Origin of the sequence: Paraburkholderia solitsugae (assembly GCF_013177695.1) — a bacterium.
GTDB classification, from domain to species: domain Bacteria; phylum Pseudomonadota; class Gammaproteobacteria; order Burkholderiales; family Burkholderiaceae; genus Paraburkholderia; species Paraburkholderia solitsugae.
Genome location: NZ_WOEY01000101.1, coordinates 115,344 through 162,843, shown reverse-complemented (window position 1 = coordinate 162,843; position 47,500 = coordinate 115,344). Strand labels below are relative to the sequence as shown.

45 protein-coding genes and 1 pseudogene (1 of these 46 running past the window's edge) are annotated in these 47,500 nt (G+C 59.5%); 16 read left to right on the top strand and 30 right to left on the bottom strand.

Annotation, left to right across the window (positions count from 1 at the left end; genetic code table 11):
- Positions 1-208: 208 nt before the first annotated feature.
- The 6 genes from GNZ12_RS26205 to GNZ12_RS26180 all read right to left on the bottom strand — a co-directional run bounded on the left by GNZ12_RS26205 (position 209) and on the right by GNZ12_RS26180 (position 6,632).
- Positions 209-676 carry a hypothetical protein gene (locus tag GNZ12_RS26205; RefSeq protein WP_172315098.1) on the bottom strand — a complete coding sequence of 156 codons (468 nt, stop codon included), beginning with the start codon at positions 674-676 and terminating at the stop codon, positions 209-211.
- Between the two features lie 373 nt (positions 677-1,049).
- Positions 1,050-2,036 (bottom strand): cytochrome d ubiquinol oxidase subunit II, encoded by a 987-nt coding sequence (gene cydB / locus GNZ12_RS26200; RefSeq protein ID WP_172315097.1) that lies wholly within the window; start codon positions 2,034-2,036, stop codon positions 1,050-1,052.
- A gap of 16 nt (positions 2,037-2,052) precedes the next feature.
- Positions 2,053-3,444: a cytochrome ubiquinol oxidase subunit I gene (locus tag GNZ12_RS26195; RefSeq protein WP_172315096.1), complete on the bottom strand. Its 1,392-nt coding sequence runs from the start codon at positions 3,442-3,444 to the stop codon at positions 2,053-2,055.
- Between the two features lie 87 nt (positions 3,445-3,531).
- Complete coding sequence (gene alsS / locus GNZ12_RS26190) at positions 3,532-5,208, bottom strand: acetolactate synthase AlsS (RefSeq protein ID WP_172315095.1); 1,677 nt, start codon at positions 5,206-5,208, stop codon at positions 3,532-3,534.
- A gap of 12 nt (positions 5,209-5,220) precedes the next feature.
- Positions 5,221-6,051, bottom strand: coding sequence for an acetolactate decarboxylase (gene budA / locus GNZ12_RS26185; protein WP_172315094.1), 831 nt, complete (start codon positions 6,049-6,051; stop codon positions 5,221-5,223).
- A 308-nt stretch (positions 6,052-6,359) separates the two neighbouring features.
- On the bottom strand, positions 6,360-6,632 hold the full coding sequence (locus tag GNZ12_RS26180; protein ID WP_172315093.1) for a hypothetical protein: 273 nt from the start codon (positions 6,630-6,632) through the stop codon (positions 6,360-6,362).
- On the opposite strand from GNZ12_RS26180, the pseudogene GNZ12_RS26175 reads away from it, so the two are divergent.
- Positions 6,617-7,206, top strand: a pseudogene (locus GNZ12_RS26175) (FadR/GntR family transcriptional regulator); the annotation flags it as partial. The gene GNZ12_RS26180 and the pseudogene GNZ12_RS26175 overlap by 16 nt on opposite strands.
- Positions 7,207-7,335: 129 nt before the next feature.
- Here the strand turns inward: GNZ12_RS26175 and GNZ12_RS26170 are convergent.
- A complete protein-coding gene (locus GNZ12_RS26170; protein WP_172315092.1) occupies positions 7,336-7,782 on the bottom strand; it encodes a VOC family protein in 447 nt (148 codons plus the stop codon).
- 118 nt (positions 7,783-7,900) lie between these two features.
- Here GNZ12_RS26170 and GNZ12_RS26165 point away from each other — a divergent pair, with 118 nt between their 5' ends.
- The gene (locus GNZ12_RS26165; protein ID WP_172315091.1) at positions 7,901-8,461 is read left to right on the top strand and encodes a TetR/AcrR family transcriptional regulator; all 561 of its coding nucleotides are present in this window, start codon (positions 7,901-7,903) and stop codon (positions 8,459-8,461) included.
- A gap of 222 nt (positions 8,462-8,683) precedes the next feature.
- Here the strand turns inward: GNZ12_RS26165 and GNZ12_RS26160 are convergent, their stop codons facing one another.
- Together GNZ12_RS26160 and GNZ12_RS26155 are read right to left on the bottom strand one after the other, a co-directional pair.
- The gene (locus GNZ12_RS26160) at positions 8,684-9,028 is read right to left on the bottom strand and encodes a DoxX family protein (RefSeq protein WP_172315090.1); all 345 of its coding nucleotides are present in this window, start codon (positions 9,026-9,028) and stop codon (positions 8,684-8,686) included.
- A gap of 2 nt (positions 9,029-9,030) precedes the next feature.
- The gene (locus tag GNZ12_RS26155) at positions 9,031-9,954 is read right to left on the bottom strand and encodes an NAD-dependent epimerase/dehydratase family protein (protein WP_172315089.1); all 924 of its coding nucleotides are present in this window, start codon (positions 9,952-9,954) and stop codon (positions 9,031-9,033) included.
- A 128-nt stretch (positions 9,955-10,082) separates the two neighbouring features.
- Between GNZ12_RS26155 and GNZ12_RS26150 the strand changes: the two genes are divergently transcribed.
- The 4 genes from GNZ12_RS26150 (at position 10,083) to GNZ12_RS26135 (ending at position 13,679) form a co-directional block, all read left to right on the top strand.
- Positions 10,083-10,688 (top strand): TetR/AcrR family transcriptional regulator, encoded by a 606-nt coding sequence (locus GNZ12_RS26150; RefSeq protein WP_172315088.1) that lies wholly within the window; start codon positions 10,083-10,085, stop codon positions 10,686-10,688.
- A gap of 418 nt (positions 10,689-11,106) precedes the next feature.
- The gene (locus tag GNZ12_RS26145; RefSeq protein WP_172315087.1) at positions 11,107-11,310 is read left to right on the top strand and encodes a DUF2964 family protein; all 204 of its coding nucleotides are present in this window, start codon (positions 11,107-11,109) and stop codon (positions 11,308-11,310) included.
- Between the two features lie 171 nt (positions 11,311-11,481).
- Positions 11,482-11,790 carry a hypothetical protein gene (locus GNZ12_RS26140; protein WP_172315086.1) on the top strand — a complete coding sequence of 103 codons (309 nt, stop codon included), beginning with the start codon at positions 11,482-11,484 and terminating at the stop codon, positions 11,788-11,790.
- 224 nt (positions 11,791-12,014) lie between these two features.
- Complete coding sequence (locus GNZ12_RS26135) at positions 12,015-13,679, top strand: alkaline phosphatase family protein (protein ID WP_172315085.1); 1,665 nt, start codon at positions 12,015-12,017, stop codon at positions 13,677-13,679.
- A gap of 115 nt (positions 13,680-13,794) precedes the next feature.
- Here GNZ12_RS26135 and GNZ12_RS26130 read toward each other — a convergent pair whose 3' ends face one another.
- The 15 genes from GNZ12_RS26130 to GNZ12_RS26060 all read right to left on the bottom strand — a co-directional run bounded on the left by GNZ12_RS26130 (position 13,795) and on the right by GNZ12_RS26060 (position 28,286).
- Positions 13,795-14,850, bottom strand: a complete 1,056-nt coding sequence (locus GNZ12_RS26130; protein WP_172315084.1) for a pilus assembly protein TadG-related protein — start codon at positions 14,848-14,850, stop codon at positions 13,795-13,797.
- 49 nt (positions 14,851-14,899) lie between these two features.
- Complete coding sequence (locus GNZ12_RS26125) at positions 14,900-15,337, bottom strand: TadE/TadG family type IV pilus assembly protein (RefSeq protein ID WP_172315083.1); 438 nt, start codon at positions 15,335-15,337, stop codon at positions 14,900-14,902.
- Positions 15,334-16,206, bottom strand: coding sequence for a tetratricopeptide repeat protein (locus GNZ12_RS26120; RefSeq protein ID WP_407947731.1), 873 nt, complete (start codon positions 16,204-16,206; stop codon positions 15,334-15,336). The genes GNZ12_RS26125 and GNZ12_RS26120 overlap by 4 nt, the downstream gene beginning before the upstream one ends.
- A 22-nt stretch (positions 16,207-16,228) precedes the next feature.
- The gene (locus GNZ12_RS26115) at positions 16,229-17,173 is read right to left on the bottom strand and encodes a type II secretion system F family protein (RefSeq protein ID WP_172315082.1); all 945 of its coding nucleotides are present in this window, start codon (positions 17,171-17,173) and stop codon (positions 16,229-16,231) included.
- Positions 17,173-18,156, bottom strand: a complete 984-nt coding sequence (locus GNZ12_RS26110) for a type II secretion system F family protein (protein WP_172315081.1) — start codon at positions 18,154-18,156, stop codon at positions 17,173-17,175. Before GNZ12_RS26110 ends, GNZ12_RS26115 begins: the two co-directional genes overlap by 1 nt.
- Entirely contained in the window at positions 18,153-19,601 is a 1,449-nt protein-coding gene (locus GNZ12_RS26105; RefSeq protein ID WP_172315080.1) for a CpaF family protein, read from the bottom strand. Before GNZ12_RS26105 ends, GNZ12_RS26110 begins: the two co-directional genes overlap by 4 nt.
- Entirely contained in the window at positions 19,601-20,824 is a 1,224-nt protein-coding gene (locus tag GNZ12_RS26100) for an AAA family ATPase (RefSeq protein ID WP_172315079.1), read from the bottom strand. The genes GNZ12_RS26105 and GNZ12_RS26100 overlap by 1 nt, the downstream gene beginning before the upstream one ends.
- A 14-nt stretch (positions 20,825-20,838) precedes the next feature.
- Positions 20,839-21,255, bottom strand: coding sequence for a CpaD family pilus assembly lipoprotein (locus GNZ12_RS26095; RefSeq protein WP_172315078.1), 417 nt, complete (start codon positions 21,253-21,255; stop codon positions 20,839-20,841).
- 19 nt (positions 21,256-21,274) lie between these two features.
- Positions 21,275-22,681: a type II and III secretion system protein family protein gene (locus GNZ12_RS26090; RefSeq protein WP_172315077.1), complete on the bottom strand. Its 1,407-nt coding sequence runs from the start codon at positions 22,679-22,681 to the stop codon at positions 21,275-21,277.
- Between the two features lie 8 nt (positions 22,682-22,689).
- Positions 22,690-23,691 carry a Flp pilus assembly protein CpaB gene (gene cpaB, locus GNZ12_RS26085; protein ID WP_172315076.1) on the bottom strand — a complete coding sequence of 334 codons (1,002 nt, stop codon included), beginning with the start codon at positions 23,689-23,691 and terminating at the stop codon, positions 22,690-22,692.
- A gap of 15 nt (positions 23,692-23,706) precedes the next feature.
- On the bottom strand, positions 23,707-24,270 hold the full coding sequence (locus GNZ12_RS26080) for an A24 family peptidase (protein WP_172315075.1): 564 nt from the start codon (positions 24,268-24,270) through the stop codon (positions 23,707-23,709).
- A gap of 84 nt (positions 24,271-24,354) precedes the next feature.
- Positions 24,355-24,540: a Flp family type IVb pilin gene (locus GNZ12_RS26075; protein ID WP_172315074.1), complete on the bottom strand. Its 186-nt coding sequence runs from the start codon at positions 24,538-24,540 to the stop codon at positions 24,355-24,357.
- Positions 24,541-25,340: 800 nt separating this feature from the next.
- Positions 25,341-26,921, bottom strand: coding sequence for an isocitrate lyase (locus GNZ12_RS26070; protein WP_172315073.1), 1,581 nt, complete (start codon positions 26,919-26,921; stop codon positions 25,341-25,343).
- A 370-nt stretch (positions 26,922-27,291) separates the two neighbouring features.
- Entirely contained in the window at positions 27,292-27,495 is a 204-nt protein-coding gene (locus tag GNZ12_RS26065; protein WP_216673358.1) for a hypothetical protein, read from the bottom strand.
- A gap of 335 nt (positions 27,496-27,830) precedes the next feature.
- Entirely contained in the window at positions 27,831-28,286 is a 456-nt protein-coding gene (locus GNZ12_RS26060) for a VOC family protein (protein ID WP_216673357.1), read from the bottom strand.
- A gap of 358 nt (positions 28,287-28,644) precedes the next feature.
- Here GNZ12_RS26060 and GNZ12_RS26055 point away from each other — a divergent pair, with 358 nt between their 5' ends.
- The gene (locus GNZ12_RS26055) at positions 28,645-29,571 is read left to right on the top strand and encodes a hypothetical protein (RefSeq protein ID WP_172315072.1); all 927 of its coding nucleotides are present in this window, start codon (positions 28,645-28,647) and stop codon (positions 29,569-29,571) included.
- Between the two features lie 669 nt (positions 29,572-30,240).
- Here GNZ12_RS26055 and GNZ12_RS26045 read toward each other — a convergent pair.
- Entirely contained in the window at positions 30,241-31,134 is an 894-nt protein-coding gene (locus GNZ12_RS26045) for a LysR family transcriptional regulator (protein WP_172315070.1), read from the bottom strand.
- Between the two features lie 233 nt (positions 31,135-31,367).
- Between GNZ12_RS26045 and GNZ12_RS26040 the strand changes: the two genes are divergently transcribed.
- The 6 genes from GNZ12_RS26040 (at position 31,368) to GNZ12_RS26015 (ending at position 37,927) form a co-directional block, all read left to right on the top strand.
- Positions 31,368-32,120 carry an SDR family NAD(P)-dependent oxidoreductase gene (locus GNZ12_RS26040; protein WP_172315069.1) on the top strand — a complete coding sequence of 251 codons (753 nt, stop codon included), beginning with the start codon at positions 31,368-31,370 and terminating at the stop codon, positions 32,118-32,120.
- A 68-nt stretch (positions 32,121-32,188) separates the two neighbouring features.
- Entirely contained in the window at positions 32,189-32,824 is a 636-nt protein-coding gene (locus GNZ12_RS26035; RefSeq protein ID WP_172315068.1) for a glutathione S-transferase family protein, read from the top strand.
- 45 nt (positions 32,825-32,869) lie between these two features.
- Positions 32,870-34,075, top strand: a complete 1,206-nt coding sequence (locus GNZ12_RS26030; RefSeq protein ID WP_172315067.1) for a multidrug effflux MFS transporter — start codon at positions 32,870-32,872, stop codon at positions 34,073-34,075.
- Between the two features lie 753 nt (positions 34,076-34,828).
- Entirely contained in the window at positions 34,829-35,185 is a 357-nt protein-coding gene (locus tag GNZ12_RS26025) for a septal ring lytic transglycosylase RlpA family protein (RefSeq protein ID WP_172315066.1), read from the top strand.
- 1,054 nt (positions 35,186-36,239) lie between these two features.
- A complete protein-coding gene (locus tag GNZ12_RS26020; RefSeq protein WP_172315108.1) occupies positions 36,240-36,689 on the top strand; it encodes an ester cyclase in 450 nt (149 codons plus the stop codon).
- A gap of 194 nt (positions 36,690-36,883) precedes the next feature.
- Positions 36,884-37,927: a Vgb family protein gene (locus GNZ12_RS26015; RefSeq protein ID WP_172315065.1), complete on the top strand. Its 1,044-nt coding sequence runs from the start codon at positions 36,884-36,886 to the stop codon at positions 37,925-37,927.
- Between the two features lie 71 nt (positions 37,928-37,998).
- Here GNZ12_RS26015 and GNZ12_RS26010 read toward each other — a convergent pair whose 3' ends face one another.
- Both GNZ12_RS26010 and GNZ12_RS26005 read right to left on the bottom strand, forming a co-directional pair.
- The gene (locus GNZ12_RS26010) at positions 37,999-38,418 is read right to left on the bottom strand and encodes a DUF1810 domain-containing protein (RefSeq protein ID WP_172315064.1); all 420 of its coding nucleotides are present in this window, start codon (positions 38,416-38,418) and stop codon (positions 37,999-38,001) included.
- 105 nt (positions 38,419-38,523) lie between these two features.
- Positions 38,524-39,309 carry an IclR family transcriptional regulator gene (locus GNZ12_RS26005; RefSeq protein ID WP_172315063.1) on the bottom strand — a complete coding sequence of 262 codons (786 nt, stop codon included), beginning with the start codon at positions 39,307-39,309 and terminating at the stop codon, positions 38,524-38,526.
- A 128-nt stretch (positions 39,310-39,437) separates the two neighbouring features.
- Here GNZ12_RS26005 and GNZ12_RS26000 point away from each other — a divergent pair, with 128 nt between their 5' ends.
- The 3 genes from GNZ12_RS26000 to GNZ12_RS25990 all read left to right on the top strand — a co-directional run bounded on the left by GNZ12_RS26000 (position 39,438) and on the right by GNZ12_RS25990 (position 43,405).
- Positions 39,438-40,781 (top strand): MFS transporter, encoded by a 1,344-nt coding sequence (locus tag GNZ12_RS26000; protein ID WP_407947730.1) that lies wholly within the window; start codon positions 39,438-39,440, stop codon positions 40,779-40,781.
- A gap of 4 nt (positions 40,782-40,785) precedes the next feature.
- Complete coding sequence (locus GNZ12_RS25995) at positions 40,786-41,232, top strand: type II 3-dehydroquinate dehydratase (RefSeq protein WP_172315062.1); 447 nt, start codon at positions 40,786-40,788, stop codon at positions 41,230-41,232.
- Between the two features lie 487 nt (positions 41,233-41,719).
- Positions 41,720-43,405, top strand: coding sequence for a phospholipase C (locus GNZ12_RS25990; RefSeq protein ID WP_172315061.1), 1,686 nt, complete (start codon positions 41,720-41,722; stop codon positions 43,403-43,405).
- A gap of 1,802 nt (positions 43,406-45,207) precedes the next feature.
- Here GNZ12_RS25990 and GNZ12_RS25985 read toward each other — a convergent pair.
- From GNZ12_RS25985 to GNZ12_RS25975, 3 genes are all read right to left on the bottom strand, one after another.
- The gene (locus GNZ12_RS25985; protein ID WP_172315060.1) at positions 45,208-46,224 is read right to left on the bottom strand and encodes a hypothetical protein; all 1,017 of its coding nucleotides are present in this window, start codon (positions 46,222-46,224) and stop codon (positions 45,208-45,210) included.
- Between the two features lie 427 nt (positions 46,225-46,651).
- Positions 46,652-47,119, bottom strand: coding sequence for a hypothetical protein (locus GNZ12_RS25980; protein ID WP_172315059.1), 468 nt, complete (start codon positions 47,117-47,119; stop codon positions 46,652-46,654).
- A 356-nt stretch (positions 47,120-47,475) separates the two neighbouring features.
- Positions 47,476-47,500, bottom strand: partial view of an amidohydrolase family protein gene (locus GNZ12_RS25975; RefSeq protein ID WP_235993884.1) — the end only. Its footprint extends 410 nt past the window's final position; the window shows 25 of its 435 coding nt (coding positions 411-435); the start codon falls outside the window, past its right edge; the stop codon is at positions 47,476-47,478.

Genomic DNA, 47,500 nt, shown 5'->3' with positions numbered 1-47,500 from the left:
CTTGTGGAATGTATTGCTGCGAGCGCTTGAGGGCCTTTTACGATCTCTCGTTTGCGCCGAGAACGGCCAGCCGATTGTCGACGATCCAGGCATCTATGTCGACCGTCCGCTCCTGGCCGCACTGAGATGGACGAAAACCGTCTCAGTGCACGAGTCTCCGAAGGATCCGGACGCGCCGCCCTACCACTCGCCGGTTCTTCCCGATCGTCTAGTTTGGAGTGATAGCCGGTTGTTGCGCAGCGTCGGCTCTCAATGCCGCGGCGCTTTCCGATGACGGGTTTTTGCGCTGCGGTGCGCTAGCAGTCGCTATGGGTTCTCCCGCTCGCTGCAATACCTCTTCTGCAAGCAGGTTCGCTGCGTGGCGTGCCGTGATGCGGCTTTGCGGAACGCCCTTCGCATCGAGCGCAATCACCTTGTACAACTCGCGGTCGCATTCAAGTTCCTGCTGATATTGCTCCGCCGTATCCACCAGCAATTCCAGAAGCGTCTGACGACGCCGTCTTTCTTCAAGCGTGCTGGAAGGATTCCTACATATTGAAGATGCAAGTGTAATCAAAGTATCCAGTTGACCCAGGTGCCGGTCGCATAAATCGAATGCCGACAGGGCAAGCTTTTCATACTGGAGTGCGTCGACAGGCGGACGTGAAGCGGGTCGATTTTTGGTGGACTTGCTCATGGTGCGATCTCCCTGTTACTTCTCGGATCGCCCGACACTCGCTTGGGAAGGGGTGAGCGGGCACGAAGCGGGTTAGCAGACCGGGACACAAACAAACCGGCGAGCCTTGCGGCTCCCCACCACGGCCCGCCCATTGAAATATAGACGTGCAGAGGTAGACGCACGCCCGCCTGGGCGGGTGTGCGGTTTGCGTCACTGGCTGCTAAACCAGGTCACCGGGTGTTTCCCGACGACGTGGTAATTATAAAGCAGCCCACGTGGGTTGCCTTCAACTTTGTAGGCTAAATGTTTGGTTTGGCCGAAGGGATAAGGGGCAATAGGACAAGAACAGCTGGCGGTTAGGGGAACCTGGATCTGGTGAGCACGGCGTTCATCAGTAGTGCCCCGAAGTCAGGTCAACCTTCCCTTTGAACACGCTATAGCTGTAGACCGTATAGATCAGCATCAACGGGTAGACGAACAATCCCGCGCCCCAGAACATGAAGGTGAGGCTTGCATGCGGCCCCGCCGCCTGAGTGATCGAGAACGAGAACGGGACCATGTATGGCCAGAACGAAATCGCCAGCATTGCGTAAGCGCAGATGAACAGCAGCACGATCATGAGAAACGGCTGGTTGTCTCGACGCCGTCTGACGCCAGTCAGCGTGCCCGCGATTGCACATAGCGCGACCAACGGCACAAGAAAAAGAGTGGGACGATCGAGCCAGCGGTGCATGATCGCGAGGTCTTCATGAAGTGCATGAAGGAACAGCACGATCAGCAGAACGAGCACCACCCAAAGCAACGGCACAATCGCACGATAGGCGGCATCGCGCGCGTCCGCCTCGCACTTCTTGACGACCCAGCTCGCGGCAAGCAGGGCGTAGCCGGCGCATAACGCCACACCGCACAGTGCCGAGAAACCGCTGCACCACGTCATGACGTCGCCCGTAAAGCGGCCGTTGACGACCGGCAGCCCTTTGACCAGCGCGCCGACCATTGCGCCCTGCATGAACGCGGCGACGACCGAACCCACCACGAAGCCAACGTTCCAGATCGCCCGCGTACGGTGAGCCGTGCCGCGGAACTCGAAGGCGACGCCGCGAAAGATCAGACCGGCGAGCATCAGGACCACGGGCACGTAGAACGCGGAGACCAGCAACGAGTAGACCGGCGAGAAAGCACCCCACAACACGACGCCGGCCACGATCAGCCAGGTTTCGTTGCCGTCCCACAGCGGCGACACAGCGGCGAGCATATGACTGCGACGCGCTTCGTCACGGGTCAGGCCGAACAGCATGCCGACACCGAGGTCGAAACCGTCGAGCAGCACGTACAGCAACATGCTGACGGCGAGTATCAGCGACCAGTAGAGGATCATTTTCGCGTCTCCCAGATCATTTGACCGTCGTCGGCAGATCCGCCGCCACCGAAAGCGGACGATTCGGCAAAGCGGTAGGCGGCGTATGCGGCAGGTCCTCGGCGGGTCCGCCTTTGAGCAACTTATAGATGTAGTAGGTGCCGAAGGCGAAGATGAAGACGTAGGTCGCACAGAACACCAGCAGCGAACCCGCCGCCGCGCGTGGCGTCAGGAACGGCGTCACAGCGTCCGCAGTGCGCAGCAACCCGTAGACGGTCCAGGGTTGCCGCCCCACCTCGGCGGTGAACCAGCCGGTGAGGGTCGCAATGAACGGCAGCGGAAAACACAGGAATACCGTCCACAACAGCGCACGCCGCTTTAGCAAACGCTCCTTGAGCGACAGCAGCGTGCCACCCCAGGCGACCAGCAGCATGAGGAGGCCACACCCCACCATGATCCTGAAGGTGAAGAAAGGGATGGCGATCGGCGGACGCTCGCTGCGCGCGAAGTCAGTCAGCCCGACCTCCTTCGAATCGAGGCTCATCGATGCAATCACGCTGCCGAGCACAGGCACCGAGATCGCATAGTCGTTCTTTTCGTGTGCTGCATCGGGCCACGCAAGCAGAACTTCGGACGCGGGCTGTTCGTCATGCCAGCGTGCTTCGATGGTTGCGAACTTGATGGGCTGATAGCGGTGCACATAATCGCCGACCAGATGTCCGAACAGCAACTGGACCGGCAACAGGATCGCTGCGAGAAAAAGACCCATCCGCAACATCACGCGACCTTCCGCAAGACACGTTCCGCGCAGCCAGTACCACGCACCTGTCGCCGCGACACAGAACGCCCCAGTGACGTAAGCCGCCAGCAGCATATGAGGAAACCTCACCCAGACCACCGGACTGAAGATGATCTTCGCCCAGTCGTCCGGCACGTAGACGCCGTTCTGGATCGTGTACCCCACTGGATATTGCATCCAGCTGTTGTTCACCATGATCCAGAACGCCGAGAGCGTCGTGCCGAGCGCGACCATCGCCGCCGAGAAAAGATAGAGTCCCGGCTTCACCTTGTTCCTGCCGAACAGCAACACGCCGAAGAACGACGCCTCGAGCATGAAGGCGGTGAAGGTCTCATAGGACAGCAGCGGTCCCTGGATCGCCCCCGAAAGGCGTGACAGTTCGCTCCAGTTCGTGCCGAACTCGAAAGCCAGTACGATTCCGGAGACCACGCCCATACCGAAAGCGATCCCGAAGATCTTCAGCCAGAAGTCGAAGACGCGGCGGTAGACTGGTCGCCGGGTAATCAGATACAGCGCTTCCAGTACCGTCAGCCACGCCGCCAGACCGATGGTGAAAGACGGAAAGATGATGTGAAACGAAACCGTGAACGCGAACTGCAATCGCGACAGCATGAGCGCGGTGGTGTTCATACCGGTCCCCTAGCGACAGAGATTAGTTTGCGCAACCAAGACGAGTTGCTGAATGGGTTGTCGTGAATGGCATCTACACAGCGATCTTTAGTGGATGCTGTCTTCGTGCAGCATCTCAAACAGCTGGTGGTTGTCGCGGTAATCCACGTGAACACCGACGATCACAGGACCGGGCGTATCGAAAGCCTTCGTCATGACAGAGGCGATCTCGTCCGGCTTGTTGATCATGAGGCCCTTGGCTCCGAAGGCTTCCGCGTATTTGAGGTAATCCACAGGACCCAGGTCGGTTCCCGACGACCTTCCGTACTTCAGCTTCTCCTGCGTCGCCACCATGTCGTAGGATCCATCGATCCAAATCATGTGCACGATGTTCGTCTTGAGCCGAACAGCCGTCTCCAATTCCATCGCGGAGTAGAGGAACCCACCATCGCCTGAGATCGAGAGAACCTTCTCGTGGGGTCGGACGATCGAAGCGGCAATCGCCCATGGAAGTGCCACGCCTAATGTTTGTTGGCCGTTCGTTATCAGCACCTGTCGTGGCTTGAAGCTATACAGGTGGCGTGCGATCCACAGATGGAAAGAGCCCATATCCAGGCAAACCGTGATGTCGTCGCCAACGAACTGCTGCAACTCGTGAACGAGCCGAAGGGGATGAACAGGCGTGCCGTTACGGGCGGCAGCCTGCTTGGCGAGAAGCAGGCGTTCGCCCTGAATCAGCTCGAGAATGCTGGATGAGATCGCCGACTTCCTGGCGCGATCAATGAGCGACGTCAGCGCTTGCAAAGTCTGCGCAATGTCGCCGGTCAACTCGGCATAGGGGCGATAACAATTGTCAAGGTCGGCGGGAAGCACATCGATATGAACGATCTTTCGGTCTTTATCCTTATTCCATAGCTGCGGCCAGTACTCGACGGGATCGTAGCCAACCGTGATGACCAAGTCGGCGGATTCGAGCAATCGATCCGCTGGCTGATTGGCGAGTTGACCGACCCTGCCACCAAAGTTGCTGAACTGCATCGCTCCAACAGCACCGGCCGCCTGGAAGGTTCCGACCGCGGCAAGATTGCCTTTGCCGATGAACGCCTGCAAAGCTGCACTATTCGTGGGCTTGCTGGCCAACATGCCCAGCAATACCACGGGCGTTGACGCCGCGTTAATCAGCCGTGCAGCTTCTTTGATTGCCGCACTGTCGGCCAAACCCAGACCCGCAAATGCCGGGAACGGCAGGGGCGTATGTGCGCATGCATGGGTCATGACATCTTTGGGCAAGTTAACGTAAGCCGCACCAGGACGACTGGCTTCTGCAACCCTGAAGGCGTTGGCCATGACTTCGTTCACTTGCTCTGGCGCGCCGACCGTTGCGCTGAACTTCGTCACTGGCTTCAGTATGGAAACGGCGTCCATGGTCTGGTGAATCTGCTTGAGTGCCTCACCGGTGGCCACAGCGCCACCCAGGGCAACCACAGGATCTCCTTCGGAGTTGGCTGTCGCCAGGCCTGTAACAAGGTTGGAGGCGCCTGGACCGGAAGTGCCAATGGCAACGCCGGCTTTGCCTGTCATACGCCCAATACCACCGGCGATAAAAGCCGCGTTCTGCTCGTGTCGGCAAACGACCGTCTCGATCCTGGAGTCGACCAGTGCGTTAAAAACCGCATCGATCTTTGCACCCGGTACACCGAATACGTGGGTAACGCCTTGTGCTTCCAAGGCGCTAACCACCAGTTCAGCACCTATTTGCTGCGCATTTTTAATGGTCCCGTTCATCGTATCCACTCCTCAGTGGGCTTGTTCGGCGTAGGCGAGCTCCTCGGCAGTGTTCTTGCTGAGGTCGGCTTTAAGGAAGGCTTCCGATTCGGGAAGTGCCAAATGGAAATTCGTAAGAGCCTCGACTCGAAGGCGCAGCGGTCCTGCGCAGACATCCAGCAGATGTCCGCCGTGCTTACGATCCTTGGAGAGAAAATGAAAGTGATAACCGGCAACACTGAAAGCGCTTGAGAAACCGGGCGACCACAGGCCAACTAGCGTTCCCTCGATCGAATCGAAATGAAATTCGCTTTGGTCTTTCGCCGCATCGACCAGACGCGTGCCTGGTTGAGGCGGATTGACGGCGCGGGTGCGAACGTGTTGGAAGTGTCCGTCCAGGCGAATGGCATAGAAGATGTTGCCCGACTTGCGGTAGCCATCGCAGCAGGACTCCAGTTCCTTGAAGCTGGAGACCGGAACTGATTCTTCATCGATTTGCGGCGCAAGGCGGGTTACCACAGCGAAGGGTGCACCTGCATCCATGGCGGCCTCGGAAACGCGACCACTGCCCTGCACCTGGTATGCGTGCCCATCGAGTACAACCATTTCCCCATCCAGGTGAGCAAAAGTGCCGAGCCCAAAATCCCCGTGTTCGAGAATCGACTCAACGCTTACCTCTCCGTCGAATACTCCCGCCACCAGGGCTCCAGAGACTGAAACCTGGAACAGCGTGTGTACGGGTACGCCCAAGTACTGCGATAACGCGGCCGTGACGATCGACGAATAGGTTCTTTTTGTTCTCTGGCGTTCGTCATCCAGCGCGCGCTTGAGCGACGCTGGGACGGTAGCGGAAAAAGTTGCCATCTTCTTTCTCCAAGTTGTGACACTTGTGCGGAAGCCACCCACATCGTCAATGGCCTGCTCGAGCGTCAGGGTGGAACAATTTCGGCAGGCCGGCGATATTGAACTGCCTTCTGATGGGTTCCATCGTGGACCGTAAATCTGACATGCGGTATTGGATATTCATGTATCACGGCATGGCATTCTGTATTCACGTCATAGCATGCCGGCTTCACGTCATACGATTCCGCCTCTCCCTGAAAGCCACGCCATAAAAGGCTGCTGCGCATACAAAAACTATGCACGTATATTTAACCCGTCATGACGTGAAATTAACTTCGCACCCATTTGACCATCGGATCTTCCTTGACAAACTCAACGCTCTCCAGAATGCCGACGCGCTGCAGTTCATCGAGTGCTTCGCCCAAAGCTTCACGGAATTTGCGCATGGGTGATGCGTAGCCGCACCATTCTTTGAGCTTCGCGATGCTGATGTGGTGAACTCCCCGTTCGTGGCTCGCCGCATACGACTGCAACCACTTAGCCATATCGACACGGGCCGCGATCTGCTGACGCTTGCGCAGATCAACAGCATGAGCTGGCACGCAACACCGTCCGCGAGGCAATTCAGCGACTGGCCGCGCGTGGCCTCGTAACGAGCCGGCGCGGCGCGGGCGTGTTCGTCACGGACCAGTTGCGCGCTGGAATCGCTTCGCCATGGGGCAACTGGTCGCCGACCATCCGGCGTTGCGCAGCGATATCGTCGAATTTCGTCGCGTGCTGGAAGGCGCCACCGCATACTTCGCCGCTCTGCGCTCCAATGCGGACGATCGGAAGAGAATCCGTGCGCTCATGCGCGAACTTGAGCGCTGTCACCGCGTCGATGACAAGGTCGCTGAAGCAGAAGCGGATGCTCAGCTTCACGATGCCATCGCTCAGGCATCGCACAATGCAATGTTCCTCCATTTGCATGTCAGCGTGATTGCCATGCTGCGCGAACACATCACGATCAGCGGCACCGGCATGCGCGAGTACGGCGAAGACTCGTCCGAACTACTCCTGCTGCAGCATCGCACGGTGTGCGAGGCGATTTGCGCGCGCCGTCCTGAAGAAGCCCGCACCGCGATGCAGACGCATATCGACTTCGTTCGAAACTGGCTGGAGCGAACGGAAGGTTAGGCGAAAAGTGGTCCTACCAAAGCTGTAAAGCAAGCGTGCCATCGCGGTGACGCGCTTCGGCGAGAGCGAGCCAGGTGAAGAGAAATAAAGCGAAATGGGCGGATGCTGCGCGACTAACCAGCTGTAATATCAAACGGGCTTATCGCTGCAGTGGCTAGTATAGAAACTGATGCCATTGCCATCGGGATCCTGCATCGAGAAATAGTGGTGGCCGTATAGCTCGCCATCCGCGATAGCTGACGGTGAATATCCTTTACCGATCAGGCCGACCCTGTAGGATTCCAGATCCGCTTTTGTACGCCCCGCGATCATCAGGTCTATTTTTTCGCTGCTGAAATCAGGCCTCTGGCCATTCTGACTGTTCCGCAAAGCGCCAGCCTGATCATCACCCTTTTGGAACAGCAGCAAATGCGTGCCACCACGCATTTCGACGACCGCCATTCCCGGAAAGGCGCCGAATGCGCGCAGACCTAAACCAATATAAAAGCGATAGCTCGCCTCGACATCTTGCACTTTCATAACAAAGTGACCAAGGGTCACGGCAGGCAATAGATCTTCCTTTTCATGCTCGTTCATAACGTACCCCAAGGAGTCAGCTGAGAAACAATCTTGCGCCGCGAGCATCGCTGCGCTAATCTGACTGGCCAGTCGGAAATATTATCCGACTGGCCAGTCAGAAAAGCAAGGGGTAGTTGTGACGCGAAAAAAGGAAATCGACAAAGACAGGGTTTTAGATGCTGCCGAGGCCGTAATCCTCGAATCTGGTGGCCGAAATTTCACGCTCGATGCCGTCGCCGAGCGCGCGGGAATCAGCAAGGGCGGTCTCGTCTATAGCTTTGCAACTAAGGATGCATTGATACACGCGGCGCTAGAACGAGAAGTAGCCCGTTTTCAGGAGGCAGTACGTCGGCGACTGGGCAGTGGACCGACTGGGCCGGTCGAATTGGTCCTCGCGTATATCGAGGAAGCACTGGACGAGGACGACGCCACGACCCAAAAGGCGGCTTTTCTCGTAACCGCCTTGGTGCACGCCCCTGACATGCTGGAGCCGGTGCGACGCCATTACCGCGCTCTGCTCGATCCGCTTCGATCGGAATATGGCGAGGTTGCTGAAGTCCGTCACGCACTGCTCGCTGTTGAAGGTATCTTTCTGCTCCGAGGACTCGGGTTCGTAGAGGTTTCCCCCGACGAGCAGAAATCCGTCCTGCTCCACGCGCGCAATATCGTCCTTGCGGCGTTAGATAGACCTTCATAGCCGCCCATGAGGGCCCTTTCCCGTGGCACGTAAAGCGGTGATCTGCGGCAGGCGACCCGAAGCGCCCAGCCGTCGCTACAAAAGGCAGACACGTGACGCACGTGATCGAATTGGAGTTGCTCCAATGCCGCTATCCATGTGCGTATTTCAAGTACCTGCAGCACGGATTGCCTGCGCGGCCTGTTAGCGACCCGGGCTCACTCGCCTGGTGGCGAGCAAGCCTCAAGCGCGGAGCGCCACAGTAACCACAACGAGAGCCGAGAAGATCAGCGCCGGGGCGAGATGCCCTAACGGCTCCCGATTTCGTAGCAACGTGAAGAGCGCGGCGACCATGATCGCACCGGCCAGCGTTAGGCCAAAAACTCTGGTTTGTTGTCCGAAAAGAAGTGCCGCAGACAACAGCTCAAGAGCGCCACAGAGCAAACGAAACCATGCCGGGTAACCCCAGCGCGCGAAGTCGCGCTTCACCGCTCCGAGTCCTGTGAGATTGACCACCCCAGCAACCGCGAACAGAACCGCTACGACCATCGCGAGAATCGACTCGAAAGATGCACTGTTCCACGCCATAGTCATGCTCCGTTGATTTGCTGAAAGTGCTTTTGTACGGAGAGGTCCGCAATCAGGCCGGGGCCATGGGGCTTCCACGCAAGAACTCGCCGGGCATACTGGCCGCTTACTGTCTGGTCGAGCGCCAGTGCGTCAGCGAACGGTCCAAGCGATTTGCGAGCATCGTCGAGCGGCCAGGGTTCGACGCGATCGGCGCCGACCGAGGCCCGAATCGCTTCACCCATTTCGGCAACGGCAACGGCATCTTCCGCGACCACGTTGAAGATCTGACCCGCGACTCGACCGTCCCCACTTGCCGCCCGCTCCACCGCGCTCAGATAAGCCGTGGCGAGATCATCGACGTGAACGGCAGGCCAGTGGTTGCGACCATCGCCGACGATCCTCACACTGCCGGTCTGACGGACCATGCCGGCAAGCATGCCGAAGACGCCGCCGCCGTAGCCGTGCACCATCGCCGGCCTGAGGATCACTGCGGCAATCGAGCGGCGTGCTGCTAGCGCCAGCACCTGTTGCTCCACTGCGGGCCGCCAGGCGATGAGTGGTGTCGGGTTCAGCGCCGATGCTTCAGTCGCGGCCTCCCCCTCTGTATTGCCGTAGACCCAGGTGCCCGACGTATAGACAAACGCCACGCCCGGATGCAAATGCGACAGCATTGCTACAGCCGCGGCCTCATCTGCAGCACCGACGGAAGCATCGTTGGTCGACGCGGTGTGCACCACACCATCAGCGGCACCGGCAGTCGCAGCGAAAGACTGTGGCTCGCGCAGGTCGCCGGAATGCAGTGTCACACCGAGACGTGCCAGCGCGCTGGCGGCCGCCGAGCTGTCCTCGCGCACCAGCGCCGTCACCTGATGGCCGAGGCTGATTGCCTTGCGCGCGACCGCTTGCCCGATGAAGCCAGTACCGCCTGTAATGAACAGTTTCAAAGCGTTCTCCAATGATTGGCTGCGACGTTGAATAGCCATACAAACGAGACCAATCAGTCTCGTTTTGACAAATCTAAACGAGACTGCCCAGTCTTGTCAACTGCTCAACGATCTGTTATTTATCTCGCATGGACACTTCTTCTCTCCCCGGCCTGAGCCCGCTGCAATGCCGCAAGCGGTCTGCAATCCTCGACGGCGCGAAAACCGTTTTCTTACGCGGGAGTTTCGGTATGGCAACGATGGACGATGTCGCCTCGGCCGCCGGCGTCGGCAAACAGACGGTCTACCGCCACTTCAAGTCGAAGGAGGCGCTCTTCGTTGGTCTGGTGAGCGAGATGTGCGCTCAGGTGGGCGCGCTGCTTGCCAGAGCTCAGGGCGAGCAATCCGATGGCGCACCCGAAGTCGAATTGCACGAGTTGGGATGGGTGCTGGCACGAAGCCTTATTACGCCGGATAGTCTGGGGCTTTACCGGGCCATCGTTGCTGAGGCCGCGCGTTTTCCGGAACTCGGCCAGGTGTTTTACGAAAATGGTGCAAAGGTTGTGCGTGCCTTCGCCGCAAAAATTCTGCGAAGGCGATTTGACGAATCGACTGCTGCATTGCGGGCAGCGACATTCGTTCAGTTGGTGCTAGGCGACGCGCATCTGGAACTGACACTTGGCTACACGGTGCCCGATGTTGAAGCACGCTTTGCGCTGCAGATCGACGAGGCGGTAGCGGCTGCACTTCGCTAAGGAGCGCCGCATAAGATGTCGAGCCGCTGCATGCGGAACGCAACAGCGTGTAGCGCGGGAAGCGAGACACCGCGTGTCCGATTCCGAACGCAGTCGCGTACCGGTTTCCGTACGATCCAGGCGCGTTTCTAAACTGCTTCCCAGCCGCAGCCGAAGAACTACCTCCGGCCCGGACTACCCCGACGAAAAAATAGATTGGGTTCAGGCCGAGTATTCATTCCTCACGATTTTGAATGAGATCCCGCCAACCTGGCCGTCTAGTGGTTCAGAGGTAATCCTTCTAAGCTACCTTCGAAGGATTTGACCACTTCTTACATTGCCAACGCGCATACGCAATCACGGATTTCATGGGATGCGTTCGCGCCGCGTCCATTGGCGGCAGATGAGGCCGCGGCCAGCGCCGATTCGGGAAAACGTCATGGTGCGAACTGAGTTGAGAATCGTGCTCGCGACGCTTGCGACCTTCTCTGTGCTGGCGGGCGTGGCAGTCTGCATCCACGGATTGCTTTTCGACCAGATGCGTGCTTTCTGGTCGGGCATCGTGGTCATCGTGGCCGCGGTCGCTACGTTAGTCGTAATGTTGAACCTGTGCCCGAAGGACGTTTCGAAAGACGATCCGTAGCATTGCGAAGTGCAAGGCCTCGGGCCACCGCTACGAGCACGGACGCGTCGAAGGCCCGCCCAGGCATGGCAATGTTTGATAGCGGCTGGCAATGAAACGTATGCTCCCGCCTCATCTCCATGGCCAGTGAGGGAGGCCTGCAAGTATTGCATGCACATGGGAGAACTGGAGATGTCTGTTGACCTTGAACATCTGAGAGCACTGGCGGAAGCCCTGACCGGTGAGCCGGCCGATACGCTTCGGCAAGCTGCGAGGGAGATTGGACTGCTTCGCAGGCAGCTATTCGAGGCCCATGTCGGCAACGCGGACAGCGAACGCCTGAACTGGCTCAGTAGTCAGGTTCTTGACGATTACTGTCGTCCGACGCATCGCGCCTACTTCAAACTGCCACGCATCCTGGCGACGAAGAATGGTGCGATCGCCACGACGTTGAGGGAGGCCATCGATCTCGTTCGTCAACCCCGATGTCGTGACTTCTAGTCGAGTAGAGGTCAGTCCGTTTGGACGGGAGGTACTACTGTCTTTCGCCATGTCTTAAAAGCATTCCGCTGATACAAATTTTTACACTCTCTCAAACGCACGCCCCTTGAGCCTTCTGGCCCCCGTAGGAAGACAACCGAAAGCAACCCTTCACAGGACTTTCTCATTTCAATCCTTACCTCTCGTAGGGCACGATCGTTCCCAATCAACATACGAGGTGAAGAATGGACGAGATCAGGAAGTGGGTTGGAGTCGGTGCAATATTCAGCGCGAGCGTGCTGGCGTTCGCGAGCATGGCCGCGACAGCGCAAGATCATGATGGCGATCACCACCAGCAGTACAGGCACGTCTTGCTGATCAGTGTGGACGGGATGCATGAGGCCGACCTACTCAATTACATCAAGACACACCCGGGATCCACCTTCGCGAAGCTCGTCAAAGATGGCGTCGAGTACACCCATGCTTCGACCTCCAGGCCCTCGGACTCGTTTCCAGGGCTTCTGGCCTTTGCAACCGGCGGCAGCCCCCTTAGCCACGGCGTCTTCTATGACGATACCTATGACGCTACCCTATATCCCCCGGGCAGTAATTGCACCGGCACGCCCGGCACGGAAGTAAGCAACTTCGAAGCACTCGATTGGGATCTCACCAAGCTGGACGGCGGATCGCCGCCACCCGGCGCAACGTTCGATCCACGCAATCCTCACATCAATCCCGCGAACCTCGCGTTGCGCAAGACCGCCAACGGCTGCGAGCAGGTCTGGCCGCATCTATACATGAAGCACCATACGAACACGATCTTCGAGATCATCCATGAGGCCGGTCTGCGCACCGCATGGTCGGATAAGCACCCGGCCTACGAGATCGTCAACGGGCCGTCAGGGTTGGGACTGGACGAACTCTACGCCCCCGAGATCAACTCGACCTCCCTACAAGCGAATGGCTATCCGAACGCGCCTGCGACCGACGATTGGACCGCCGACCCGACCTATACCCGGACGTACGACGGCTTCAAGGTCAAGGTCGTCCTGAACTGGATCCACGGACTGGATCAGACCGGGACGAAGCAGGTCGGTGTGCCGGCGATCTTCGGCATGAACTTTCAGGCGGTCAGCGTCGGACAGAAGGTCACGGTGGCCATGGAAGGCACCACCACGACCCGTGGTGGCTATCGTGACGCAGCCGCGACCCCGACAGTGCCGTTGGAGCAATCGCTGGACTTTGTCGATGCCTCGCTGGGTCAGATGTACGATGCACTCAAAGCGGCCCATCTGCTTCAATCGACACTGTTCATCGTCGGCGCCAAGCATGGCCAGTCGCCGATCGACGTCACGAAGCTTCACATGCTTAGCGGTTCGAAAAACGCTTATGCGACCGCCGACGTGAGCGACCCCGCCACCCTGCTCACCAATGGCGGCGTAGCGGTCGCCCAGGAAACGGCCGACGACGTGTCGCTCTTATGGCTCAAAAACCACGGCGATACGGATCAGGCAGTATCGATCCTCAGCGCTGACCAGGGGAGCGTCAATTCCACCCGCATCCAGACGCTCTATGACGGCGCAACCTTGAAGTCGATCTGGGGCAATCCTGCGGAGGGCCGTGTTCCTGACATCATCATCCAGCCGATACATGGGACGATTTACAGCGGGAGCGCGGCAAAGCTCGCCGAGCACGGCGGCCTTACGGATGACGATACGAACACGCTGTTGGTGGTCTCCAATCCGAAGCTGGAAAAGAAGGAGGTCGATACGCCTGTGACCAACATGCAAGTGGCGCCGACCATCCTGAAGGCACTCGGCCTTGACCCACACAAGCTGGTGGCCGTTCAGCGTGAAGGTACCCAGGTCCTTCCCGGCCTCGAGACCAATGGGGACGACGGTTCGGAGTGACGGCAGCGAAAGCGCCGGCGGTCACTTCTAGCTTCAGACCGTCGGCGTGGCGTGTTCCTGAGGGGCTCGGCGACGAGAGGTGCACGGCACTCGCCCGTGCCTGCTTCGGCGTTGCTCAGAATGCGAGACGCGGCGCGTCATAGCCACCATAACTGCTCGTGCCAACTCCCGATCCTTGCGTCGGCATCGTATAGCCGCCGACAAAATGGCCCTGGATGTACTTGCTGCTGCCGCCATACGATCCGTCGATCTGAAAGGCAGCGAACGCGACGATCGGTACGTAGGTTTTGCTCGCGATCTGGGTGGCGACCGGCATGACGACGGTGACGCCCGTCGGTACACTCGAGTAAATCGTTGTCTTCATCCCAGGCTCGATGTAAATGCTGTCGCCGATCGACAGCGCCGTCGGATTCCCGTTCGCAATCAGATTGCGGATGGTAGGCACGTTGTTCGAGAGGGTCGTAAATGATGTCCAGTCACCTGCCTCGCAAGAGGAGCCATATAGCTGGCCATTTCCGATTTCGAATTCGTAGGCTTGGTTCGTGGACGGGTCGATTTTTGGCTGGTTGGTATTCGAGTTCCAGTATTGGTTGAATACGCACTGATCCATGACGACGGGAAAGAGGCCGCCGGCCGGAACGGAGGAAGGCGCTGTGATCACCGCGACAGCCGTCGCGCTCTCCGCCGTGGCCGGTGTTCCAAGCAGCGCGCCGAGCAGGAGCGCCACGAGGCCACCGTTGTCACTGGCGTCGCGCTTGATCGTGACCTGCACAGCGGGCTCCGGCAGCTGCCCGGCAGGCGCCGGCAGCGTGACCGCGCTCGGGGCCAGAATCGAGCCTGGCGATGCGGCCAGATTCCAGTACCCTGTCGTGACGGTGCCACTGGAAAGCTGTTTGCCATCCGAGGTATTTAGCGTAACGGCCGCCGTCGCCGCAGCGGCGGCGGCCGACCAGTTCGGTACGCTCGTGCCCGTCGACAGCGCCGAGGCTCCGGCCAAAGCCGCCGCGTCCGCGGCATTCTGCAATTCGTCGTGGGCACTAAAGACGCGCGGCATGTCGACTGCAAAAGCACCGAACATCAGCAGAAACGTCAGCGTGAAAAGAAACCACAATGTGATCGATCCGCGCTGGTGATCGGGCACGGGGTTCGCGGGCCGATGACGGCGAGTCATTCGATACGCGCGGGCGCTCACGAAGGATGCATCATGCTGGTCGACATTCTTATTCACAATACTTCACCGCGGCGGCTGTAATCGTGACCGGCCCTGCCAGCTCGCTCAGTGTCGAACCGAGAAGGAGTCCCCGATAGGTGTAGGTGACCGTAACCTGAAGCGTATTGCCGGTGCCGGTCGATGGGCAGCCTCCAGACGGCACGACGGTGACGGTCGGCGTCGTCGCCGTACCGCCAGTGATCAGGCTGTTCTGCGCATACGTAAGGGCAACGGTCTGGATCGAACTCGCACTGGCGCGGGGCACGCTCAGCACGACGCCCTGGCGCGTGGCTTCGCCGGCGGCATTCGTGATGACAGCCTTGTCGCAAAGCACCAGGCTGACATCGACGATGCCGAACATCACCATCAGCACGAACGGCAACATCAGCACGAACTCGAGCGCGGCGATGCCGCGCTCGTTAGCGGCGACGCGTGGGCGGCCTCTCATTTCGGCGCTCCGAGCGACGTCACGCCGACAGCGGGCACTGCTTGCGCCAGCCGCGCGCCGTCATCCGCTTGCGCCCTATACCGCTCGCGCAACTCACCGTAGAAACGCAGGTTATCCTCCACGGAGTCGCCCGGCATGGCGGCGCTCAGGATGCGTCTCGCTGCCTCGTTATTACCGAGCAGGCCGTAGGCCAGCGCGAGATTCTCGCGAGCCTGCAGTGGCGCATCGGGAAGACTCGCGATATCGAGTAGCACGTTCGCGCCGGCACGCGGGTTGCCGGACAGAATCAGCGACAGGCCGAGATCCGCCTTGAGTCCCTCTATCTCGGGATGGCGCCGCAAGGCCGTCCGATAGACCTCCTGCGCTTCAGCATGCTTGCCCTGCAGATCGAGCGCGGCGCCCAGACCTTCAGCGGCCATCGGATTGTCGGGGTTGGCTGCCACGAGTTCGCGGTAACGCGACACGGCATCATCGAGCCGGCGCTCGCGCAGTGCCACCCGTGCAAGCCCCAGATGAGCCCGCGGATCCGCGGGAGCGACAGCCAGGACACCTGCATAAAGGACACCGGCACGAGCGAGATCGCCGATCTGATACATCGCATCGCCAAGCCCGAGCTGAGCCGTGAGCGAGTGCGGATCGGCCTTCAGCATCTTTTCGAAGAGGGACACGGCGAGTTGCGCGTCACCGCCTTCGAGAGCGCTCTCGGCGATATGCTCGTCGGCCCGCGCGTCGGGTGCATGCGGCGTTGCGACGGGCTGCGCCGTTACATAGTGATTGCTGGCACAACCGGTCGCAAGCGCCAGAACGGCAACCGGTGTGCAGAGCGCTCGCAGCGCTCCAGGCAGTGACAAGGGACGGCGCATGGTCATTCCACCTCCAGGGGCGGGGGCATTAGTGATGACGAAACAGGACGACGAGTCGAATCACGGCAGGGCCCGCCGCAATGAGCGCGACGGTCGGCATGATAAACAGCATCATCGGGATCGTCATTTTCGGTGCGAGCTTCGCGGCCTTTTCTTCGAGCGCGATCATCTGCATGGTGCGCTCGGTGCGCGAAAGTGTGCGCAACGACTGAGTGATCGGTGTGCCGTACTTTTGAGACTGGACGAGCGTGGTGACGAGTGCCCGTATCGACGGTATGCCGGTGCGAGTGGCCAACGCGTGGAGCGCGTGCGCGCTGTCGCCGCCGATGCTGAGTTCGTCCGTCGTGACGGCAAGCTCGTCGGCGAGCTCAGGACAAATCGTCCGCAACTCGGTCGAGACGCGCTTGAGCGCAACGACGAGACTGTTGCCCGCATTCGTACAGATGACGAGCAGATCGAGCGCATCGGGCAGCGCGACTGCGATCGCCCTGCGGCGTCGCCGGATCATGAAGCCGAGCGCATACTCGGGCAGCATCATGCCGACGACGAAGGCGCCCGCCATCAGCAAGACACGAAACGCGAAGAACTGGCCGACTGCCGGCAGATGCCCGCCGAGTCCAATCGCGCCGAGTCCCAGACAGACACCGACAACGATTTTTGATCCTGACATGACGGCAACCGCGCGCCGGTCGCGAAAGCCCGCACTCACGAGGTGGGTTGCAAGCTTGGCGCGCTCTTCGGCCTGCACGACGGGTATGCGTTCACCGAGCGTCGCCACCCGTTTGGCGAGATCCCGCGGCATGCTCTTTGCGGCGACGGCAGCCGGCGTGTTTTCGGCCGCCGCGCGCGCCACGCTTTGCCGCGCGCGTTGGGCGATACGCGCGCGCTTGCTCGTGCTGCGCAAGACGAGCCAAAGCGTGACCATGATAAGCAGGACGAGCAGCGCGGCATTGCGCAAAAGATCGGCATTCATCATCGCGACGTATCGAGGTTCGAGATTTTATTGATCATCCAGAGCCCGATGGTCAACAGCACGGCCGCGAGCGTGAGTATCTTGTGCCCGGCGTGTGTGTGCGTGAGGGTATCCAGATAGGGCCGGTTCACAAGATAAAGAAATGCCATGAGCGTGAACGGGACCGCCGCAATCATCTTGCTGGCGAGCCTGCCTTCCGCCGTGAGTGCCTTGCTTTTTGCGCGAATGTCGCGCCGTGCACGCACGATTGCCGAAAGGTTCTCAAGTGTTTCGCCGAGATTGCCCCCCGTTTCACGCTGTAAGATCAGGCAGACCGAAAAAAAAGAAAAATCGGAAATCTGCAGACGCGCTGCCGCCTGTTGAAGCACGTCCTTCAGTTCGGCGCCGACGAGTAAGGCGTCGCCCATCGTGCGAAACGTTGCGCGGACCGGTTCCTCGCTTTCGACGCCCGCGGTGCTGATCGCCTGCACGACGGGAATCCCCGCCCGTACGGCGCGAATGACGAGGTCGAGCGTATCGGGAAAATCAGCGAGAAAACGCAGCCGAAAGCGTGCGACCATCCAGCGGTAGACCGCACGGCCGGCGATGCCCGCCACGCCGAGGGAAATCAGCAACCGCACGAGCGGAGTCATCGAAGCAAACGACGTTCCGATCAGTGAGGCGAAAAACGCTGCCGCGATAACGAGGCAGATTGCGCGCATGCCGCTGGAGCCGCCGACCGCGCGCACGCGCTCGTGCCATGCCGCGAACATGGCGAGCAGGACCGCCTGATCGCCGATGCGGCGCTTCGGATGCAGAAGCTGCTGCTCGCTGTTGTCGTGCTCGGGCTTACTCGGTCGACGCTCATCGCGCAGCGTGGCGACGCGTGCCCTGATGCGCGCGCTCGGGCGCTGTCTCGCGATCTCTCGAACCGCACGCACGGTGAGACCCGTGATGACGATTGCGAAAAAAGCACCGACGGCGACGACGTTCGCGGCATTCATGATTGGATCGCTTTGATCAGAGCCTCTTCGAGCCCATAGTAGGCGGCACGCTGCGCAAAGACAGGTCGCAGCGACGATCCTTCGAATACCCCGCGAACCTGTGCTTCGTAAGCGCTCGCACTGTAGCGGAATGTGAAGAGATTCTGCGTGATGACGACATCGCCTTCCATGCCCGCGATCTCAGTCACGTGCGTCACGCGCCGCACGCCATCGCGCATGCGCTCGATTTGCAGGATCAGGTGAACCGCACTTGTGATCTGCCGGCGGATCGACATCAGCGGCAGATTGCCATTCGCCATCATCACCATGCTCTCGATCCGGGTGATCGCATCCCTGGGGGTATTGGCGTGGACTGTCGTCATTGACCCGTCATGCCCCGTGTTCATCGCCTGCAGGACATCAAAGGCTTCCGTGCCGCGCGTTTCACCGAGGATGATGCGGTCAGGGCGCATCCGCAGCGCATTTCGCACGAGATCGCGCTGCGAGACGCCACCGAGCCCCTCGCTGTTCTCCGGCCGCGTCTCGAGGCTGACGACGTGCGGTTGCTGAAGCTGTAGCTCGGCCGCGTCCTCGATCGTCACGATGCGCTCGCCTTCGTCAATGAAGCGCGACAGTGCGTTGAGCAGCGTCGTCTTGCCGGACCCCGTGCCGCCTGAGATGACGATGTTGAGCCGGCATGCGGTAGCGATGCGCAACACATCGACCATGGCGGCGGAGAGGTTGCCCTGCTGCGACATGCGTCCGAGCGTGATGTTGCGCTTGGCGAACTTGCGAATCGAAATGGAGGCGCCGCGCAGGGCAATCGGCGGCAGCACGACGTTCACACGGCTGCCATCGGCAAGCCGTGCATCGACCATCGGACTGCTTTCATCGACCCGCCGCCCAACGGCCGTCGCGATACGCTGTGCGACGTTGATGACATGCGCGTTATCGCGGAACTTGAGCGCGGTGAGCTCGAGGCGTCCTCCGCGCTCGACGTAGACCTGGTCTGGCCCGTTCACCAGGATGTCGGTGACGCGTTCGTCGGCCAGCAGCGGCTCAATCGGGCCGATGCCGAACATATCGTTGAGGATCTCGTCGACGATGAACGTTTGCTCGGCCAGCGTCAGCGTCAGACGGTCGCGGACGATCGTTTCGGCCGCGATCTGCTCGATGCCCGCACGCACGTCACTGCGTGACATCATCAACGCGGCCGACATGTTCATCGACGAGAAGACAGCGGAGCGAATCGTCTTGAACGTATCCGAGCGGATCGGTGCGTCATGGCGGTCTGCGGCCGATAGGGCCGTCGTAGCGAGCAAGCTCGGCGACGGCGCATCCGTCCCCCTGCCGGGATCGGCGCTCGCCCCGGCAGTTTCCGAGCCGGTTGCCGTTTGCAAGGGTTGCAACTCGTCCGAACCGGCTGCGAACGCGTCGATTCCATGGGTAATCCGGCGGCCAAACATCAGCGAGCCCCCCGATTCGGCAGCAGCCGTCTATACCATGGTTGACGCGCCGCTACGGCCACCTCGCCGCCCGTGATTGCGTTGGCAAGCGTGACGATCTCCGCTGCAAACGGCGAACCTTGCGCATCTGCGAGCGGTTCTCCCAGGTTCTCAGCGAGCGCGAGCATCTGTGGCTCATAAGGGAGCGAACCGATCGACCCTCGCGCGAGCGCGGCGACGAAATCGGCCGAATTGACGCGGCCAGTTACGGACTGCCGCGATTCGTTGAGCAGCACCTGGACCGATGGGTCCGTATCGCGGCCTTCCGCGAAGCGGCATAAGCGCGCGGCTTCGCGCGTCGATTGCACTGAGTGGTCCGCCACCACATGGATCATTGCGCTCGCGTTAAATGCTTCGTCGACGAGGCCGCCTGCCCGCTCGGGCAAGTCGAGCAAGATGTAGTGGTAATTGCGCTTTAGCAGAGCGACGAGTTCCGTCAGCGCACCGGGGCGTAAAGCAAAGTCGTCGTTGAGCGGGAACTCGGACGCGAGTACGAAAAGACGGTCGCTCTGGGCGACGAGGGCTTGATTGATGAGTTGTTGATCGAGCCGATGCGGGTTTCGCAGCATTTCCATCAAGCCGTTGTTGCTTGCGACGCCGAGTATCGACGCAGCCGTGCCGCCGTAGGGATCGAGGTCGACATAGGCGATGCGTCGCCGTGTCTTGTCGGCCAGGTGGCGCGCGAGCGCTGTCGCAATCGTTGTGACACCGACGCCCCCGCGCGTGCCCACGAAGCTGAGTGCCTTACCCACGCGCGACGAGACATTGGGATCGGTTGAAGCGATCGCGCGTCGCAAGAGTTCGACGGTCAGCGGTTTGACGAGATAGTCCTGCACGCCGAGGTGCAACAGGCTACGAAAGAGCCCGACGTCGTTCCGCTCGCCGATGACGACGACGGAAACGGAAGGATCGACCGTCTCGGAAAGCCGCTGGAGGTCGGAGATCGGCATGGTCGAGTCCGAGACATCGACGATCAGGTAACTCGGCGATTCCTTCAACGCTGACATGATCGCGACCGCATCGTCGAGGGCGCCGCAAGCGACATGCGAGCTTGCGATGCCCTGGTCAACGACAAAGCTGTTGATGACCACCTCGCTTGCGGCATCGGAAATCACGGCAACGAGTTTCTCGGCGCCGGATGGGCGGCGGCCGCGTTTAAGAGCGTTCGATTCTAAGGCACCCATTTGTATCATCTCCGCTATTGGGAACCGGTCGACGATGGGGAAGACGACGAAGACGAGGCAGACTCCGATTTCAATTGTGCCGCGCGTCCTTCCTCGTAGCGCCGCACCGCACTCGCTGCGAGCGGTGCGTCGGCCCCCGCGTAGGGCACCGGTGCCACGAGATCGGCCGGCCGCGCGAGCATTGCAGCGAGATTCGAGTAAGTGGCGCAGCCGAACGCGACGCCGGGCCGGGCCGAGCCGGCGTCTACCATTTTGGAATGCTGATCGAGCGTCTCACACTGAGGCGGGATCGCGTGCCCGCCGTCGCCGGGCGCGAAGCCGATGACGGACGGATCCGGCATACCCAGCGGCGAATCCGACATGCACGACGTGAGACCGACGCATGCCGCGCTGGCGAGCACTGTTGCAATCGAGGCAAACCGTGCATTCATTGTGTTCCCCTTCCGAGATTCAATAGACGAAGCCCGCTGCGCCGACGAGACGCGGCGAATTGCCGGAAAGTGAGTCGACACCGAGCGAATGCTGGACGGCATACTCGATGTCGCTGCTTGGGCGCATGACGTCGTCGAGCGCGCCGTGCAATTGTCCGGGGCCGGTGGGCGCGACGATATACGGCGTGACGATCGCAACGAGCTCGGTTTTCTTGCTCTGGTAGTTCTTTGACGAAAAAAGCTTGCCGAGCACCGGTAGGCGGCTGAGTCCGGGCAACGCGGAGAGTACGTCGCTCGACGAGCTTTGCAGCAGCCCGCCGATAGCGAAGCTCTGCCCGCTAGAAAGTTCGACGGTGGTTTCCATGCGACGCACTGTCAGTGCCGGAACCACGATCGAGTTCAACGTAATGCTGTTGCTCGGGTCGATCTCGCTGACTTCAGGCCGCACAGTCAGGCTGATACGATTGTCGGCCAGCACGGTCGGGGTGAAGTTCAGTGACACGCCGTAAGGCTTGTATTCGATCGTGATGGTGCTCGTTGTACCGCTTTGAGGAACCGGGATGGGTAGTTCGCCGCCTGCGAGGAAGCTGGCCGATTGACCCGACATCGCCGTCAGGTTCGGCTCCGCGAGCAGGGTTATCAACCCCTCCTCGTCGAGTGCGTTGAGAACGGCTTCGATCGAGCTCGCGCCTGCGACGAACTGACCGATGATCGAAAAGGTGCTCGCCGTCGGCGTCGCCGTGCTGCCGTAGGCAAGCCCGCCCTTGAAGTTGCCGGAAGCGCCGAGCGCATTCCAGTTGATGCCGAGTTGTTGAGTGACGTCGCGGTCGACCTCGGTGATGCGTACGCGGAGCAGGACCTGGACCGAATGAGCGATCGTTAGCCTGTTCACCAACTGCTCCTTGCCGTGCAGGTAGGGCTGCATCGCTTGCACGACGGCATCCGCGTCGGCTGCGGTCGGCACCGCACCGCTCACCGTCAACGACCCGGGTGCGCTCGTGGCCCTGATGCCGAACCGAGGGAAGCTGCTGTCCAGGACGCGCTGGATCGAAGCGGTATCGGCCGAGACGCTGATCGTCTTGCGCAGAATTTCCTTGTTGTTGGCGCCGAGCGCAAAAAGCGTCGTCGTGCCCGCTTTCTTGCCAAGCACGTAGACAGAGCGCGGCGACGGCACCTGCACGTCGGCTACCTCGGGGTCCGCGACGAAGACGGCGACGGCCGGGGTCGGCAGCGTGATCATCGTGCCGCTGCCGGCTGGGACCGAGAGCACCTCAGCAGCCGGCCCCGCCCACGCGAGGCCGGCACCCGGGCCGGCAAGCACGGCGAGGCAAAGCAGTGTCGCGATAAGGGAATAAACGGCACAGCGGTGACTCGTGAAGCTGCCGGCGCAGCGTGAAAAGCGTAGGGCGCGTGTGAGGCTGGCCATGATGGGTCCTAGGATCCTGCGGCTGGTGTGCCAGTTGCGTCTGCAGCGGATGTCCGTGCTGCATGCGGCATGCCGGAGGGCAGCGGCGGTAGGCCCGGCGTATCTGTGGATGTCGAGCCTGCCGCCGGCGTGCCTGCCTGCTCGACGCTGGCGCCGCGGTAGATGGTCACGTGCGGAGCAGGCACGGACGTTCTGCGCGGGGCGTCGGAGGCCAACTCGCGCAGCCCGCGGGAAACGTCGCCGGCCCACACCGGCGGCGTCGGTGCATGCGTCACGTCTTCGAGGTCTGAGGCGTGTCTGTCGCGCGTGGCAAAACTGCGCAGCGCGAGCGACAGCGTGCCGAGATGCGCGGCGACCGTGATGGCCTGGGCGCTCATCGGTGTGACTTCGAATGTCGCAGTGCGCACACTCAGGCTCGGAGCAGCCGCATCTTCCTTAGGACGCCGGAACGCCGAGCCAACGGCGAGCACGCGCACACGCTCGGCCACCGTCTCGGACTCGACAGCGCGAGCCGGCGCGACGTTGACGCCGCCGTCAGCGCGAATCTGCTGCGTAAGCAGCACGTCGACATAGTCGCCCGGCTGAATCAGTCCTGCGTTGCCAGATACATCGTCGACGGCGACTGAGATTGCGCGCATGCCGGGTTTGAGCGCGGCGGCCAAAAATCCGGGGGAACTCGGCAGGATCACGTCGGCTGTGCCGAGCGGCGTGCCCGCGCGCACGGCATGGCGCAGGAGATCGCCCTTCAGATCCTGATCGGTGCCGGCTTCCCCCGCGACTTCCAGGAGCGTGCTCGCCGGAGCCTGGCTGCGCGGCATCGTTTTCCAGACGAGGTCCGAATCGCGCAAGAGAAGCCCGTCCGGGAGGTCGTCGGCCGCGGCACGCACACGCACCGTCGGCGGAGGTGCCGCCGCCGACGGGCCGGACGAGGCGACGAAGAGCGCACGGATGACGAATGCGCCAATCGTGGCGATGATGAAGAGCGCAGCAAGCTTGATGATGTTTTGCATGGCGGCGCGTTTTCTTCAGACAAGACGCGCAAGAGCAGGAAGCGCGAATTCAGCGTGATGGCTCACAGCAGGTCCGAGCAGGCCAAAGGCAGGGTGATTGCCGAAGGTCGGCTGCAGTAGGACCGCGATGATGCCCCCAAGGGCGAGTGCGACGCCATACGGCACGCCGCGCGACAGCGCAATCCAGTCGAGGCGTCTTACCCCTGCTGCCAACACAGGGATGCGCGTCATGGTAGCCGCCGTAAGTACCGTAAGCGCTACGAACAATCCGCAGAGGGACACAATGACGAAAACTGTCCAGGATTCAGGACCCGCCCAAAGAAAGACTGCTGCAGCAAGCTTGACGTCGCCGCCGCCGAGCCAGCCGAAACGGAAAATCAACCCAGCCAGTGTCAGTGACAAAGCACCCGCGACCGCATGCGCTGCCAGCGAGGCAATGGTGCATTGGGTCAGGGCCGCGTCGACGAAGTAAAGTGCGGCAAAAGCGGCGACAGTGGCATTTGGCAAACGCCGGGTGCGCAGATCAAAAAGGGCCAGCATCGTCAGCATCATGCATGCCGCTGCTTTGATTACGTCCATGTGTGTCACCGTTTGCCGAATGCGCCGAAAAGATGCAGCCGCGCGACTCGCGCGTACGCGTTTCGCGCGGCACGGCCGCGTGCATTAACCAACCTGGGCTTTGATCGTGGCCATCAGGGTAGTAAACAGGGCTGGAAGGCCACCGGTGGTGCTGCTTAGCACGGCGCCGGCTGCGACCACCGCAGCGACGACGATGCCCGCGAGAACCGCATATTCCAGCGCACTGACGCCGCGCTCGTCGCGCGACAGGGATCGAATGAAACGCAGCATGGAAGACTCCTGAAAGGGTGACCGTTATGACCGATTTGCCGTTTGGCTACAAAAGAGGAATAACTAATTCCTCAGGATTACTATCGGCAATTGGCCAGGAAACTTGACCCCGACAAGTGAGAGGGAGGCATGGGGTCGGTATCCGTGAAGAGCATCTTATTGCGGGCTGCAACGGTACGATCCCCCGAGAAGTGACCTAAATCAGCTTCAGTTTGCGGGTTCACTCGACCTGCAACCTTGCAACGGCATCAGACAGAGCCGGTTGCCCGATGCAGGGCGGTTCGCAGCGAAAACCGCTGCACCGACCGCGCGAGTGGCGAATTCAGAGTCGTTCGTTGCATAGCCATGCTTACGCTTTAGTTCGAACTCCTGCCTGAGACGATCTGGGGCAACAATTGTCTGATGAATGATAGGTTCACATGGATCCGAATCGGGGCGTGTGCTTCTAAAGTTTGTATCGCCGCTGTCGTTAAAGTTGCATGAACATTGAGTTACCACTTATTCCAGACGCGCTTCTCCTGGAGTTCAGCGCTGTCATTGCGACACTGGAAGTGATTCGCAAGGTGACAGGTCTCGGCCCAATCACGGGGAGGTCCAGTGAATGGAGCGAGGAAGTGGCGAAGGTTCTGGCGATGTTTGACGCCGGCTCGCTCTGACGCGCGTTGCGTGTAGCACAGGGCAAAGCGTCTGCGTGGAAGCGCACAAGAAAATGTTTGATGAGAACCCCGCGAGCTATCTCGCCGGACAAAAAAAAACGCCAACCTGTATGGGTTGGCGTTTTGCTTGGGATATTACTGGTATCAGAACTGATTCATGGTGTTGTCTTTACCCGCCGCTTTCAGGGCCGCTTCGCCGCTGAAATACTCCTTGTGGTCGTCGCCGATGTCCGAGCCGGACATGTTCTGGTGCTTGACGCAGGCGATGCCCTGACGGATTTCCTTACGCTGCACGCCAGCCACATAACCCAGCATGCCTTGGTCGCCGAAGTATTCGCGGGCCAGGTTGTCGGTCGACAGTGCGGCGGTGTGGTAGGTCGGCAGCGTAATCAGGTGGTGGAAGATACCTGCTTCGCGCGCCGCGTCGGCCTGGAAGGTGCGGATCTTTTCGTCGGCGACGATCGCCAGTTCGGTCTGATCGTATTCCACGCTCATCAGCTGGGCGCGGTCGTATGCTGACACATCCTTGCCTGCCGCCTTCATCGCGTCATACACCTGCTGGCGGAAGTTCAGGGTCCAGTTGAACGACGGGCTGTTGTTGTACACCAGCTTGGCGTTCGGGATGACTTTGCGAATCTCGCTGACCATGCCGCCGATCTGGGCGATATGCGGTTTTTCGGTTTCGATCCACAGCAGGTCAGCGCCGTTTTGCAGCGCGGTGACGCAATCCAGCACGCAGCGCGCTTCGCCCGTGCCGGCGCGGAACTGGAACAGGTTGCTAGGCAGGCGCTTCGGACGCAGCAGCTTGCCGTCGCGCTTGATGATGACGTCACCATTGCCCAGTGCGTCGGCCGAAATTTCCTCGCAATCGAGGAAGGAATTGTATTGGTCGCCCAAGTCGCCCGGCGTGTTGGTCACCGCGATCTGCTTGGTCAGGCCGGCGCCCAGCGAGTCGGTACGGGCCACGATGATGCCGTCGTCCACGCCCAGTTCCAGGAAGGCGTAGCGGATGGCGCGGATCTTGGCCAGGAAGTCCTCGTGCGGCACGGTGACTTTGCCATCCTGGTGGCCGCACTGCTTCTCGTCGGACACCTGGTTTTCGATCTGAATGCAGCACGCGCCCGCTTCGATAAACTGCTTGGCCAGCAGGTAGGTGGCTTCGGCGTTGCCGAAACCCGCGTCGATGTCGGCGATGATAGGCACGACGTGAGTAACGTGGTTGTCGATTTTTTCCTGGATGGCGGCCTTGGCAGGGCCTTCAGCAGCATCCAGCTGACGGAACAGGCCGCCGAGTTCTCGGGCGTCGGCCTGGCGCAGGAAGGTGTACAGCTCGCGGATCAGCGCGCTAACGGAGGTTTTTTCGTGCATCGACTGGTCCGGCAGCGGACCGAACTCGGAGCGCAGCGCGGCCACCATCCAGCCGGAGAGGTAAAGGTAGCGGCGGTCGGTGTTGTTGAAGTGCTTCTTGATTGAGATCATCTTCTGCTGGCCGATGAAGCCGTGCCAGCAGCCCAGCGACTGGGTGTACTTGGACGAGTCGGCATCGTAGGCGGCCATGTCGGCGCGCATGATCTTGGCGGTGTACCTGGCGATGTCCAAACCCGTTTTGAACTTGTTCTGAGCACGCATGCGTGCGGCAGACTCGGGATTGATGGCATTCCACGCGCTGCCTTGTTTCTCCTTCAACCCAGCAACTGCCTTGATGTCGTCTTGATATTGAGTCATGTGTATCTCCTAAGAGCAAAGCGCATTTGAAAAAGAGTTGGGTGTGCCGCTACGTATGTCGAAGCGAACTGCATGACTGAATTGTAGGACCGTTTTGACGCGTTGCACCAATGTCTTATATAAGACATATGACATAAATTTTTCTTATTTTTCAATGACATATGCAATAGTTATTGCGATGTGAAACATGTTTTCAAGACGCGGGAACATGATGCTGCGGAAATTCGAACTGAATTCCACAATGTGAAACGTGCTTTCGGTTGTTGGAGGCAGGACAAGCACGGATGGCTTGAGCAACGATAGCGGGCGGGATGATTTTGTAGACGTCTGTTTCGACGAACAGATGCGGAGGTGAACCGACAGCGAGGCGCTAACCGGTCGCTTCGCGACGAAGCGGCGGATCGGTATCGGCAGGCCCGTGCGCATGCAGCGCCTCGATCTGGCGCAACTTCTCCTGCAGGCGACACCAGCGGCGGTGTTGCGCAGCGGCAAGTCTCGCCGTGCCGATCTCGTTGATACGTGCGCGCCAGTATGACAGCGGGATACGGTCGACTGCGGAAATGCGCGTGATCACCCGTTCGAGGTGCGCGATTTCCTGCTCGATGGCGTGCGGAGCGGCTCGGCGGCAACCTGACGGTCCGCTCGACCGGAGGCGGGACGGTGTTGAGGCTCGCGGTCGAGATCCGGCCAGCGGCTGTGGCGGCAATGGGCACGCCGGCAAGCTGATCTTGGGGCGGCGGCGCAGCGCTGTATTGCTGCTACCCGACCAAGCGCCGAGAACAGCGGTGCCAAATGTCGCTGATCGCCCCGTTTCGGTCAATCGCACTTCCGCAAAGCCGCCATTCATTCGGTGCAGGATTGTCCAAAGCTTGTACGAATAGCGACGGCACACTTGTATCAAGAGGATTGCTATTCGTGTCGCTTGGGGTTCCACGCTTTGTGCACGAACTCAAGACGGTTGCCGTCGAAGTCGGAGACGTTGGCGGCGTAATAGCCGGGGGCGAAGTAGGTACGATCTGCTGGTTTCCCCTCGTCGATGCCGCCGGCTTTGATTGCTGCTGCGTAGGCGGCGTCGACCAGTTCGTTGGTGTCGCAGACGATGCCGAGGTACAGCCCGGTCTCGCCGGGCTTGCGTTGACGTAGCCAGATGCTTGATCCAACCGCCTTTCCCTTGCCGTACACGTCGTCACCGATGCCGTAAAGATCAGGGACGCCCTTGGGGCCCGAAGCGGAGTCGTAGTTACCGAATACGCTCCAGCCGAGTGGCTTCAAGGTTTCAGAGTAGAAGGCCAGTGACTTGTCGATGTCGGCGACTGAGATGTAAACGTGGTCGATCATTTGGCCGCCTTCGACGTGGATGGGCATGGTTTCTTCATAACTCTATTCCGCTTGCGGCAGATGACATTCGCCGACCAAATGCGCGCTAAGTAAATTACCACTCGGACCGCCGAGTCACCTGACTATGGCACCCAAAAAAAATCTATCGTCATGTTCGAAATTATTTAAACGCTACAACTCAGAAGCGTACCGTCTTGTCTGAATTTACTTGCCCACCACACCGCGCTGCCGCCTAAAATGAATTTTGGTATTTATCTAGAGAAACTATTCAGGCGATGCGGGGGCAGTATGAGCAAGCTGACGGACAGCATCAACACCTTCGAGACGGGCGACCTGGTATTCACGCGCTACCCCGCCCAAGAGCCCGCAGCCGATCCACGTCACCTTGTTCCTCGAGCCGCGCACCGGCCTCGGGCGGAGCTACGTTCACGCGGGCGCGCAGCAGCTAGAGATCGCGGACGTCGCGACCTACGCTGACGACAAGGACAGCGGTGGATACCTGCACGCCCATCCAACGGACTCTGTGCTGCGCTCCCGCACGGCCGAAGTTGCGCAGCAGTTCGCGCAAACCGTCAAGCGCACGCCCTACGGCAGCTACCCTTCGTCGAAGGACTTCCAGCGCCTGGGGCTCGTCGTCCGGAGCCCCCACGCGAGCCGCTTCACGGGCATGGTGCGCACGACAAGCTTCGCCGAAATCCCGTTTGAGTTCGCGGCGCTCGTGCGGCTACTCAAATGGACACTGCGCGCGATCGACAACGCGCCGCTCAGCGAGAACCGCGGCATCACCTGTGCAGCCTTCGTCTCGATCTGCCACCAGGTGGCGCGAATGTTCATCTTCTTCGACGCCGTTGGCCTCACGTGGCAGCCGGAGAAGATCCGTACCTGCCTGCAGACGCTCAACGGGCTCGTCGAGTCCAAGACCTCGCTGCGCGCCGCACTCGAGAAGATCGGCGAGGACCCCACGCGTAACAACAAGCCCATCTACCGCGATCAGGCCTATCGCGAGAACTCCAACCGCAAGCTTACGACAGCCAGCAAGAGAGAGCTCGACAGCAAAAGGGCGAATGTCGACTACACCAGCGTGCCCGACGAGGCACTCAAGCGATTGAAGAGGCGCGCCCCCTCGTCCGAGATCGAGGGGCATTGGCTCGTCATCCAAACCGAGTGGCTCGGCATCCATGCGGCTAGCACGAAATTGCTGCAGGACATTCTCGGCGACTTCTTCTTCGACGCCAAGTACGTGAGTTCGCCCATCCTGTCGCAACGCGTGCAGAACATCGGCTGGCGCACGGTGCCTTTCGACGCCTACTGATCTCCGGGGCTCAGGGCTCGAGGCGCGGCGCTGCCGGACGGCGTCCTCCGACAAGTCGGATCCGTCCGTCGAAACCAAAAACCTATCGTCGTGTCCGAAATTACTTAGGCACCACATCAGCAGAGGCACGCGTGTTAGCGGTCAGCGAATTCATTATGGTGAGCCGGTGCTACGCCGAACCCTGAGAATTCGTTATTGAACGTAAAGCGCCCCCGTGGACTCGCAGATATTGCGGTAATCGTCCGGACGATTGGCCGACTGATTTGTGGCCTACGGGTGCATGTGCGGCCACTGTCAGACTGGCAGCGAGTTGCCGGTCTGACAGTATCTATCTATCGATGAAAAGCGGGATAGAACGACTGTCACCGACTTTTTCAACAGTATCAAGGTACGACGGCCGTTCGTCGATTCGCATAGCTAGGCGGGTGTTCGGCCAGACCGGCTGTTCATACTGTCCCGCTTGCGGCCATTTCGTAACGACCTGTTCAAAACGCGGCGGACCGACGCCGTCGACATTCATGAGCAGTTCGGCTTTGCCGAAGGCGGACGTAAAAGTCAGGTCCGGTTGTAAGCGGCCTTGGCCATCATAGGTCAAAGCCCCTTGTCTAATGGCGGGACATCAGTACGCAACAGAGACCGACGATATGCTTCCAAGGCCTGTTCGACAGCTCATGTGACGAAGTGCCCCGCTATCCAGTCGATGAAAACTCTCAGTCGATTGCTTAAATATCGGTTGGGCGGATACACCACGTAGAACGGATACGGCGCGGGATTCCAGTCCTCGAGAATCGGCACGATGTCACCTTTTTCGATATGCGATTGCGCCATGTACAGTAAGGTCTGAATAACCCCGAGGCCCGCCAGACCCGCCGCAAAGTGCGCGTTGCTATCGTTCACCCCTATGACATGGGGTACGGCAAGTTCGATTTTCTCTTTGCCGCGAGTGAAGTGCATTGGCATCGGTCGACCGGTTCGTGTCGATATGTAATTGACTATCGAATGGCCAGTTTCCAAATCGCGAGGTTTGCGCGGCACGCCGTGCTTTTCAAGGTAGCCGGGGGTTGCGCAGGTCACCCATGGCGCGTTGCCAATCAATCTGGCAACCAGCGAGAGGTCATTAAGTTCGCCACCACGGATAACACAATCGACGTTGTCGCTAATCAGGTCGACCTGTCGGTCGCTGACTCCGAAGTCAATGCTGATGTCCGGATATTTCGCGAGAAAGTCGGGAAGAGCGGGGATAACTACCAGGCGGGCAAACGTGCCGCCGATGTCGACACGCAGGTGACCGCGCGGCTTGCCTTGCGCGGATTGGAAGCTTGAGTCGATGTCTTCCAGGCTTTGGAGGAGCGCAGCGGTTTTCTCATAGTAAGCCGCGCCGTCCGTGGTCACCGTGACCCGTCGCGTTGTACGAAGCAGTAGCTTCACGCCGAGATGCTTTTCGAGGGTGCGCACGAGCTTGCTCACCGTTGCCAATGGAATCTGCAGCGAGTCGGCCGCCTTCGTGAAAGTGCCGGCTTCTACCACACGGGCAAATGCCCGGATTGCGAGTAACTGGTCCAAAGATAGCGCCCCTTTGCGCACTTGCCGATTACGGGCCTCGACGATTAGCCACCTTCATTATCTACCACAGTAGATAAAGCTTTTGCATTTCGCTACTTTTTCTAATCATTCGCGGACCGTACATTGAACCCCATGGTCACCGGCAATCGAGTAGAGGTCTACCGCTAGCTCTGAGGTCACCAGCGGTCGGGTAGAACGCTACCACCGCCTCACTAAACGAACTGGAGTCAATGATGACGACGCGCAAACTTGAAGGCAAAGTAGCTTTGGTAACTGGCGGTACGAGCGGTATTGGTCTGGCATCCGCGCAAGAATTCGCGGCGCAAGGCGCGAAGGTGTTCATCACCGGCCGCCGGCAGGCAGAACTCGACGCAGCGGTCGCGGCAATTGGCGACGCCGCGGTGGGCATTCGCGGCGACGCTTCGAATCTGGACGACCTGGACCGCGTGTACCAGGAAATCGCGGCAAAGGCCGGTCACCTCGATGTCCTGTTTGCGAACGCCGGCGGCGGCGACATGCTACCGCTCGGCTCCATCACCGAAGAGCAGTTCGACCGGATTTTTTCGGTGAACGTCAAGGGTGTGCTGTTCACCGTTCAGAAGGCGCTTCCACTTCTGCGCGATGGTAGCTCGGTAATTCTGATGGCATCGACGACGTCGGTGAAGGGTACGGCCAATTTCAGCGTCTATAGCGCAAGCAAGGCCGCGGTACGTAACTTCGCCCGCTCGTGGTTGCTCGACCTGAAACCCCGGAACATCCGCGTAAACGCAGTCAGCCCGGGACCGGTTCGCACGCCTGGCCTCGGTGAACTCGTTCCCGCAGAGCATCGGGAAGGCCTGTTCGCACATCTGTCCTCGGTAGTGCCGATGGGGCGTTTGGGCGAGCCCTCCGAAGTCGCAAAGGCCGTCACATTCCTCGCATCTGACGACAGCAGCTTCGTGAACGGCATCGAACTGTTTGTCGATGGCGGTACGGCACAAATCTAAGCCTTCCGCGTGGGTTCCGGCACGCGTTCGTGCGTCCCGGAACCCACGGGACCATAACTGAGGTTCCCATGATTACGCTACACACCTGGACCACGCCCAACGGGCGGAAGGTCTCGATTATGCTGGAAGAACTCGGCATCGCTTACGACGTCAATGCGGTGAATCTCGGCAAGAACGCGCAGTTCGCCCCCGAGTTTCTCGCCATCTCGCCGAACAACAAAATCCCGGCAATCACCGACCTCCTTCCCGACGGCAGCTCACTGTCTGTGTTCGAGAGCGGCGCCATTCTTACCTATCTGGCAGAAAAGCACGGCCTGTTTCTGGATGCGTCGGGCCCCGGTCGCTACAAGCAGCTCGAGTGGCTGAACTGGCAAGTCGGCGGATTGGGACCGATGCTTGGTCAACTCGGTTTTTTCGAAAAGTTCTCTAAGGAAAAATCGGAGCTGGCCAGTCGACGTTTCGCCACCGAAGCGGACCGCCTGCTGATGGTTATGGACGCCGCCTTGTCCAGGAATCAATACCTGGGCGGAGACACGTACTCGATCGCTGATATTGCCGCTTATCCGTGGGTAGTCACCGCTAATACCTTCCTGGCTGACGTGCTCTCTGCGCAAATTGCCGCAAAGCCCGCCTTGCAGGACTGGCTTGCACGCGTTGGCGCGCGCCCTGCAGTTCAACGCGGAATGGCAATTCCGGCCGTCTAAGGAAAAATCGTGGCGACACACCCAGAGCCAGCCGGACTGAACCCAATGACAGAAGCAAAGATCAGCTCCCTTGCCTTCATGCTCGGCGGCCTCGCGCTTTTGGGGCCGCTCTCGGTCGATGCGTATCTGCCAGCGTTCTCCCAAATCGAACGTTCATTTAACGTGGGAGCGCATCAGGTCCAGTTCACGCTCACGGCCTATCTGTTCGCCTTCGCAATCATGAGCCTGTGGCACGGCGCGTTATCGGACGCATTGGGTCGCCGCAACGTCGTTCTGGGCTCGCTCGCAGTTTTCTCGATTGCGTCAGTGGGTTGTGCAGCGGCGCCCGACCTCAACTGGCTCTGGGTTTTCCGGGTTCTTCAAGGCGTCTCAGCCGGCGCTGGGACCGTGGTAGGTCGAGCCATCATCCGCGACCTCCATGCCGGCCCGCTCGCCGCGCGCCTGTTATCACTTGTCAGCATGATTTTTTCGCTGTCGCCAGCGGTCGCTCCGGTACTTGGCGGCTGGATTGTCACAAATTTTCAATGGCGAGCAATCTTTGTCTTTTTGTTCGTCTACACAGCATCGCTCCTGATGTACTGCTTCCGGTACCTCACGGAGTCCTTATCATTGGAAAACCGACGTCCGCTCGAACCGAAAAGACTGCTGAGCGACTATCGACGAGTTTTCGCATCGCCCACGTTCCAGCGAGGTGCCGGTGCGATTGCGTTTAACTTCGCGGGCCTTTTCCTTTATGTCGCAGCCGCACCGGTTTTTCTCGGTACGCACCTGGGTTTGACCTCCGAGGGCTTTGCGTGGGAGTTCATGCCGTTGGTCGCCGGCATCTTTCTCGGTTCGCTCAGTGCTGAGCGCATGGCCGGAAAGGTCTCGCAGGGTACACAGATTGCAGCAGGCTTTGCAATCATGATGGCCTCAAGTGTCGCCAATGTCGCCTTTCATACAGTTCACGCACCAGCATTGCCGTGGTCCGTAGCGCCGCTCCTCTTTTACTCGTTTGGCATGTCGGTTATCGCACCCGGCATAACGTTAATGGTGCTGGACCTGTTTCCGAATATAAGGGGCCTCGTCGCTTCCTGTCAGGCGTTCACGATGATTCTGCTCGCAGCGCTGGTAACGGGTTTCGTCGCGCCGGCGCTCGATAGGTCAGTACTTTGGCTTGCTGCGGGTCAGATGGCTTTTGGACTTGTTGGTCTTGTGCTATGGATCTTGGAGTTGGGAGCAGTTGGAGAAAGCAACTTATCTCCGCACTAGATACTGTCGGATAGCGGATCGACACGCAGCTACAACGCTTGCGAGACTGGTTAGTGGTGGATTCGGCGAACGACCGGCTGGAGGGCATCGACCAGAGGAGGACCGCTGTCAGGGCGAATCCGACGTTCAAATGTCCCCGCGGAAGGGTGGGCGAACGCCACGGCAGCTTCCAGGCTATAACGGTCGTTCACGCGGTCATCTCTGTCAGCGCGTACTCGACACTGAGCGGTCGATCGCACCGCAGGTGATAATATCCGTTGAACCTTAAGCAGACGCATTACTCACGAGTTGCCTTGTAAACCCGTTCGACGTCCGAAACGTTGTGGACGTTGCATCGTGGCGACCAGCCCGAACATTTGAGCGGTGCGGCGTGTAACTTCGCGCACCGGGCGAGATCGGTGGCCGTTATGATAGCCATGTGGCCCCCGGCAAATGAATACGTATTTCACGTATTTTCGTCAAGGCCAGTACCAATCGCATCGGCGACACCTGCAATGAAATCAGGGTCGGACTGATAGACCCACTGCATGAGACCTAAAAAAAATTGTCAAGATGTTATGTCACCCGGGCACGCGGCTTGCTTGAGCTTTTTGAGAACGTTAAAACCACGCCTCATTAACTGACATGTGGTCTATGGTGCTATTACTCCGCTATTTGGGAGTTTTGGGAATCTGCGCTTTGTTCGCGGCTTGCGGACAGATTGCGTCTGAACATGCTGCGTGCAGAGTTGATTCCTGTCGCATGCGACACGAGATGTTGCAATCCGGCGAGGCGTCATGGTATTCGGCAACGTTCCAGGGGCATCTGACCGCAAACGGAGAACGCTATGATGGCGGCGCATTGACGGCTGCCCATCGAACATTGCCGCTCGGCAGCTATGTGCGCGTCAGTTCGTTGGCAACAGGAAAGTCGGTTGTCGTGCGTATCAACGATCGCGGACCATACATCAAACACCGAATTATCGATCTCTCTTATGCCGCGGCGAAGACCTTGGGTTTGACAGACGCACAGTCGATGCAAGTACGGATTGAACGTGTAGAGAGCACGGCGAACACACAGACGGAGTCGGACGGCGGCGAAATCTTGACGACGGGAAACGGCAGTCGGTAGAAAACACGCGGGGAGTCAACGGCGTTGTGGTTCCGGGTCGTTAAAAAAGCACCCCAGCGACTTCGCCACCAACAGTAATGGCGGCGGACATTGGAAGCGAACGCAAGACCGTTCGGTGCGTGTGCCCAGCCGTGCTGCAAACGGGCACATCGCAGGTCTGCCAGATCGCGGGGGCTCTATCGTAATGGTCCGCTCTCTCTGTAGAACGGACGTCTGAGTGTCGAACCGGGTCGATTGGCAAATGGCTGGAGATGGCCGAGGGTGTGTCAAAACGCAGGCTCACGCGTCTCGTTAAGAAAATCGGCTTTCGAGAATGGCCTACAACAGCCTGGTGACGTGCCGGGAAGGGTAAAGAAACCCTGCAAAACCTTCAACTTTTGTGTTTTTGACACACCCTCGACCCGTTTGAGTCGCTCAGAACTCGTGACCCACTGTCCGCTCCAGCGGGAGCATGACACGTTCGCCGACGCCTCATCGGCCCGTCACCCCTTCACAGGACCATTGGAGACGGCGCCTGCGACCTGGGAAAGAGACTCTGTTGCGACAGGTTCGATGATGGCAGCGAGACCAGTCTCTGATCGCGCATGGCGTTCAAATATGGCTAGAAGTTCAGGGCGCAGTCCATCGCCGCGTTGGGCTGCGAGCGCGTGAAACGAGAGAAATGGCAACATGGTTGAACTCCTTTCGATGAGGGACAGGCGAGCGCTACGCCGATGACGGAATTGGCGCTCCGGGCGCCCGCAAGATGCATGCGGTTCGAGCGCACCGCCCTTCGTCCGCCGGCCTCGGTTACCGTGCGATCGCATGGACAGGTTATGGCAACAGGTCGGCACAGGCACTCCGATTCTTGCTGTCTATTTCACGTCGCTACGCCTCATGGCGCCGTCGCTTACGAACGACGCGCGTAATGACCATCGACACACAAGACGCGTGTCGGTTTATCGAGTATTGCAGCAAGAAACGGGGGGCGGCTGACTGCTGGCGCCAATATTGTTCAGACAGAGGGAGGCGATTGAGTTTCCCTCTTTCAACCACAGTCAATGAGGAATTCACCATGTCCAGGGAAGATGACAACAAGGCCGTCGTGGGCCGCTGGTTCACCGATTTCTGGGGCAAAACATGCAACCTCGACATCGTCGACGAACTTGCTGCGCCTGACATGCTGCTTCAATACTCGCTGCACGAGGCGCGCCGTGGCCGCGAGGACATCAAGGCATTCATGACCGATTTCCGCCGAGCGTTTCCGGATCTCAACTTCTGGGGCGCCGCTGATCTCATCGCCGAGGGGGACTATGTAGTCGGCCGTTGGGAGGGTGGAGGCACACATACCGGTCCGGCATTCAGCGATTTCCTCATTGGATCGTTGCCGGCCGCGACCGGACGGAAAATGCGCTTCACTGGCACGACCGTGCTACGGCTCAATGGTGGCAAGATCGTCGAAGAAATCGGGCTGGACGACGGCGTGACAGCGCTGCAACAACTTGGACTCCTCAAGGCAGCGTGATCGAAGGCACAGCGCTTCCGCAGTTTTTCAGCAATGCTCTGCGTATCTAACGCCACAACGGGCCGGGAGCACACCGGCCCGTTGTGGCGTGATCCGTCCACTGGGCGACCGGCTCAAACCAGTTCGACAGATAAGTGCAACAATAAAAAACCGTCAGCGCCCTTTGAAACTCATCCTGTGACGCGGAGACGAACATGTTGGCGATCGCAAGGAAGCGGGTTGTGGCAACGGTGAACAAGATTCTCGACGCAGGGCCGGCACCGTGGTTTGCGTCGGCCCTGGCGAGCGTTGCGCTCACCATCGGCTCGGCGCAGGCGCAACCGCCGTCGTTCGAGACCTTCGCTGTGCCGACCGGCAGTGCGCCGCATGACGTTGCACCGGCGCCGGACGGCGCCGTGTGGTACACCGCGCAGGCGCAGGGCGTGGTCGGACGGCTGGACCCGCGTAGCGGCAGGATCGACAAGATTCCGCTCGGCGCAGGATCGGCGCCGCACGGCGTGATCGTGGGTCCCGATCGCGCGGCGTGGGTGACTGACGGCGGCCAGAACGCGATTGTGCGCATCGATCCGAAGACGCTCGCCGTCACCCGTTTTCCGCTGCCTAAGGACCGGCCGAACGCCAATCTGAACACCGCCGTATTCGACAAACAAGGGCATCTGTGGTTTACCGGGCAAAGTGGCGTCTATGGCGAACTGGATCCGCAGCGCGCCCACATGCGAGTCTTCGATGCGCCGCGCGGGCCCGGGCCCTACGGCATCTGCGTGACCCCGGACGGTGGCCTGTATTTCGCGTCACTAGCCGGGAGTTATCTCGGTCGCATCGATCCCGGGAGTGGTGCGACGCAGGTCATCGAGCCGCCAACGTCGAATCAGGGCGCACGCCGCGTAGGGTCCGATTCGAAGGGGCGCGTCTGGGTCAGCGAGTGGAACGCAGGAAAAGTCGGCTTATTCGATCCCGTGACGCATCAATGGCGCGAATGGCGACTGCCCGGCAACGATCCGCATGCCTACGCAATTTTTGTAGACGACCAGGATATCGTCTGGCTCAGTGATTGGAGCGCCAACGCGCTAGTGCGCTTTGACCCGCGTGCCGAGCGGTTCGAAGTGTTTTCGCTGCCGCGCCCGCACGCGAACGTACGTGAGATGATGGGCCGCCCGGGCGAACTCTGGCTGTCCGAATCCGGCACCGATCACCTGCTGCTCTACCGGTCCCGCGCAGCCGATGCGAGCGGGAATTGACGCCACACTGTGCCGCCACTGAAATTCCGAAGTGCGCTCCGCCACGCTCGCAGGCCCAGCGCAAAAACGGCCTAGAGCAACTGCAGAGTTTGTGGATCAGCTTCCCCGCCGAAATACTTGCGCAGTGCTTCCACAAATACGTCGTTGTCGCTCGTGGCGCGCGCGAACAGACTGATCGACGATCGAAACTTCAGATAATCCGGATATCCGAAAATTTCTTCTATGGAACGCTCTTCGACGCGGTTGACCAGTTGCGTCGATTCGCGGAGCCGGGGGCCGAGTAACGGGTGCCGCAGATAGGCATCGGCCTCGGCCAACGACGAGATTGCGAACCGCTGCGCCATTGCGCTTGCCCCGAGGCCCTGGATTTGCGGAAACACGAACCACATCCAGTGGCTTCGCTTACGTCCATCCCTCAACTCATCGCATACCTGTGCGAACACCGGGTCCTGGGCGTCGACAAAGCGCTGAAGGTCATATGGATCGTCCATTTCGTATTTCCTTGATACCGGCGTGGAAATCCACCCTTGAACCCCGATTCTCGCACCTGTTTTCCACCTCGTCCGCCGCTCGGAGGGCGTGAGTCCGGTCCCTCCTCATCCCTTGCCGAGTGGTGGCCGACTGGGGAATCCCGCCATATTGCTCAACTGAGCCAGCTCATTCGCCGCCTCGCGCAGCAATACCGAGTACTCGTGAATCTTCTCGGCAGTCAGCCGCACCCGCGGGCCGGCCAAACTGATAACGCCGACGCAGCGCGAACCACTTACCACGGGCACCGCCACCGCGGACATGCGCGGGGCAAACACCTCGTCAATCATCGCGTAACCACGTACGCGAGCGGCGTGCAGGAATCCCAGCAGCGCTTTGAGTGTCGTCGGCGCATTGGGTCCGAACTCATTCGGCGGTCCGAAGCCCTGCTTCAAAACCAGTGCGATCGCCTGTTCGTCGGTCATCGTCATGAGCCACGCGTGTCCGGTCGACGTGCATGAAAGTCGCGCAGCCTGGCCCATGTCGGGATCGTAGCGGAAGCCGATGCGATGCCCGTCCGCCTTACCCACCCAGATAATTGCTTCGCCGTCCACCAGCGACAGCCGCGCCAGTTCACCGCTCTGCGCGGCGACGCGTTCGATGATCGGCTGGGCGATATCTGCGATCCCCGTCAGGCTCAGGAATTCGAGTCCGTTCGACGTCATGCGCATTGTCAGGATGTACCGGCTGTGATCGACCAGCTGCCTGACATACCCGCCTTCAACGAGTTCGGCGAGCAGGCGGTGACACGTGCTGCGCGGCAGGGACAAGGCGTCGGCAATGGCAACGAGGCCTACGCCTTCGCCTTGCGACGCCAGCAAATCGAGAATTCTCAGACCGTTTTTGAGCGACATTTCCCGCCGACTTCCGCAATGTGAAATGCAGTTCCGGTACGGAACGCCCCGTCTTTGCAGCGCAAACAATAGCACTTGTTCGTCGCCAGAAACGAACGTTTCAACATATCGGGAATTCAGGAGACAACATGTCATTTTTTGCTGATTCAGACCTTGCCGCGGAAGAACAGTCCGCGCAGGCTCACTTGATGGCGCGCCGGGCGGTGGCAGGCGCAACCGTCGGTACAGCGCTCGAATGGTTCGACTTCGCATTGTATGGCGTGGTCGCGGCCACGATCTTTCCAAAGCTGTTTTTCCCGTCGCTGGACCCGACCGCCTCGCTGCTCGCGTCGCTCGCTAGTTTCTGGGCAGGGCTGGCCGCACGCCCGATCGGCGCGGTGATCTGCGGGATGCTCGGTGACCGTTGGGGACGCCGCAAACTGATGCTTATCACCGTGTCGGTGATGGGCGCGTCATCGTTCCTGATGGGGTTGCTGCCCACTTACCACCAGGTTGGCATCCTCGCGCCGACGTTGCTGGTGTCGCTGCGCATCATTCAGGGTTTCGCGCTTGGCGGCGAATCGACGGGCGCGCAACTGATGGCGGTGGAGCATGCGTCTGCTAACCGACGTGGTTGGTATTCGGGCCTGCTTGGCATTTGCTCGCCACTCAGCCAGATTCTCGCCAATTTCTCGCTCTTTACGCTGGCCGCGGTGCTTTCGTCGGACGACTTCGATTCCTGGGGATGGCGAGTCCCGTTCCTCGCAAGCTTTGTCCTGGTGCTGCTGGGCATCTACATCCGCAGGAAGGTTAGCGAGACACCGGCCTTCGAGGCGCTCAAGCAGACTGGCGCTCCCACGCGTGCCGCAAATCCACTCGGCACCGTCTTCAAATATCACTGGCGCACCGCGCTTCGCCTGACGCTGTTCTTCTGTGGCCCGGCCGCGCTGTTTTATCTAATCGTGGTTTTCTCGCTCAGCTACCTGACGAAACACCTCGGCGTACCAAAGCAGACCGGTTTCATGCTGCTAATGGTTGCGAATGTCTGTGCCATCGTGGGGGCGCTGGCGGGCGGCTATCTGAGCGATCGGATCGGACGCAAACGTGCGCTGATGATCGGCTCGTTCTGCACGCTGATCTGCTGCCTGATCTACTTCCCGATTCTCAACCAGAACTCAATCGCCATGACGATGGCCGTGATGGGCGCGTTCCTCGGCTTCACACAGTTCCAGAGTGGTATCCAGCCGGTCTGGTTCGCTGAGTCCTTTCCGACCGAGGCGCGCTACACGGGGTCCGCACTGTCGTACTCAGGAGCCAACCTGCTCACCGGCGGCCCGATGCCGATCGTCGCCGTGGCGCTGCTCAATGCCTTTAACGGTTCCCCGTGGGCCATCGTAGCGGTTTGCGGCTCGCTGAACCTGATCTCCTTCCTGATGATCGCAATATCCCGGGAAACCAAAGGCACGTCTCTGGAACGCTCTTCTACACATTGAAACCATGACTCGCAAACTCTACATCCTCAATGGCTCCAATCTGAACATGCTGGGCGCAAGGGAGCCTCACATTTACGGCACCACCACGCTCAAGGACATCGAAGAGAACTGCCTGACGCTGGCCGACGCGCTCAAGTTCGACTGCGTATTCCGTCAGACCAACAGCGAAAGCGAGCTGATCGACTGGATTCAGGAAGCGTTCCTGCAAGACGCGGCGCTGATCATCAATCCGGCCGGCTTTTCGTTCGGTCGGATTCCGGTGCTCGACGCAGTCAAGCTCATCCGCCGGCCGGTAGTGGAATTGCATATCACCAACATTCACCGGCGTTCCGAAGAATATCGTCACTCGACGATCTCGGTGGCGGCCACTGCGGTGATCTGCGGAGCTGGCGCGAACGGATATTTGCTAGCGATCCGCGCGATCGACAATCTGTGGGGCAACCAGACTTGAGGCTGCCCCTCAATTGATGAAGCACACGGGCTCCGCGACGGAGCCCGCTTCGGCGGACATGCGCTGTCGGGCATCGGGCGGAATTCCGAGCGGACCAGCCATTCAAGTGACCTTCGCATGGCTCTGGCGAGTGGCCGAAATTGGCCGGGTTCTGCGGGATGCGTCGCACTCACATTGCGTACATGCGGCCCTTCTCGCTGCAATTTCTGCCTGAAACACGGCAGGCATTGCCAACATTCCTTCAACCGATCTTCCCAACCACGATCGAGTTGACGCCCCGATAGCAGATCGCGAATCGAAACAACATGAAAGGTTCCTGACGCCAATCATTCATACGTGCGTGATTGAATGATTGGCGCCTGCTGTACTGCAACCACCGCGACCGCGCGGCTCTCGATTGTCGGATCGGATCAGCGTTGTGAAGCAGGTTAGATAAGCCATCCCGGCACCGCGATTATCTTTGGGTAACACTACTGGGAGCCACACAATGCTTTGGCGTCGGATTACCGTTATCTCGCTCACGGCTGTCGCGCTTGCGACGACGGCTGCATGGAGCGCCAGCGAAGACCACGACGGGGACCAGCATGGCTCCCGGCGGGATGAAGTCCATACAGCCACCCCCATCAAGCATCTGGTAGTGATCTACGGGGAGAACGTATCGTTCGATCACTATTTCGCGACCTACCCGCATGCGGCAAATCCGTCTGGAGAACCTGCGTTTGCAGCGCAAGCCGGCACGCCAGAGGTGAACGGCTTATCGGGCACGTTGTTGACGGCCAACCCGAACTATACGAACGCCGCCAATGGCGCGGGCGCGACCAATCCGTTCCGTCTCGATCGCACGCAGGCGGCCACAGCCGACCAGAACCATGCGTACACGGCTGAGCAGCAGGCATACGACAACGGCAAGGCAGACCTCTTTCCGAAATACACGGGCAACGGCACCACAGGCGGCGCCGGTGCGTTCGGCACGGCCGGCCAGGTGATGGGTTACTACGACGGCAATACGGTCACGGCGCTCTGGAACTATGCGCAGAACTTCGCGATGAGCGATAACGCCTATACATCGACATATGGTCCGTCGACGCCAGGTGCGCTCGAAGTCGTCTCAGGACAGACCAACGGCATGAAAGTAGTCTTGACGTCGAAGCAGCCCTCGACGGCCGGCTCGTATTACGTCAACGACGGCCAAGGCGGATTCACGATGATCAACGACGTCGATCCTGCCTTCGACCTGTGTTCGAGCACCACCGATGCCGCGCAGATGACCGGCAAGAATATCGGCGACCTGCTCAACGCGCGCAACATTACGTGGGGCGGCTTCATGGGCGGCTTCAATCTGTCGACCACGAACAGCAACGGAACGACAGGATGCAAACGCAGCACGACGTCGCAAGTGGTCGGCGCCGCCACGGCCGACTACATTCCGCACCACAACTGGTTCCAGTACTACGCGTCGACGTCAAACCCCCAGCATTTGCGCCCCAGTTCGGTGTCGGCCATCGGGCATACCTACGGGGCACATCGCTCGACCGTCGATCCCGCGAATCACCAGTACGATATCGACGATTTCTATAGCGCTGTTCAAACTGGTAATTTCCCTGCGGTGAGCTTCCTGAAGGCGCCTGCCTATCAGGACGGTCACGCCGGGTACTCGGATCCGCTTGACGAGCAGGCGTTCGTTACGAAGGTCGTCAACTTCCTGCAACAGCAACCGGATTGGCGTGACACGGCCGTTATCGTGGCATGGGATGACTCCGACGGCTGGTACGACGACGCATACGCACTGCCGACGAGCGCCTCGTTCGACTCGGTCGCGGATCAGTTGACCGGCCCAGGAATTTGCGGCTCAGGCACTGGACCCGACGGGTTGAATGGCAAACCTGTGAACGGTCGGTGCGGTCCCGGTACCCGCATTCCGTTTGTTGTGATTTCGCCATGGGCGAAACAGAACTACATCGACCATACCCTGATTGATCAGTCGTCAGTAGTGCGTTTCATCGAAGACAATTGGCTTGACGGCAACCGGATCGGAGGCGGCTCGTTCGACGCGAAGGCGGGCAGTATCATGGGTATGTTCGATTTCAACCGCCGCCACGATGAGCACCGGGAGACCAAGCTCTACCTCGATCCGACCTCTGGCTTGCCCGTCAAGACACCGCCATCCATCTGACGCGTAACGCTTGTCCGTCCGACGATGAATGTCTTGCGCCACAGCCCGCTGTCGCTGGGCTGTGGCAGTTTCCCTGATCGATCATAGGTTGGGTATGCTATCCGTGCCATAAAAATGACGAGTGTCAACGATCGGACCACTGATGTTGAATGGCCGAAAGCACGGATCCAGAATCTGACCGGACAGCTCCCGTCCGCCGCGAGAAATAGTCACTCGGCTCCGTGGGGCGTGGAGTGGAATGCCACGGGTGGCCGACAATCTCGCTCTCTGCCTCATGCAAGTGGCATAAGTAGCATGAAATTCGCGAGCTGGCGGTCGGCAGAACGCGCCCCAACAGAGACACCCAGCCAGACCGAAAGCAGCCCGTCGTGCTGTCAAACCGTGCGTTCTGCGTACGCAGATTGGGTTGTCTGCCCTAACGAGGTCGTTCTGTGGTCCGCCGTGGCGGCAAATGTTCGTGACCGCGGTCAATGACGCCAAGTACATCCGCGATTTGCCCGCGAGTCGCAGTCACTTCCGGCGTTTCCTTCATCGCATATTTTATTGTTTGAAGAGTTAGCGCATCGTAGGAATGCTCCATCCCCAGTTCAATGATCGCGTCTCGTGGATCGAATGAACCCATGCGCGAACGAACCCATCTGAACGGAGTAGGATCCAATGATTCAGTTTTGACCCGTATTCCGAGAAAGCGGACTTCGCGTCGTACCGCCTTGGGTTGGCGGGAAAACACAAACTGCTTCTTCAGGGATAGTCTGCAAATCGGAACACCGATAAGTATCACGAACAATGCGATGATCCAAGGCCCCGACGCGTGACTAGATTTGTACAGCCTCAAGCTGCTCGCGATGACTGCCGCCAAGTATGCCAAAGTGGGCCACACGCGGCCGCGGGTCCAACATGGAATGGTGGCCTCTGACAACATGCGCTTTTTCCCCATGTTGATTTAATTGTTCGCTCACTTGACACCGGGCTCGCTAATGGGTGTCAACGATCCACGCTGCTGTGTCGATTGACCATAACTGGCCGAACTTGGTCCGATGCGGTCGGCTGTGGTCGACCCAACTGTGCCGCTCGGCAACGACTTCTGGATGCCTGCTTTCGGCTCGACTCAAGACGTAGCAGCGGAAGTGCATGTCACTTGCCAATCGTTCACCAGCCCCGACTGCCGCCTATTTACGGCATCCTAGGACCATGACCGATTATTTCGGCGAAAGCGAGAAAAACAAAAGTACAAAAGAGAAAACCCACCAGACAGATTGCGCAGACGCACTTTACGGGCCATGACCAGCGTCGTGTGGCGAGATGCAAACCCACGAGAGCAAGCGCTAGCAAGACTCCCCCAACAATCCGCGAGCGTGCAGGTTCGTTTGTTAGTCCATGCCCCATCGTGCCGCGGTCGAACCAGTGCCTCTTCTCCCCATAGTCCAGATATCCGATCCAGCCACCAATCGGAATGGCCACCATCAGGGCGAAGTTCAACAAACTGACTATCCAGCGACGCATGTCTCTTTTCTCCCTTTCCCTCACGAGTCGAGCTGTCGTGTGCAACCGCTTTGTTCTCGTCGAAACGCAGTGAAGATTCGACTGCGACGTGATGCTCAACGAAGAATCATGAAGCCGTCGTTGATCGCCATTTCATAGGTAGACTGGCTGAACCCGGGGTTGGCTCTTAAGTCTCGCTTTTCAAGTGTTCGCAATCAGGCCTTTTGGCGAACGCAGCAGAGACGTAAGTTAGGATATCTCTCTTCAGCTTTAGAACTCGCGCCATTGCTTCGTCTATCTCTTGCGCGGTTTGCCTTGGCTCACCGACCGCTAACCGATTCGAGCGCGAATGCCCCTCTAGGGTACGATTCCAACGGGGAATCGTCGGTGCAGTACGGAAACTTGCTTGTCACATGCGTGTCTTCACCGTAGATCTTGAACAGCACTGCGCACATTCTTTTCGGGTGGAGACTCAGTAGGCCGAAAGGTGGTGCGCCACTTTGCACCTGCTTTCCCATGAGTCTAATGAGCGGGTCCACATGATCCTTTGCGGAATCGCCTGAAACGGAGATTGCCCACGCTAGCTCGTACAGTCGGTCGCGGGTCGTCAAAGGAATGGGCTTATCGTCGGGTACCGAAGCGAGCAGTTGATTCATAAGAGACTCTATCCGGGATAGCGCCTCGGGGTGTCCTCCAGCGGCCGCCACTTGTGCTGCGCCAGTTCCGAGCGAGTTTTCGCTGGACACCTGGTCAAAGGCCATGCTCGCGTACTTGGCGGATTGGCGGCCAAAGCCCGCCAATACAGTTCTAGCGATGGGCCGAATGTCTCCGTTGACTTGCCCAGCAATATCGTCGTCAATCACGGGCCGCGCCTCAAAAGCAACTTGTGCTACGGCATCTACAACTTCAACGGGCGGGAGTTGCATATGCGAGGCAAGTTCGATCTCGTATAAATCAAATCTGCCCTTGATCGGATTCCCTGCAAAAGCAGAAGCAACGCGAGCATAAATTTCTGGCGGGCTGCATACCCTCGGACCCACTGACTGTCCGGGAGTGCTGCGATACAGGTCTTGACTGAGCGCGCGCTCGGCCCCGATGGATAGCCAGTCAGCTGAATGCGGGGCAATACGTTCGAGAGTCGAAGCAGCGATTTCAAAGCGCTCGTATTCTTTCTTATTCGCAGGGACGCATTGGGGATTTTTCCAGATCGGGAGGGCAGCCATCGACTGCGGCTCGCGGGTCGCCACCGTTTTCTGTCCCGCCGCCCCATGATGCCCCGTCCAGACGCCGGCAAGGAACGCCAATACGACTCCGACCAGTACATATGTCCGGTTCATCCCCGTTGCTCCGACAATTGTTAATTTTTCGTGTTTGGAGTCCAACGCAGGATAATTTACCACTCCCGTGTGCGACGAGAGCTTTCCATCTGTAGCGATATGAGCATAGACGCACATGCAGCGGGTTAAATTGTCGACGATTCAGGTGCAGAAGTTGGATGGCCGCTCTTGGCCGATACTGTTGAAAAAGTCGGTGACAGTCGTTCTAACCAGGTTTTCATGGGTCGCTTTACCCTTAACCGATGCTCGCGAGCGGTTTGTGGGGCGATCTGAGAGGTCGAATTGTTCAATGCTGGTGTTAGGGCGAGGCGCTACGACTTTTTCAACAGTATCGGCCGCACCGAGACGGACGAAAACCGTCTCAGTGCACGAATCTCCGAAGGATTCCGACGCGCCGCCCCATCACTCGCCGGTTTTTCTCAATCGCCTAGTTTGGCGCGGCAACCGGTTGCTGCAGCGCGTCGGCTCTCAACGCCGCGGCGCTTTCCGATGACGGGTTTTTGCGCTGCGGCGCGTTAGCAGTGGCTACGGGTTCTCCTGCTCGCTGCGATACTTCTTCCGCAAGCAGGCTCGCTGCATGGCGTGCCGTGATGCGGCTTTGCGGAACGCCCTTCGCATCGAGCGCAATCACCTTGTATAGCTCGCGGTCGCATTCGAGTTCCTGCTGATATTGCTCCGCGGTGTCCACCAGCAATTCCAGAAGCGTCTGACGACGTCGTCTTTCCTCAATCGTGATGGAAGGATTCCTACATATCGAGGACGCAAGTGTGATCAACGTATCCAGTTGACCCAGGTGTCGGTCGCATAAATCGAATGCCGACAGGGCAAGCTTTTCATACTGGAGTGCGTCGACAGGCGGACGTGAAGCGGGTTGATTTTTGGTGGACTTGCTCATGGTGCGATCTCCCTGTTACTTCTCGGATCGCCCGACACTCGCTTGGAAGGGGTGAGCGGGCACGAAGCGGGTTAGCAGACCGGGACACAAACAAACCGGCGAGCCTTGCGGCTCCCCACCACGGCCCGCCCATTGAAATATAGACGTGCAGAGGTAGACGCACGCCCGCCTGGGCGGGTGTGCGGTTTGCGTCACTGGCTGCTAAACCAGGTCACCGGGTGTTTCCCGACGACGTGGTAATTATAAAGCAGCCCACGTGGGTTGCCTTCAACGTTGTAGGCTAAATGTTTGATTTGGCCGAAGGGATAAGCGCTAATAGGACAAAGGACAAGGGTAGTCGTAACGCACATCATCAATCAGGGCAGCCTGAACAACCGTTTC

What these genes read in the sequence shown, in the direction of transcription:
- GNZ12_RS26205 (WP_172315098.1), bottom strand. Translation starts at nt 676, where the DNA reads ATGAGCAAGTCCACCAAAAATCGACCCGCTTCACGTCCGCCTGTCGAC.
- cydB (WP_172315097.1), bottom strand. Translation starts at nt 2,036, where the DNA reads ATGATCCTCTACTGGTCGCTGATACTCGCCGTCAGCATGTTGCTGTAC.
- GNZ12_RS26195 (WP_172315096.1), bottom strand. Translation starts at nt 3,444, where the DNA reads ATGAACACCACCGCGCTCATGCTGTCGCGATTGCAGTTCGCGTTCACG.
- alsS (WP_172315095.1), bottom strand. Translation starts at nt 5,208, where the DNA reads ATGAACGGGACCATTAAAAATGCGCAGCAAATAGGTGCTGAACTGGTG.
- budA (WP_172315094.1), bottom strand. Translation starts at nt 6,051, where the DNA reads ATGGCAACTTTTTCCGCTACCGTCCCAGCGTCGCTCAAGCGCGCGCTG.
- GNZ12_RS26170 (WP_172315092.1), bottom strand. Translation starts at nt 7,782, where the DNA reads ATGAACGAGCATGAAAAGGAAGATCTATTGCCTGCCGTGACCCTTGGT.
- GNZ12_RS26160 (WP_172315090.1), bottom strand. Translation starts at nt 9,028, where the DNA reads ATGGCGTGGAACAGTGCATCTTTCGAGTCGATTCTCGCGATGGTCGTA.
- GNZ12_RS26150 (WP_172315088.1), top strand. Translation starts at nt 10,083, where the DNA reads ATGGACACTTCTTCTCTCCCCGGCCTGAGCCCGCTGCAATGCCGCAAG.
- GNZ12_RS26145 (WP_172315087.1), top strand. Translation starts at nt 11,107, where the DNA reads ATGGTGCGAACTGAGTTGAGAATCGTGCTCGCGACGCTTGCGACCTTC.
- GNZ12_RS26140 (WP_172315086.1), top strand. Translation starts at nt 11,482, where the DNA reads ATGTCTGTTGACCTTGAACATCTGAGAGCACTGGCGGAAGCCCTGACC.
- GNZ12_RS26135 (WP_172315085.1), top strand. Translation starts at nt 12,015, where the DNA reads ATGGACGAGATCAGGAAGTGGGTTGGAGTCGGTGCAATATTCAGCGCG.
- GNZ12_RS26130 (WP_172315084.1), bottom strand. Translation starts at nt 14,850, where the DNA reads ATGACTCGCCGTCATCGGCCCGCGAACCCCGTGCCCGATCACCAGCGC.
- GNZ12_RS26125 (WP_172315083.1), bottom strand. Translation starts at nt 15,337, where the DNA reads ATGAGAGGCCGCCCACGCGTCGCCGCTAACGAGCGCGGCATCGCCGCG.
- GNZ12_RS26120 (WP_407947731.1), bottom strand. Translation starts at nt 16,206, where the DNA reads ATGACCATGCGCCGTCCCTTGTCACTGCCTGGAGCGCTGCGAGCGCTC.
- GNZ12_RS26115 (WP_172315082.1), bottom strand. Translation starts at nt 17,173, where the DNA reads ATGAATGCCGATCTTTTGCGCAATGCCGCGCTGCTCGTCCTGCTTATC.
- GNZ12_RS26110 (WP_172315081.1), bottom strand. Translation starts at nt 18,156, where the DNA reads ATGAATGCCGCGAACGTCGTCGCCGTCGGTGCTTTTTTCGCAATCGTC.
- GNZ12_RS26105 (WP_172315080.1), bottom strand. Translation starts at nt 19,601, where the DNA reads ATGTTTGGCCGCCGGATTACCCATGGAATCGACGCGTTCGCAGCCGGT.
- GNZ12_RS26100 (WP_172315079.1), bottom strand. Translation starts at nt 20,824, where the DNA reads ATGGGTGCCTTAGAATCGAACGCTCTTAAACGCGGCCGCCGCCCATCC.
- GNZ12_RS26095 (WP_172315078.1), bottom strand. Translation starts at nt 21,255, where the DNA reads ATGAATGCACGGTTTGCCTCGATTGCAACAGTGCTCGCCAGCGCGGCA.
- GNZ12_RS26090 (WP_172315077.1), bottom strand. Translation starts at nt 22,681, where the DNA reads ATGGCCAGCCTCACACGCGCCCTACGCTTTTCACGCTGCGCCGGCAGC.
- cpaB (WP_172315076.1), bottom strand. Translation starts at nt 23,691, where the DNA reads ATGCAAAACATCATCAAGCTTGCTGCGCTCTTCATCATCGCCACGATT.
- GNZ12_RS26080 (WP_172315075.1), bottom strand. Translation starts at nt 24,270, where the DNA reads ATGGACGTAATCAAAGCAGCGGCATGCATGATGCTGACGATGCTGGCC.
- GNZ12_RS26075 (WP_172315074.1), bottom strand. Translation starts at nt 24,540, where the DNA reads ATGCTGCGTTTCATTCGATCCCTGTCGCGCGACGAGCGCGGCGTCAGT.
- GNZ12_RS26070 (WP_172315073.1), bottom strand. Translation starts at nt 26,921, where the DNA reads ATGACTCAATATCAAGACGACATCAAGGCAGTTGCTGGGTTGAAGGAG.
- GNZ12_RS26060 (WP_216673357.1), bottom strand. Translation starts at nt 28,286, where the DNA reads ATGCCCATCCACGTCGAAGGCGGCCAAATGATCGACCACGTTTACATC.
- GNZ12_RS26040 (WP_172315069.1), top strand. Translation starts at nt 31,368, where the DNA reads ATGACGACGCGCAAACTTGAAGGCAAAGTAGCTTTGGTAACTGGCGGT.
- GNZ12_RS26035 (WP_172315068.1), top strand. Translation starts at nt 32,189, where the DNA reads ATGATTACGCTACACACCTGGACCACGCCCAACGGGCGGAAGGTCTCG.
- GNZ12_RS26030 (WP_172315067.1), top strand. Translation starts at nt 32,870, where the DNA reads ATGACAGAAGCAAAGATCAGCTCCCTTGCCTTCATGCTCGGCGGCCTC.
- GNZ12_RS26025 (WP_172315066.1), top strand. Translation starts at nt 34,829, where the DNA reads ATGTTGCAATCCGGCGAGGCGTCATGGTATTCGGCAACGTTCCAGGGG.
- GNZ12_RS26020 (WP_172315108.1), top strand. Translation starts at nt 36,240, where the DNA reads ATGTCCAGGGAAGATGACAACAAGGCCGTCGTGGGCCGCTGGTTCACC.
- GNZ12_RS26015 (WP_172315065.1), top strand. Translation starts at nt 36,884, where the DNA reads ATGTTGGCGATCGCAAGGAAGCGGGTTGTGGCAACGGTGAACAAGATT.
- GNZ12_RS26010 (WP_172315064.1), bottom strand. Translation starts at nt 38,418, where the DNA reads ATGGACGATCCATATGACCTTCAGCGCTTTGTCGACGCCCAGGACCCG.
- GNZ12_RS26005 (WP_172315063.1), bottom strand. Translation starts at nt 39,309, where the DNA reads ATGTCGCTCAAAAACGGTCTGAGAATTCTCGATTTGCTGGCGTCGCAA.
- GNZ12_RS26000 (WP_407947730.1), top strand. Translation starts at nt 39,438, where the DNA reads ATGTCATTTTTTGCTGATTCAGACCTTGCCGCGGAAGAACAGTCCGCG.
- GNZ12_RS25995 (WP_172315062.1), top strand. Translation starts at nt 40,786, where the DNA reads ATGACTCGCAAACTCTACATCCTCAATGGCTCCAATCTGAACATGCTG.
- GNZ12_RS25990 (WP_172315061.1), top strand. Translation starts at nt 41,720, where the DNA reads ATGCTTTGGCGTCGGATTACCGTTATCTCGCTCACGGCTGTCGCGCTT.
- GNZ12_RS25985 (WP_172315060.1), bottom strand. Translation starts at nt 46,224, where the DNA reads ATGAACCGGACATATGTACTGGTCGGAGTCGTATTGGCGTTCCTTGCC.
- GNZ12_RS25980 (WP_172315059.1), bottom strand. Translation starts at nt 47,119, where the DNA reads ATGAGCAAGTCCACCAAAAATCAACCCGCTTCACGTCCGCCTGTCGAC.